52 protein-coding genes, 1 other RNA gene and 5 pseudogenes (2 of these 58 running past the window's edge) are annotated in these 55,336 nt (G+C 71.1%); 32 read left to right on the forward strand and 26 right to left on the reverse strand.

The features are described 5' to 3' along the window. Both traB and ABZ078_RS05470 read left to right on the forward strand, forming a co-directional pair. Positions 1 to 1,433 carry the 3' portion of a plasmid transfer protein TraB gene (gene traB / locus ABZ078_RS05465; RefSeq protein WP_356571887.1) on the forward strand. The gene continues 643 nt to the left of window position 1, outside the view, so 1,433 of the gene's 2,076 nt are visible here — the last part of the coding sequence; its start codon lies off the left edge, out of view; the stop codon is at positions 1,431 to 1,433. Between the two features lie 159 nt (positions 1,434 to 1,592). Beyond that, the gene (locus ABZ078_RS05470; protein ID WP_356571889.1) at positions 1,593 to 2,042 is read left to right on the forward strand and encodes a hypothetical protein; all 450 of its coding nucleotides are present in this window, start codon (positions 1,593 to 1,595) and stop codon (positions 2,040 to 2,042) included. Here the strand turns inward: ABZ078_RS05470 and ABZ078_RS05475 are convergent. Next, on the reverse strand, positions 2,017 to 2,952 hold the full coding sequence (locus ABZ078_RS05475) for an HNH endonuclease signature motif containing protein (RefSeq protein ID WP_356571891.1): 936 nt from the start codon (positions 2,950 to 2,952) through the stop codon (positions 2,017 to 2,019). The genes ABZ078_RS05470 and ABZ078_RS05475 overlap by 26 nt on opposite strands. Positions 2,953 to 3,055: 103 nt before the next feature. Here ABZ078_RS05475 and ABZ078_RS05480 point away from each other — a divergent pair, with 103 nt between their 5' ends. The 6 genes and pseudogenes from ABZ078_RS05480 (at position 3,056) to ABZ078_RS05505 (ending at position 8,697) form a co-directional block, all read left to right on the forward strand. Continuing rightward, positions 3,056 to 3,748, forward strand: coding sequence for an SAM-dependent methyltransferase (locus tag ABZ078_RS05480; RefSeq protein ID WP_356571893.1), 693 nt, complete (start codon positions 3,056 to 3,058; stop codon positions 3,746 to 3,748). Further along, the gene (locus ABZ078_RS05485; protein ID WP_356571895.1) at positions 3,745 to 4,395 is read left to right on the forward strand and encodes a DNA cytosine methyltransferase; all 651 of its coding nucleotides are present in this window, start codon (positions 3,745 to 3,747) and stop codon (positions 4,393 to 4,395) included. Before ABZ078_RS05480 ends, ABZ078_RS05485 begins: the two co-directional genes overlap by 4 nt. Next, entirely contained in the window at positions 4,392 to 5,234 is an 843-nt protein-coding gene (locus ABZ078_RS05490; RefSeq protein WP_356571897.1) for a bifunctional DNA primase/polymerase, read from the forward strand. Before ABZ078_RS05485 ends, ABZ078_RS05490 begins: the two co-directional genes overlap by 4 nt. A gap of 2 nt (positions 5,235 to 5,236) precedes the next feature. Continuing rightward, entirely contained in the window at positions 5,237 to 6,712 is a 1,476-nt protein-coding gene (locus tag ABZ078_RS05495; RefSeq protein WP_356571899.1) for an ATP-binding protein, read from the forward strand. A 450-nt stretch (positions 6,713 to 7,162) separates the two neighbouring features. Continuing rightward, entirely contained in the window at positions 7,163 to 7,402 is a 240-nt protein-coding gene (locus ABZ078_RS05500; RefSeq protein WP_161362637.1) for a helix-turn-helix domain-containing protein, read from the forward strand. A 75-nt stretch (positions 7,403 to 7,477) separates the two neighbouring features. Continuing rightward, positions 7,478 to 8,697: pseudogene (locus tag ABZ078_RS05505) on the forward strand (site-specific integrase). Between the two features lie 75 nt (positions 8,698 to 8,772). Here ABZ078_RS05505 and glnA read toward each other — a convergent pair. Beyond that, entirely contained in the window at positions 8,773 to 10,134 is a 1,362-nt protein-coding gene (gene glnA, locus ABZ078_RS05510) for a type I glutamate--ammonia ligase (RefSeq protein WP_165997807.1), read from the reverse strand. Positions 10,135 to 10,470: 336 nt separating this feature from the next. Between glnA and ABZ078_RS05515 the strand changes: the two genes are divergently transcribed. Both ABZ078_RS05515 and ABZ078_RS05520 read left to right on the forward strand, forming a co-directional pair. Further along, the gene (locus ABZ078_RS05515; RefSeq protein ID WP_356571901.1) at positions 10,471 to 11,154 is read left to right on the forward strand and encodes a DUF3105 domain-containing protein; all 684 of its coding nucleotides are present in this window, start codon (positions 10,471 to 10,473) and stop codon (positions 11,152 to 11,154) included. After that, positions 11,151 to 11,774, forward strand: a complete 624-nt coding sequence (locus ABZ078_RS05520; protein WP_356571903.1) for a DUF305 domain-containing protein — start codon at positions 11,151 to 11,153, stop codon at positions 11,772 to 11,774. Before ABZ078_RS05515 ends, ABZ078_RS05520 begins: the two co-directional genes overlap by 4 nt. 67 nt (positions 11,775 to 11,841) lie before the next feature. Here ABZ078_RS05520 and ABZ078_RS05525 read toward each other — a convergent pair whose 3' ends face one another. Beyond that, a complete protein-coding gene (locus ABZ078_RS05525) occupies positions 11,842 to 13,062 on the reverse strand; it encodes an MFS transporter (protein ID WP_356571905.1) in 1,221 nt (406 codons plus the stop codon). A 143-nt stretch (positions 13,063 to 13,205) separates the two neighbouring features. After that, on the reverse strand, positions 13,206 to 14,267 hold the full coding sequence (locus tag ABZ078_RS05530) for an endonuclease/exonuclease/phosphatase family protein (protein WP_356571907.1): 1,062 nt from the start codon (positions 14,265 to 14,267) through the stop codon (positions 13,206 to 13,208). A gap of 500 nt (positions 14,268 to 14,767) precedes the next feature. Between ABZ078_RS05530 and panB the strand changes: the two genes are divergently transcribed. The 3 genes from panB to ABZ078_RS05545 all read left to right on the forward strand — a co-directional run bounded on the left by panB (position 14,768) and on the right by ABZ078_RS05545 (position 17,677). Next, complete coding sequence (panB, locus tag ABZ078_RS05535) at positions 14,768 to 15,643, forward strand: 3-methyl-2-oxobutanoate hydroxymethyltransferase (RefSeq protein WP_356571909.1); 876 nt, start codon at positions 14,768 to 14,770, stop codon at positions 15,641 to 15,643. Positions 15,644 to 15,842: 199 nt separating this feature from the next. Then, entirely contained in the window at positions 15,843 to 16,868 is a 1,026-nt protein-coding gene (locus tag ABZ078_RS05540) for an ATP-binding cassette domain-containing protein (RefSeq protein WP_356571910.1), read from the forward strand. After that, on the forward strand, positions 16,865 to 17,677 hold the full coding sequence (locus tag ABZ078_RS05545) for an ABC transporter permease (protein WP_356571912.1): 813 nt from the start codon (positions 16,865 to 16,867) through the stop codon (positions 17,675 to 17,677). Before ABZ078_RS05540 ends, ABZ078_RS05545 begins: the two co-directional genes overlap by 4 nt. A 26-nt stretch (positions 17,678 to 17,703) precedes the next feature. On the opposite strand, the gene ABZ078_RS05550 is transcribed toward ABZ078_RS05545, so the two are convergent. Together ABZ078_RS05550 and ABZ078_RS05555 are read right to left on the reverse strand one after the other, a co-directional pair. After that, positions 17,704 to 21,138 (reverse strand): BTAD domain-containing putative transcriptional regulator, encoded by a 3,435-nt coding sequence (locus tag ABZ078_RS05550; RefSeq protein ID WP_356571914.1) that lies wholly within the window; start codon positions 21,136 to 21,138, stop codon positions 17,704 to 17,706. A 24-nt stretch (positions 21,139 to 21,162) separates the two neighbouring features. Further along, positions 21,163 to 21,747 carry a DUF6578 domain-containing protein gene (locus ABZ078_RS05555; RefSeq protein ID WP_356571916.1) on the reverse strand — a complete coding sequence of 195 codons (585 nt, stop codon included), beginning with the start codon at positions 21,745 to 21,747 and terminating at the stop codon, positions 21,163 to 21,165. A gap of 103 nt (positions 21,748 to 21,850) precedes the next feature. On the opposite strand from ABZ078_RS05555, the gene ABZ078_RS05560 reads away from it, so the two are divergent. Continuing rightward, entirely contained in the window at positions 21,851 to 22,651 is an 801-nt protein-coding gene (locus ABZ078_RS05560; protein ID WP_356571918.1) for a site-2 protease family protein, read from the forward strand. 6 nt (positions 22,652 to 22,657) lie between these two features. On the opposite strand, the gene ABZ078_RS05565 is transcribed toward ABZ078_RS05560, so the two are convergent. From ABZ078_RS05565 to ABZ078_RS05575, 3 genes are read right to left on the reverse strand one after another with little or no spacing between them, the layout of a single operon-like run. Continuing rightward, positions 22,658 to 22,843 carry a hypothetical protein gene (locus ABZ078_RS05565; protein WP_356571920.1) on the reverse strand — a complete coding sequence of 62 codons (186 nt, stop codon included), beginning with the start codon at positions 22,841 to 22,843 and terminating at the stop codon, positions 22,658 to 22,660. A gap of 54 nt (positions 22,844 to 22,897) precedes the next feature. Next, positions 22,898 to 23,623: an NADPH-dependent F420 reductase gene (npdG, locus tag ABZ078_RS05570; protein WP_356571922.1), complete on the reverse strand. Its 726-nt coding sequence runs from the start codon at positions 23,621 to 23,623 to the stop codon at positions 22,898 to 22,900. 37 nt (positions 23,624 to 23,660) lie between these two features. After that, the gene (locus ABZ078_RS05575; RefSeq protein WP_356571924.1) at positions 23,661 to 24,734 is read right to left on the reverse strand and encodes a sialidase family protein; all 1,074 of its coding nucleotides are present in this window, start codon (positions 24,732 to 24,734) and stop codon (positions 23,661 to 23,663) included. Between the two features lie 110 nt (positions 24,735 to 24,844). Here ABZ078_RS05575 and ABZ078_RS05580 point away from each other — a divergent pair, with 110 nt between their 5' ends. Together ABZ078_RS05580 and ABZ078_RS05585 are read left to right on the forward strand one after the other, a co-directional pair. Continuing rightward, positions 24,845 to 25,447, forward strand: a complete 603-nt coding sequence (locus tag ABZ078_RS05580) for a hypothetical protein (RefSeq protein ID WP_356571925.1) — start codon at positions 24,845 to 24,847, stop codon at positions 25,445 to 25,447. A gap of 141 nt (positions 25,448 to 25,588) precedes the next feature. Beyond that, positions 25,589 to 26,917, forward strand: coding sequence for an MFS transporter (locus ABZ078_RS05585; protein WP_356572094.1), 1,329 nt, complete (start codon positions 25,589 to 25,591; stop codon positions 26,915 to 26,917). Here the strand turns inward: ABZ078_RS05585 and ABZ078_RS05590 are convergent, their stop codons facing one another. Beyond that, a complete protein-coding gene (locus ABZ078_RS05590; protein WP_356571927.1) occupies positions 26,918 to 27,148 on the reverse strand; it encodes a hypothetical protein in 231 nt (76 codons plus the stop codon). A gap of 58 nt (positions 27,149 to 27,206) precedes the next feature. Here ABZ078_RS05590 and map point away from each other — a divergent pair, with 58 nt between their 5' ends. Both map and ABZ078_RS05600 read left to right on the forward strand, forming a co-directional pair. Beyond that, complete coding sequence (map, locus tag ABZ078_RS05595; RefSeq protein WP_356571929.1) at positions 27,207 to 28,064, forward strand: type I methionyl aminopeptidase; 858 nt, start codon at positions 27,207 to 27,209, stop codon at positions 28,062 to 28,064. Between the two features lie 122 nt (positions 28,065 to 28,186). Then, positions 28,187 to 28,834 (forward strand): biliverdin-producing heme oxygenase, encoded by a 648-nt coding sequence (locus tag ABZ078_RS05600; RefSeq protein ID WP_356571931.1) that lies wholly within the window; start codon positions 28,187 to 28,189, stop codon positions 28,832 to 28,834. Positions 28,835 to 28,884: 50 nt separating this feature from the next. Here ABZ078_RS05600 and ABZ078_RS05605 read toward each other — a convergent pair whose 3' ends face one another. After that, positions 28,885 to 29,529, reverse strand: a complete 645-nt coding sequence (locus ABZ078_RS05605) for a PhzF family phenazine biosynthesis protein (protein WP_356571933.1) — start codon at positions 29,527 to 29,529, stop codon at positions 28,885 to 28,887. Between the two features lie 179 nt (positions 29,530 to 29,708). On the opposite strand from ABZ078_RS05605, the gene ABZ078_RS05610 reads away from it, so the two are divergent. The 6 genes from ABZ078_RS05610 to ABZ078_RS05635 all read left to right on the forward strand — a co-directional run bounded on the left by ABZ078_RS05610 (position 29,709) and on the right by ABZ078_RS05635 (position 35,963). Then, positions 29,709 to 30,716, forward strand: a complete 1,008-nt coding sequence (locus ABZ078_RS05610; RefSeq protein ID WP_356572096.1) for an iron ABC transporter permease — start codon at positions 29,709 to 29,711, stop codon at positions 30,714 to 30,716. Between the two features lie 43 nt (positions 30,717 to 30,759). Next, on the forward strand, positions 30,760 to 31,578 hold the full coding sequence (locus ABZ078_RS05615) for a heme ABC transporter ATP-binding protein (RefSeq protein WP_356571935.1): 819 nt from the start codon (positions 30,760 to 30,762) through the stop codon (positions 31,576 to 31,578). 129 nt (positions 31,579 to 31,707) lie between these two features. Continuing rightward, on the forward strand, positions 31,708 to 32,865 hold the full coding sequence (efeO, locus tag ABZ078_RS05620; RefSeq protein WP_356571937.1) for an iron uptake system protein EfeO: 1,158 nt from the start codon (positions 31,708 to 31,710) through the stop codon (positions 32,863 to 32,865). A gap of 10 nt (positions 32,866 to 32,875) precedes the next feature. Next, positions 32,876 to 34,132 carry an iron uptake transporter deferrochelatase/peroxidase subunit gene (efeB, locus tag ABZ078_RS05625; RefSeq protein WP_356571939.1) on the forward strand — a complete coding sequence of 419 codons (1,257 nt, stop codon included), beginning with the start codon at positions 32,876 to 32,878 and terminating at the stop codon, positions 34,130 to 34,132. Positions 34,133 to 34,138: 6 nt separating this feature from the next. Then, positions 34,139 to 35,011, forward strand: a complete 873-nt coding sequence (gene efeU, locus ABZ078_RS05630) for an iron uptake transporter permease EfeU (protein ID WP_356571941.1) — start codon at positions 34,139 to 34,141, stop codon at positions 35,009 to 35,011. After that, positions 34,971 to 35,963: a hypothetical protein gene (locus ABZ078_RS05635; RefSeq protein ID WP_356571943.1), complete on the forward strand. Its 993-nt coding sequence runs from the start codon at positions 34,971 to 34,973 to the stop codon at positions 35,961 to 35,963. The genes efeU and ABZ078_RS05635 overlap by 41 nt, the downstream gene beginning before the upstream one ends. 19 nt (positions 35,964 to 35,982) lie before the next feature. Here ABZ078_RS05635 and ABZ078_RS05640 read toward each other — a convergent pair whose 3' ends face one another. Continuing rightward, the gene (locus ABZ078_RS05640) at positions 35,983 to 36,717 is read right to left on the reverse strand and encodes a bifunctional DNA primase/polymerase (RefSeq protein WP_356571945.1); all 735 of its coding nucleotides are present in this window, start codon (positions 36,715 to 36,717) and stop codon (positions 35,983 to 35,985) included. Positions 36,718 to 36,871: 154 nt separating this feature from the next. Beyond that, entirely contained in the window at positions 36,872 to 37,516 is a 645-nt protein-coding gene (locus tag ABZ078_RS05645; RefSeq protein ID WP_356571947.1) for a TetR/AcrR family transcriptional regulator, read from the reverse strand. Positions 37,517 to 37,630: 114 nt separating this feature from the next. On the opposite strand from ABZ078_RS05645, the gene ABZ078_RS05650 reads away from it, so the two are divergent. Beyond that, a complete protein-coding gene (locus ABZ078_RS05650) occupies positions 37,631 to 37,831 on the forward strand; it encodes a DUF6243 family protein (protein ID WP_356571949.1) in 201 nt (66 codons plus the stop codon). On the opposite strand, the gene ABZ078_RS05655 is transcribed toward ABZ078_RS05650, so the two are convergent. From ABZ078_RS05655 to ABZ078_RS05665, 3 genes are all read right to left on the reverse strand, one after another. Beyond that, on the reverse strand, positions 37,828 to 38,826 hold the full coding sequence (locus ABZ078_RS05655; protein ID WP_356571951.1) for a small ribosomal subunit Rsm22 family protein: 999 nt from the start codon (positions 38,824 to 38,826) through the stop codon (positions 37,828 to 37,830). The genes ABZ078_RS05650 and ABZ078_RS05655 overlap by 4 nt on opposite strands. A gap of 130 nt (positions 38,827 to 38,956) precedes the next feature. Next, positions 38,957 to 40,162, reverse strand: a complete 1,206-nt coding sequence (locus ABZ078_RS05660; RefSeq protein ID WP_356571953.1) for a serine hydrolase domain-containing protein — start codon at positions 40,160 to 40,162, stop codon at positions 38,957 to 38,959. Then, entirely contained in the window at positions 40,114 to 41,412 is a 1,299-nt protein-coding gene (locus ABZ078_RS05665) for a multidrug effflux MFS transporter (protein WP_356571955.1), read from the reverse strand. Before ABZ078_RS05665 ends, ABZ078_RS05660 begins: the two co-directional genes overlap by 49 nt. 87 nt (positions 41,413 to 41,499) lie before the next feature. On the opposite strand from ABZ078_RS05665, the gene ABZ078_RS05670 reads away from it, so the two are divergent. Beyond that, positions 41,500 to 42,543 carry a Gfo/Idh/MocA family oxidoreductase gene (locus ABZ078_RS05670; RefSeq protein WP_356572098.1) on the forward strand — a complete coding sequence of 348 codons (1,044 nt, stop codon included), beginning with the start codon at positions 41,500 to 41,502 and terminating at the stop codon, positions 42,541 to 42,543. Here the strand turns inward: ABZ078_RS05670 and ABZ078_RS05675 are convergent. Continuing rightward, on the reverse strand, positions 42,530 to 44,170 hold the full coding sequence (locus tag ABZ078_RS05675; RefSeq protein WP_356571957.1) for an alkaline phosphatase D family protein: 1,641 nt from the start codon (positions 44,168 to 44,170) through the stop codon (positions 42,530 to 42,532). The two genes, ABZ078_RS05670 and ABZ078_RS05675, sit on opposite strands and share 14 nt — an antisense overlap. Positions 44,171 to 44,304: 134 nt before the next feature. Here ABZ078_RS05675 and ABZ078_RS05680 point away from each other — a divergent pair, with 134 nt between their 5' ends. After that, positions 44,305 to 45,069 (forward strand): SDR family oxidoreductase, encoded by a 765-nt coding sequence (locus ABZ078_RS05680; RefSeq protein WP_356571959.1) that lies wholly within the window; start codon positions 44,305 to 44,307, stop codon positions 45,067 to 45,069. Positions 45,070 to 45,337: 268 nt separating this feature from the next. Here ABZ078_RS05680 and ABZ078_RS05685 read toward each other — a convergent pair whose 3' ends face one another. Together ABZ078_RS05685 and ABZ078_RS05690 are read right to left on the reverse strand one after the other, a co-directional pair. Continuing rightward, a complete protein-coding gene (locus ABZ078_RS05685) occupies positions 45,338 to 46,324 on the reverse strand; it encodes an aldo/keto reductase (RefSeq protein WP_356571960.1) in 987 nt (328 codons plus the stop codon). Between the two features lie 62 nt (positions 46,325 to 46,386). Continuing rightward, positions 46,387 to 46,713, reverse strand: a complete 327-nt coding sequence (locus ABZ078_RS05690; protein ID WP_356571962.1) for a nuclear transport factor 2 family protein — start codon at positions 46,711 to 46,713, stop codon at positions 46,387 to 46,389. A 158-nt stretch (positions 46,714 to 46,871) separates the two neighbouring features. Here ABZ078_RS05690 and ABZ078_RS05695 point away from each other — a divergent pair, with 158 nt between their 5' ends. After that, positions 46,872 to 47,438: a DoxX family protein gene (locus tag ABZ078_RS05695; RefSeq protein WP_356571964.1), complete on the forward strand. Its 567-nt coding sequence runs from the start codon at positions 46,872 to 46,874 to the stop codon at positions 47,436 to 47,438. Positions 47,439 to 47,471: 33 nt separating this feature from the next. On the opposite strand, the pseudogene ABZ078_RS05700 reads toward ABZ078_RS05695, so the two are convergent. From ABZ078_RS05700 to ABZ078_RS05710, 3 genes and pseudogenes are all read right to left on the reverse strand, one after another. Next, positions 47,472 to 47,864: pseudogene (locus ABZ078_RS05700) on the reverse strand (hypothetical protein); the annotation flags it as partial. Between the two features lie 22 nt (positions 47,865 to 47,886). Further along, the gene (locus tag ABZ078_RS05705; protein WP_356571966.1) at positions 47,887 to 49,386 is read right to left on the reverse strand and encodes an alpha/beta fold hydrolase; all 1,500 of its coding nucleotides are present in this window, start codon (positions 49,384 to 49,386) and stop codon (positions 47,887 to 47,889) included. Positions 49,387 to 49,573: 187 nt separating this feature from the next. Next, positions 49,574 to 49,798, reverse strand: coding sequence for a hypothetical protein (locus tag ABZ078_RS05710; RefSeq protein WP_356571968.1), 225 nt, complete (start codon positions 49,796 to 49,798; stop codon positions 49,574 to 49,576). 206 nt (positions 49,799 to 50,004) lie between these two features. Here ABZ078_RS05710 and ABZ078_RS05715 point away from each other — a divergent pair. Further along, positions 50,005 to 50,200, forward strand: a pseudogene (locus ABZ078_RS05715) (IS1380 family transposase); the annotation flags it as partial. A gap of 158 nt (positions 50,201 to 50,358) precedes the next feature. Further along, complete coding sequence (locus ABZ078_RS05720; RefSeq protein WP_356572106.1) at positions 50,359 to 50,814, forward strand: hypothetical protein; 456 nt, start codon at positions 50,359 to 50,361, stop codon at positions 50,812 to 50,814. Between the two features lie 125 nt (positions 50,815 to 50,939). On the opposite strand, the pseudogene ABZ078_RS05725 reads toward ABZ078_RS05720, so the two are convergent. After that, positions 50,940 to 51,053, reverse strand: a pseudogene (locus tag ABZ078_RS05725) (DDE endonuclease); the annotation flags it as partial. Between the two features lie 255 nt (positions 51,054 to 51,308). Here ABZ078_RS05725 and ABZ078_RS05730 point away from each other — a divergent pair. Both ABZ078_RS05730 and ABZ078_RS05735 read left to right on the forward strand, forming a co-directional pair. Beyond that, a complete protein-coding gene (locus ABZ078_RS05730; RefSeq protein WP_356571970.1) occupies positions 51,309 to 52,100 on the forward strand; it encodes an aminoglycoside adenylyltransferase family protein in 792 nt (263 codons plus the stop codon). 169 nt (positions 52,101 to 52,269) lie between these two features. Then, positions 52,270 to 52,500, forward strand: a pseudogene (locus ABZ078_RS05735) (transposase); the annotation flags it as partial. Between the two features lie 714 nt (positions 52,501 to 53,214). On the opposite strand, the gene ABZ078_RS05740 reads toward ABZ078_RS05735, so the two are convergent. The 3 genes from ABZ078_RS05740 to ABZ078_RS05750 form a co-directional block, all read right to left on the reverse strand. Next, on the reverse strand, positions 53,215 to 53,583 hold the full coding sequence (locus ABZ078_RS05740) for a hypothetical protein (RefSeq protein WP_356571972.1): 369 nt from the start codon (positions 53,581 to 53,583) through the stop codon (positions 53,215 to 53,217). 1,203 nt (positions 53,584 to 54,786) lie between these two features. Then, positions 54,787 to 55,198: RNase P RNA component class A (gene rnpB, locus ABZ078_RS05745), an RNA gene on the reverse strand. A gap of 28 nt (positions 55,199 to 55,226) precedes the next feature. Further along, positions 55,227 to 55,336, reverse strand: the 3' end of a protein-coding gene (locus ABZ078_RS05750) for a Uma2 family endonuclease (protein ID WP_356571974.1). 469 nt of this gene lie beyond the right edge of the window; the window shows 110 of its 579 coding nt (coding positions 470–579); its start codon lies off the right edge, out of view; its stop codon occupies positions 55,227 to 55,229.

Below are 55,336 nucleotides of genomic sequence, written 5' to 3' on the forward strand. Positions count from 1 at the left end.
TGCCCACCTCCGCCGTGCGCTACCAGCCCGACCCCGACTCCTCCCGGCGCGGCGAGCTGGTCATCGTGCCTGAGGACATGCTCGCTGAGGCCGCGTACTGGGAGGGTCCGTCGAACCTGGGCGGCTCGATCGCCGAGCCGCTGGTGATCGGCCGCTACGACGACGGCTCCCCGATGTTCCTGTGGCTGCCCGGCGACCCCGACGCCGGCCGCAACGGCACCCACGTGCTCATCGCGGGCGGCACCGGGTCGGGCAAGGGTGAGACCGCCCTGAACCTGCAGACGGAGATCCTGTCCCGGCGGGATGTGCTGCTGTGGCTGTCGGATCCGAAGATGTTCCAGGACTTCCGGCCGCTGCTGCCCGGCATCGACTGGGCCGCCGAGGGCGGCACTCCCACCGAGGTCATGGTGGAAGCGATCCAGGCCGTCATCCCCGCCCGCACCCGCTGGCTTGGACAGCACAACTACCGCCAGTGGGTCCCCGCTGCTGCCCAGGTGCAGCACGACCCCGCGCACACCTGCCGCACGGACGGCCGGGCCTGTGGCTGCCAGGGAATGCCGTACCTGGTGGCCTGGATGGAGGAGGCCGCCAGCACGCTGCGCAACCTCGGGGACGACGCGTTCACCGGCATCGCTCAGGAAGCCCGGTCCGCCGGCGTCTCGCTGATCGTGTCCCTCCAGCGGCCGTCCTACGACCAGATGTCCACCAGCACCCGCGCCTCCCTGCCGTCCGTGATCGCGCTCGGCTGTGACCCGCGTGACGAGTCGTTCTCGCTGCCGGACACGGTGCTGGACGCAGGCGCCCACCCCGGCGCCTGGGGCAACCGCCGCCCCGGCTACTGCTACCTCGTCACCCCCGGCATCGACGAGACCCGCTATGCCTCACCCGGCCGCACTTGGGGCTTCGGCCCCAACGCCGTCTCCCTCATGGAAGTCCTCGCCAACTGGGCCCAGCGCAACGGCGCCACCGCCGACCCCATCACCGCCGGCGCCGCCTCCAGCGTCGCCGGAAACGCGTACACCGGCCGTCCCACCCCCGGCGGCACCCTCGCCGGGCACGCCGCCACCGACGAGGACGACATGGACGACACCAGCTACGGGCCGCGGGTCGACCCCGAGGACGCCGACATCGACCCCGAAGCCGAACTCCCCGACGACGAACCGGGCGACGACGCCCCGATCTTCGGACAGGAGACCGGCCGCAAGCCGTCCCCGGAAGAGGCCCGGCGCCTGTTCGCTCAGGCGCTGGAGGAGTTCGAGCGGGCCGGGCACATGGTCGTCGGCCCCAAGGACTTCATGGACTGGTGCGACCGGAACAACCTCTCCCGCCCGTGGGTCTCCGCACGGCTCAAGGAGGCCGCTCTGGAGGGCCGCCTGGAGCCGACGAACACCACCGGTCGGTGGCGCATCGTCCCCGCCCTGACGGCCGCGTGACGCCTGACAGCGTCACGGCTGCCTGACACCCAAACCCCTAGGCAAACGAGGGTGTCACGCACTCCTGACACCGTCGTCTGACATCCCCCTGACATTCACCCGCACGGGCCCGCGCCGCCACCCTGGCGCGGGCCCGCCGCCATTCCGGAGGGATCCCCCGTGGCCCACCCCGAACCGCGCGCGGCCGTCGAAGTCCACCAGCCGCATCCCATCACCGTGCACCCGCCGGCCGCGTCGGTCGTCTCCGTCCAGCCGCACGCCGTTCCGGCCGTCGCGAGCGTCGTCCTCCCGGACGGGCGGGTAGTCACCGGCTACGCCATCGAACCCACCAAGCCCGAACCAGTCGCGGCCAAGCCGCCGGTCTCCCGCGCGGCGGTGAACGTCGCCCTCGGAGGCATCGGGTTCCTCGCCACGTGCGGCGGCCTACTGCTGCTCACCACGTTCATCACCGCCCTGACCGCGCTCATCACCCAGCTCATCACCCTCGCCGCCGTCATTTTCGGCGGCTGGATCGCTCTGCAAGCATTCGGCGGGAGCAGCCACCGGGACGGCGGGACCACGGTCCACATCCGAAAGGCTGTCTTCAAGCGGAACCACTTCCACGGCTGAGCCAGTGCGCTTCGAGCCAGACGCGGTGTTCGGGACGCAGTTGCACTGCCAGTGGCTGACCGTGCAGCTGCGCATAGAGCGGATAGGTGCGAAGGCTTGGAGCTACGTCAACCAGGCCGGAGCCGGGGTCCACGGCAATCTGTCCGAGGTCGAAGAGCCTGTGGATGTCCCGCCGCAGCAGCAGGCCGCCGTAGTCGTGGTGCTCGCCGGATTCGGCGTAGCTGTAAAGATGAGCAGCCTCCAGCGTGGCTGCAGGAGCTGGTCCGGTCACGGCGCATTGCTCACCCTGCTCGCGCAGGAGACGGCTGCGGAAAGCGCTCTGTCCCACCCGCACCCGGACCTTGGAGACCTTGTGCCCTCCCGGGATCGGGGTGTGTTCGTCGTCCTCCAGCTCCAGCGGCAGCTCCTCGCCGGCCAGTTCGAGAAGAGCATCGCGCAGCTTCTCCCACCGCATGGGACGCATGCTCAGCTGCGAGTTGGGTGAGTCACACAGGGCCCGCAGTTCGGCACCGGTCAGCAAGCCACGGCCGTTGATCCAGCTAATGCCGTGGCGTGACCGGTAGGTCGTTACGGTCTTGGTCTTCTGCCCCGGCGTGTCGAACAGGGCTCCGCACTGGTTGCAGCGGCATGCCGGTGTCAGACGGCTGCGGCGCTTGAAGTCGGCCCGCTTGCACTCGGGGCAGAAGTAGACCGTCTTGTCTTCCGTTCCGGTGTCGATCCCGTGGATGACCGAGACACCGATCAGTTCTCTCTTGTCCCAGAGCGCAATGACATTGCCGACGGCCACATTCGCGTGGTTGGGAACGGTGCTGTCCCAGCTGTAGTGGTAGCGCGGATTGTCGTCATAGCCGTCGTTTCCTCCGTGCTGCCGGTTGTCGCCCACAGCCAGCATCAACCACGCAGTCGTCACAGCGTCCCTCCCCAAGCACACATGCCGGGGCAGCCGCCCCTCTCGCCAAAGACCGCGGCTGCCCCATGTCCAGCTCCCTCACACAGAACTGGAGACCCCCAGAATGACCCATCCCACTGACATCCGGCGAGTGAGCGGCCATCGGCCGCGCTTACTGGATCTGTTCTGCTGCCAGGGCGGCGGCGCGAAGGGCTACGCGGATGCAGGGTTCGACGTCACCGGCGTGGACAAGAACTCGCAGCCCCGCTACCCCTTCCAGTTCGTGCAGGCGGACGCCATCGCCTACGTGCTGGCGCACGGAGCCGCGTTCGACTTCATCCACGCCTCGCCACCGTGCCAGCACGACAGCGAATGCCAGCGCATCCGCGGCAACGCCCACCCAGACCTGATCGCCCACACTCGCGCGGCGTTGGAGGCCACGGGGCGGCCGTGGGTGATGGAGAACGTGCGCGGGGCGGTGCCCAAGCTGCGCGGACCGGTGATGCTGTGCGGTCCCATGTTCGGCGTGGAGACCTACCGGCACCGGTACTTCGAGACCGGCGGCGGTTTCACCCTCGACCAGCCGCACCACCCCGCGCACCTGGTGCCGCAGGCCAAGATGGGCCGTCCGGTCCCGTCCGGGCACTACGGCCAGTTCGTCGGCAACTTCTCCGGCGTCGACCTCGCCCGCCGCGTCATGGGCGTGCCGTGGATGAACCGCGACGGCATCCGCGAGTGCATCCCGCCCGCCTACACCCACCACATCGGCCGCCACGCACTCACCCAGCTCGCCCCGGCGATGGAGGTGGCTGCGTGAACGCGCGCGTGCTTCCCCTGCGGCGCCCGAACGGCATGCGGGTGCTGGACCTGTGCTGCGGCGCGGGCGGCCTGTCGATGGGCTACTACCTGGCCGGGTTCGACGTCGTCGGCGTCGACATCCGCCCTCAGCCCAACTACCCCTTCCCCTTCCACCAGGCCGACGGCCTCCAGTTCTGCGCCGACCACGGCCACACCTTCGACCTGGTCCACGGCTCCTGGCCGTGCGAGCGCTACGCCACCGTCACGCGCTGGCGCGGCAACCCCGACGACCACCCGGACCTGATCGGCCCCGGACGGGGGGTCATGCAGGCCACCGGACGGCCGTGGGTCATGGAGAACGTCCCCGAGACCGCCACCGCGGGCCTGCTGCGCCCGGACTACCTGCTGTGCGGTACCCAGTTCGGCCTAAACGTGCGCCGACACCGCGTGTTCGAGACGTCGTGGGGCGGGGGCGGGGACCTGGTTCCGCCGTGCTGGCACCGCAAGGGCCTGCTGGCGTTCGAGCACAAGGGCGAGCGCGCGTACGCCGACGCCATGGGCTGCACCTGGATGACCAACCTCGAAGCCCTCAAAGCCGTACCCCCCGCCTATACCCAGTGGATCGCCGCACAGTTCCTCGCACTGGAAGGGAGGACCGCCGCATGACCACACTCCTCAGCCCTCTGCACACCGCACTGGGCCTCGCCGCGTCCGGTGTGCCGGTACTGCCCCTGCGCCGCGGCAAGGTCCCGTTCGGGAACTGCCCCACCTGCGCGGACAACGCGTGCGGAGGCCGGCCGAGCATGAAGGCCCCGGGCCCGTGCCAGTGCCCGGTCCCGTGCCACGCATGGGCCGACACCACCGACCCGGCCGTCCTCACCTCCCCACCGTGGGCGTCCGCTTGGCGCCGGGCTGTCTCCGTCGCTTACCACCCCGGAGGCGCCGGGCTGACTGTCGTCGACCTGGACGACGCGGACGCCATCACCTGGGCCCGTGCCGCGTTGCCCGCGACGCAGACCGTGAAGACAACGCGTGGTGAGCACTGGATCTACCGGGGCACGATGACGTCGCACAACGCGGTCCGTCCCGGCGTCGACATCAAGTCGACCATGTCCTACGCCCGCTACCTCGGCCCCGGCACCGGCACCCTGACCGCCCTGCCGGACACCGTCCGCGCGCTGGCCGTGAAGGAGCCCTCCCAGGCCCGGCCGGCGCCGCACGGCCTCACCGTCGCGCCCACCGGGGAGGCGGAGTGCCCTCACCGCACGCCCGCCTACCTGGAGCGTGGCGTCGCCATGGCGGAGCAGCGCATCACCGAGGCCCGCAGCGCGGTCCACGCCACCGTGTACCGCACGTTCCTGGCGGTGCTCTCGACGCATGGCCGGTGCGGCTGCCTCACCGACCTCCAAGTGGCGCGGCTGTTCGCCGCCGCTCAGGGCAAGGGCGAGACGCTGCGGCACTGCACGGACGCGTGGACTAACGCCCGCACCAGGTTGGGACTGTGAGCATGTCCGACGACGACAAGACCCCGGCCCGTGAGGTCATCACCGACTACGCACAGGCCCACTTCCGGTACTTCCGCACCGCAGACGGGACCGTGTACGCGCAGAAGAACGGCCACCCCGTGGCCCGCCCGATCCGCTCGCAGGGCACGACGGGCAGCCACCGCCAGGAACTCATGGTCGGCCTGTACCGCGACGGCCTGGGGGTGTTCAACGGAACCGCGCTCAAGGAGGCGTTGGACTTGATCGAGGCCCTGGCTCTGACCGAGGACGTGCAGCAGGTTCACATCCGCGTGGCGCCCGGGTTCGACGGGGCGACGTGGCTGGACCTGGGCCGCACCGATGGGCAGTCGGTCCGTATCCACCCCACCGGGTGGGACATCGCCATCCCCGACCCGCGCGAAGTGTGCTGGCGGCGCACCCAACTCACGGGCGAACTGCCCCTACCGGTCAAGGACACCGACGGCAAAGGCATCGACGCCCTGCTCCGGCTGTGCAACTTCGCCGGCACCGAGACCGAGTGCCTGGCCATCGCCTGGTTGATCGGCTGTCTCGGGCCGTCCGTGCCCGTCCCCGCACCGTTCCTGACCGGTCCGCAAGGCGCCGGCAAGTCCACGGGCGGGCGGATGCTCGTACGGATCATCGAGGGCATGAGCGGCGACCTCCGCCGCGCCCCGAAGGACGAGGAGAACCTGATCGCGGCCGTGGCCGCCGGATGGGTCACCGCCCTGGACAACCTCTCTCACATGACCCCGGACCTGTCGGACGCGATGTGCTGCATCGTCACCGGCGCCGAGAACGTCAAACGCGCCCTCTACACCGACGGGGACGTGGTCCACGCCCGCTACCGCCGCCCCATGCTTCTGACCGGCATCGACGTGGGCGTCATCCGGCCCGACCTCGCCGAACGACTCCTCCCCCTGCGCCTGGAACGCCCGCGCGTCCGGCGCACCGAGGCGGAGCTGTGGACGGAGTACGCCGAGGCTCTACCGGTCATTCTCGGGTCCCTGCTCGACCTCACGGTCAAGGTCCGTGCGGCTGAGGCGGAGACCCCTACCGACCTGCGGATGGCGGACTTCGCGCACCTGTGCGCGCAGCTCGACGCCGCGACCGGCCTGGGCGCCCTCGCCGCCTACCGGCGCAGCCTCGACGACCTCAACGACGACGTCATTGAGGGCGACTTGCTCGCGCAGACCGTCCTCAAGCACGCCGAGACGATCGAGCCGGGAGGCGAGCAGCGGATGACCTCCACGGAGTGGCTGCACTGCCTCAGCCGCCTCTACTGCGGCGACGACATGCGGCCCCTGCCTAAGGGCTGGCCGACCACGGGCAAGGTCCTCTCCGACCGGCTCAAGCGCCTCCAGCCCACCCTCGCCGCTCGCGGGGTCCTGATCGAATCGGGCCGCACCAGCGAGGGCCGCTACCTCGAAATGACCCACCTGCAGGCGCCGCCGCCCCACGAGGAGAAGCGGATGTTCTGACCCCGCGCCCGCGTACGGTCCCCAGACAAGCAAGAAGAACACCACGGGCCACCGCCGTGCGTGCTCTTCTTGCTGTTCGGCGGCGACCGCCGCCCTGCGAGGGACGCGCCGCGCAGCGGCTCGCTCTTCACGCTTGAAGCGGCACCGCACCACAACAGACACCACCCCTCTCTCTTGTCCCAAGGGGAGGAACCTGCGTCATCTGCGTCACGCAGACCGAGATGCCACCCCTGACCTGCGCATAGGGGCATGACGCAGACGGCCGTGTCTGCGTCATCCTGCGTCATCTGCGTCACCCGATGACGCAGCCCATGACGCCCCGGTGACGGACCCCCACACCACTGCGTCACACAAAGCCGCAGGTCAGCAGCCCCGATGACGCTGATGACGCAATGACGCAGAAATCCGCACTTCGGACAGACACGGCCACGCCCCCGCCCTGGAGCTCCTATGGCAAAGCCGAGAGACCTCGACCCCCGCGCCACTCTCCGCGGTGGCCTCCCTGACCGGTACCTCACCCCCGACGACATCGCCGAGATGTTCGAGGTGCCCCTGGAGACCGTCTACCAGTGGCGCAAGAAGCGCACCGGCCCGCCGGGCTTCCGCATCGGCAAACACCTCCGCTACGACCCCGCCGACGTACGGGCCTACGTCGACCAGCGCAAGCACGCCGACGCCACCGCCGCCTAACCGAACACCCACCACACAGCAGGGAGAGCCGCCCGTGCGGCTCTCCCTGCAACATGTCGAGAGGACCACTGCCTGATGGCAGGCCACATCCAAGACCGGTGGTACAAGACCGAACCCGACGCGGCCGGCAAGCCCCGCCGCGTACGCACGGACCGCTACGGCACTGGGATGCGCTACCGCGCCCGCTACATCGGCCCGGACGGCACCGAGAAGAGCAAGTCGTTCCCGGACGGGCAGAAGCGACTGGCCGATCAGTGGCTCGCCCACATCGAGGCGGATATGTCCCGGGGGCAGTATGTGGACCCGGCCGCGAGCCGCGTAACGTTCCGGCAGTACGCCGAGAAGTGGCGATTCGCGGTCACGCTATGCCCTACCTGGGGCCGCGGCCTCTCGGCTCGTTCAAGCCGGAGCACATCCGGGATTGGCTCAGCGAGCTGGAACGGGCCGTCCCTGCGTCGTCATACCGGCGCGTGATCTACAACAACGTGTCGACGGTCCTCAACGCGGCCGTGGACGACGGTCACCTGTCGAAGAACCCGTGCCACGCTCAATCGGTACGTCCGCCGGCCGCGGGAAGTGGCCGTGTCGTGCCGTGGAGTGCAGAGCGCGTCTTCGCTGTGCGTGCGGCACTGCCGGAGCAGTACCGCGCGATGGTCGACCTCGGAGGCGGCTGCGGACTCCGGCAAGGCGAGATCTTCGGGTTGCCGGTCGACGCCATCGGCTTCGACTTCGGATGGCTGCACATCGCGAACCAGGTGAAGGTGACGAAAGACGGTCTCGTGTTCGCCCCGCCGAAGCGGGCCAAGATCCGCGACGTCCCCTTGCCGGACCGTGTGGCGCACGTCCTCAAGCAGCACATGGAGGCGTTCCCCCCGGTGGAGATCACCCTTCCCTGGCTCCGGGTGGACGGTCCGCCTGTGACGAAGCGGTTGCTGTTCACCCGCCTCGACGGCGCGGGCGCGGTTCGGCGTACCGACTTCAACGACCGCGCGTGGAAGCCTGCTCTCGTGGCTGCTCGGGTCATCCCCGCGCCGAGGGCCGGAGAGCGTCACCAGGCCGCCCGCGAACACGGCATGCACGCCCTCAGGCACTTCTACGCGTCCGTCCTGCTGGACGCCGGCGAGAACGTCAAGGCGTTGAGCGCCTACCTCGGCCACAACGACCCCGGATTCACACTCCGGGTCTACACACACCTCATGCCGAGCAGCGACGCGCGGGCCCGGAAGGCCGTCGATGGCCTGTACGCGGGCACCGATCCGGCGCCCGACGGCCCACAGACGGCCCAGGACCAGTGAGACGCCACGGGGCCGACGGTCCACGACCGTCGGCCCCGTCCGCTGAACCAGCGGGGAACCTGCTCTGACCTGCCCCTACAGCACCGGCAGGTTCTTCCGCAGCTCGAACGCGGTGACCTCGGAGCGGTACTCCTCCCACTCCTGGCGCTTGTTGCGCAGGAAGAAGTCGAACACGTGCTCGCCCAGTGTCTCGGCGACCAGGTCGCTGCTCTCCATGAGGGTCAGCGCCTCGCCGAGGTTCTGGGGCAGCGGCTCGATGCCCATCGCGCGGCGCTCGGCGTTGGACAGCGCCCAGACGTCGTCCTCGGCCCCCGGCGGCAGCTCGTAGCCCTCCTCGATGCCCTTGAGGCCGGCGGCCAGCAGGACCGCGTAGGCCAGGTAGGGGTTCGCACCCGAGTCCAGCGACCGGACCTCGACCCGCGCCGAGCCCGTCTTGCCGGGCTTGTACATCGGGACGCGGACCAGGGCCGAGCGGTTGTTGTGGCCCCAGCAGATGTACGACGGGGCCTCGCCGCCGGCGCCCGCGGTGCGCTCGGAGCCGCCCCAGATGCGCTTGTAGGAGTTCACCCACTGGTTGGTGACCGCGGAGATCTCCGCGGCGTGGCGCAGGAGGCCCGCGATGAAGGAGCGGCCGACCTTGGAGAGCTGGTACTCGGCGCCCGACTCGTAGAAGGCGTTGCGGTCGCCCTCGAACAGGGACAGGTGCGTGTGCATGCCACTGCCCGGGTGCTCGGAGAACGGCTTCGGCATGAACGTCGCCTGCACGCCCTGCTCCAGCGCCACCTGCTTCATGACCAGGCGGAACGTCATGATGTTGTCCGCCGTGGACAGCGCGTCGGCGTAGCGCAGGTCGATCTCCTGCTGGCCGGGCGCGCCCTCGTGGTGGGAGAACTCGACCGAGATGCCCATCGACTCCAGCATGGTGATGGCCTGGCGGCGGAAGTCCATGCCGATGTTCTGGGGGGTGTGGTCGAAGTAGCCGGAGTTGTCGGCCGGGGTCGGGCGCGAGCCGTCCAGCGGGCGGTCCTTCAGGAGGAAGAACTCGATCTCGGGGTGGGTGTAGAAGGTGAAGCCCAGGTCGGAGGTGCGGGCCAGGGCGCGCTTGAGGACGTAGCGCGGGTCCGCGAAGGACGGGGAGCCGTCCGGCATGAGGATGTCGCAGAACATGCGGGCGGTGCCGGGGGCCTCCGCGCGCCAGGGCAGGACCTGGAAGGTCGACGGGTCCGGCTTGGCGATCATGTCGGATTCGTAGACGCGGGCGAAGCCCTCGATCGCCGAGCCGTCGAAGCCGATGCCCTCGTCGAAGGCCTGCTCCAGCTCGGCCGGGGCCACGGCCACGGACTTGAGGAAGCCGAGCACGTCCGTGAACCACAGACGTACGAACCGGATGTCACGCTCCTCCAACGTCCGGAGCACGAACTCCTGCTGCTTGTCCATCTTCCGCTTCCCCATCCTTGCTGGTCAGGCCGCCTGTCTCCGGTGCAGCGGGAGGCGGTCGGGCACCTGAGCATCCCACCACAACTCCATTTCAGGCGCGTTGCGCACCTTGATCACCGAAGCGACCTCGGACTGAACGCCCGGCCTACGGCGGGTGTCCCGCCATGGTGCCCGGTGAACTGCTCTGCCGCCCATCTTGCCTGCTCGGACCGACATCCGTAATGCCCGGCCCCACGGGACCCGCCTCACTTTCCCGTCACCTCGCTACGGGAGGCCCCCACCTTTCCCATACGATCAGCGCACCCGACCGTCCCTTTCTCCAGAAGGACCACACTCATGGGCTCGGCCAAGAACAAGAACAGCGCGGCCCGCCAGGCGCGAATAGAGGAGATGCGGCGTGCCGAGCGGGCCCGTGAGCGCCGCAACCGCATCCTGACGGTCGTGGCCGGCGTGGTGGTCGTGACCGGCCTGGTCGTCGGCGGTGTCGTCCTCGTCCGGTCGCAGTCCGACGACAGCGACAAGGCGCAGTCGCAGTCCGACAAGGACCCGCGGAAGAAGACGTCCGGGAAGTTCGTCACCGGCGAGGACGGCGTGAAGACCTGGAAGGGCACGCTCACCAGCACCCACGTCGAGACCGACGTGAAGTACCTGATGGAGCCCCCGGTCGGCGGCGACCACCACCGGGCCTGGATGAACTGCGACGGCGACGTCTACACCAAGGAGCTCAAGAACGAGAACGCCGTGCACTCGCTGGAGCACGGCGCGGTGTGGGTGACGTACACCAGCAAGGCGTCCAAGGCCGACGTCGAGGCGCTGGCGGCGAAGGTCGAGCAGACGCCGTACACGCTGATGAGCCCGGACGAGAAGCAGAAGGACCCGATCATGCTCAGCGCCTGGGGGCACCAGCGCACGGTGACGAGCGCGAGCGACCCGAACGTGGGCAAGTTCTTCGAGACGTACGTCCAGGGCGAGCAGACGCCCGAGAAGGGCGCACCGTGCACGGGCGGTCTGTCGGAGTGAAGCAGCACGTCGGCTGGATCGCCGGGACCACGGCGGCAGTGCTCGTCGCGGCCGGCGCGATCACCTACGCGGTCGCCGAGGACGGTGGCTCGGGCGGGACCCCGGACGCCGGCTCGGCGGACGCCGGGTTCGCGCGCGACATGGCGGTGCACCATCAGCAGGCCGTGGAGATGTCGTACCTCGTGCGCGACCGCACCGACGACGAGGAGGTGCGGCGCCTGGCGTACGACATCGCGCAGACGCAGGCCAACCAGCGCGGCATGCTGCTGGGCTGGCTGGATCTGTGGGAGCTGCCGAAGGTGTCGTCCGACGCGCCGATGACCTGGATGGGCATGGGCGACATGCCCTCCGCCGGGGACGGCTCGCTGATGCCGGGCATGGCGACCGACGCGGAGATGAAGAAGCTGGAGGGCCTGAGCGGCAAGCAGGCGGAGATCTTCTTCCTCCAGTTGATGACGGACCATCACAAGGGCGGCGTCCACATGGCCGAGGGCTGTGTCGACAAGTGCGCGGTCGGCGTGGAGAAGAGGCTCGCGCAGGACATGGTGAACGGTCAGCGCTCGGAGATCGGGCTGATGAGGGACATGCTGGACGAGCGGGGCGCGAAGCCGCGTTCCTGACCGCGCGGGCGTGGCGAGCACCCGCGCCCGCGCGGTCGGACTTCGCTCCGGCCGCCGAGCCCGGAGGTCAGCGCGGCAGACGCTCCGGGGTCGGCAGGTGCGTGGCGACGACCCGCTCGCGCCCGGCCCGCGGAGCGACCCGGCGCCGGTCCACGGCGTACGCGGCCCCGGCGACTCCCAGTCCGAGCACGGCCAGTGCCGCCCCGGCCGACGCGGGGGAGGTCACGCCGAAGCCCGCCGCGAGGGCCAGGCCGCCGATCCAGGCGCCGCCGGCGTTCGCGAGGTTGAAGGCCGCCTGGTTGGCGGAGGAGGCGAGGGACGGGGCTTTGGACGCCTTCTCCATGACCATCAACTGGAGCGGGGAACCGGTGGCGAACGCCGCCATGCCCAGCAGGGTCACCGCCACGGCCGCGCTCCACGCCGTGGACATCAGCAGCGGGAAGAGGGCCAGCACCACGGCCAGCGCGATCAGGCCGCCGAACAGCGTCCCGCGCATCGCGTGGTCGGCCAGGCGCCCGCCGAGCAGGTTGCCCACCGTCGCGCCGACCCCGAACAGCGCCAGCAGCAGGGTCACGCTGGCGTCGGCGTACCCGGCGGAGTCGGTCAGCATCGGGGTGATGTAGCTGTACGCGGCGAACAGCGCGCCGAAGCCCGCGACCGTCGTGCCGAGCGCCAGCCAGACCGGGAGAGAGCGCAGGGCGGCCAGTTCGCCGCGCAGGCCGGCGGCCAAAGCGGCGTGCGCCTCGGCACGCGGGATCAGCAGCGCCAGCGCGGCCATCGCCGCCAGGCCGATCCCGCTCACGCCGAGGAAGGTCGCCCGCCAGCCGAGGTGCTGCCCCATCAGGGTCGCCACCGGCACGCCGGCGACGTTGGCCACCGTCAGGCCCAGGAACATCAGCGACACGGAGCGGGCCTTGCGCTCCGGCGCGACCATGTTCGTCGCCACGACCGCGCCGACGCCGAAGAAGGCGCCGTGCGGCAGGCCGCTCAGGAAGCGGGCGGCCACCAGCCAGTGGTAGTCGGGGGCGAAGGCGGACAGCGCGTTGCCGGCGACGAACAGGGCCATGAGGCCGATCAGGACGGTGCGGCGCGGCAGGCGCGCGGTGGCCGCGGCCAGCAGCGGGGCGCCGATGACGACGCCGAGCGCGTACGCCGAGACCAGGTGCCCGGCGGTGGGGATCGAGATGTCCAGGTCGTTCGCGACTTCGGGCAGCAGGCCCATCATCACGAACTCGGTCGTACCTATGCCGAAGGCGCCGACGGCCAGGGCGAGCAGGGCCAGGGGCATGGGAAAGCCTGTGCCTTTCAAAGGGAGAGCGGAGTTCCGTGGTTCGTATGTTCAAGTACGGAACAAAGTCTCTCAGGCGCAGTATTCCGCCAGTCGGCCAGAAGGTTGCCAACAGGTGCCCAGACGCCCTTGACCAGGGATTTTCAGGAGGCCGATGTGTCGACCTTCACACGCGCGGCCACCGGCAGATGGTCGCTCCCGGTCTCCGGCAGCGTCCACGAGCTCACCGGCTCGATCCCCTTCACCATGATCTGGTCGATCCGCGCCATCGGGAACGACGCCGGCCAGCTGAAGCCCATCCCGCTGCCCGACGCGCCCTGTGTGGAACGCATCTGGGCGGTGACGGCGACCAGCGCCCGGTCGTTCATCGTGCCGTTCAGGTCACCGAGCAGGACGACCTTCTGGAGCGGCTCATGGGCGATGGCCTCGCCCAGCGCGTTGGCGCTCTTGTCGCGCTGCCGGGCGGTGAATCCGGCCTCCAGCTTCACCCGGACCGACGGCAGGTGCGCCACGTACACCGCGACCTGCCCGGCCGGTGTGGTGACCGTGGCCCGCATGGCGCGGATCCAGCCCAGCTCGATGCCGACGGGCCGGACACCGCTCAGCGGGTACTTGCTCCACAGTCCGACGGTGCCCTGCACCGAGTGGTACTTGTAGGTCGACGCCAGCGCCTTCTCGTACGTCGGGACCGCACCGGCCGTCAGCTCCTCCAGGGCCACGACGTCCGCGCCGGACGCGGCGACGTCCCGAGCCGTGCCGGCCGGGTCGGCGTTGTCGGCGTTGACGTTGTGGGTGGCCACCGTGAGGTCGCCGCCGGTGCCGGTCTTGTCGGTGAGCTGGCCGCCGAAGAGGTTCAGCCACACGATCGCCGGGAGCAGCACGGCGATGAGCGCGGTAGCGGACCTGCGGACGAGGGCCAGCAGGAGCAGCACCGGGACGAACAGGCCCAGCCAGGGCAGGAACGTCTCGGTCAGGCTGCCGAGGTTGCCGACCGCGTTCGGGATCCGCGCGTGCAGCAGCATCACCAGGGCGAGGACCACCGCGAGGGCGGCCACCACGACACCGCGCCGCCAGATGCGCGGGTCGCCGCGCCAGCCCGCGACCAGGCGGTTCAGGAGGTCCGTCAGGCGCCGGGGGCCCGGTTCCCGGCGCTCGGGCCCCGAGCCGCCGTTGTCCGTCCCCGTCACGTACGCCTGCTGCGCCATACCGTCGCCTCACTACCTGCCGTGCACACCGTCGTCCCCCCGCGCCCAGAGAAAACCCTAGGGGATGATCGGCCTCGTTCCTGCCGTACCCATGACGGCCGTACGGGGGCGAGGACGTACAAGTCGCCTTCGGGAGTTCCGGTCGCGGTGAGGGAAAGCGCGCTCTGTGACGAAACGCGCACATCTGATCTACGGGGTGCGGGAACTGACGGGTCGTAGACCTTCGGGCACGGCGTCGACCAGCTGCTCCGCCACAGGCGATCAGCGTCGGCTCGAAGCCACCGCGGTGGTCGAACCGGCCATCCCGCGGCCGATCCCACGACCTGCGGATCGCAAAGGATCAGTCAGCTGATCGGTCAGCTGATCAGCTGACCGATCAGAGACGCGGAGCATCGGAACTCACACGGGGTGGCCTAGCCACCCCTGGCACGAAGTGCCACCATGGAGGGGATCCGGGGACGCCGTCAGGGCGCCTCGAGATGACAGAAGGAGCCGTTGCAATGACGCAGCTTTCGGCTGCCCAGACGCCTCAGGCGAAGCCCTCCGACGGCAGCAAGGCGCTGTACGGGGGGAAGGGCACCCGCCGCATCACCGTTCGCGACATCGCCCTCGCCAAGGAGCGGGGCGAGAAGTGGCCCATGCTCACCGCGTACGACGCGATGACCGCGTCCGTGTTCGACGAGGCCGGCATCCCGGTCATGCTCGTCGGCGACTCCGCGGGCAACTGCCACCTCGGCTACGACACGACCGTACCCGTCACGCTCGACGAGATGACCATGCTCTCGGCGGCCGTCGTACGCGGCACGTCCCGCGCCCTGATCGTCGGCGACCTGCCGTTCGGCTCGTACCAGGAGGGCCCGGTGCAGGCGCTGCGCTCGGCGACCCGGCTGGTGAAGGAGGCCGGGGTCGGCGCGGTGAAGCTGGAGGGCGGCGAGCGCTCGCACCGCCAGATCGAGCTCCTGGTCGAGTCCGGCATCCCGGTCATGGCCCACATCGGCCTGACCCCGCAGTCCGTCAACGCCATGGGCTACCGCGTCCAGGGCCGCGGCGAGGAGGCCGCCGCACAGCTCCTGCGGGACGCGAAGGCGGTCCAGGACGCGGGCGCCTTCGCGGTCGTCCTGGAGCTGGTGCCGGCCGAGCTGGCGGCCGAGGTGACCCGCGTGCTGCACATCCCGACCGTCGGGATCGGCGCCGGACCGGAGACGGACGCGCAGGTCCTGGTCTGGACGGACATGCTGGGTCTGACCGGCGGCCGGGTCCCCAAGTTCGTGAAGCGGTACGCCGACCTGCGCGAGGTCATGGGCAGCGCGGCCAGGGCATTCGCGGAGGACGTGGTCGGCGGAACGTTCCCGCAGGAGGAGCACTCCGTCCACTAGGGCCTGCGACAGGCCCTGGCCGCTGCCGCCGAGCCATCGCCGCACCACGGACGGCCCGCCGATCTTCCCCCGTCGGCGGGCCGTCCCCTTGGCGGCTCGCCCCTGCCCCGGGGCCGGCCGGTGCCGCCGCGGGCGACCTGTCGGCGGGTGTCGGTGATCTGTCGGTGGTTTGTCGGTGCCCTCTGACACTGTCGTCCGTATGACGCGAATCGACATGAACCCCGACGGCGTGAGCACCGCCGTCTCAGTGCGGGGGTTGGTCAAGCACTACGGCGAGACCAAGGCTCTGGACGGTGTGGATCTGGACGTGCGCGAGGGCACCGTCATGGGAGTGCTCGGGCCGAACGGGGCCGGGAAGACCACCCTCGTGCGGATCCTGTCCACCCTGCTGGCGCCGGACGCCGGGCAGGCCACGGTCGCCGGGTACGACGTGGTGCGCCAGCCTCGGCAGTTGCGCCGGGTGATCGGCCTCACCGGGCAGTACGCCTCCGTGGACGAGAAGCTCCCCGGCTGGGAGAACCTGTACCTCATCGGGCGGCTGCTCGACCTGCCCCGGAAGGAGGCACGCGCGCGTGCCGACGAGCTGCTGGAGCGGTTCACGCTGACCGAGGCCGCCAAGCGGCCGGCCGCGACCTACTCCGGTGGCATGCGGCGACGCCTCGACCTGGCCGCCTCCATGATCGGACGGCCCACCGTCCTCTTTCTCGACGAACCGACCACCGGGCTCGACCCCCGCACCCGCAACGAGGTGTGGGACGAGGTCAAGTCCATGGTCGGGGACGGGGTGACGGTGCTGCTGACCACCCAGTACATGGAGGAGGCCGAGCAGCTCGCCTCCGAGCTGACCGTCGTCGACCGCGGCAAGGTCATCGCGGGCGGCGGCATCGAGGAGCTGAAGGCCAAGGTCGGCGGGCGCACCCTGCGGGTCCGGCCGGCCGACGCCCTGCAGCTGCGGCCCCTCGCCGGGCACCTGGACGAGCTCGGCATCACCGGGCTCGCCACCACCACCGTGGACGACGAGACCGGCACCCTGCTCGTCCCGGTCCTCAGCGACGAGCAGCTCACCGCCATCGTCGGCGCCATCACCGCGCGCGGTGTCACGCTCGCCTCCATCACCACCGAACTGCCCAGCCTGGACGAGGTGTTCCTGTCCCTCACCGGCCACCGCGCCAGTGCCCCGCAGGACGCCGTGCCCGCCGATGCCCGCGAGGAGGTCGCCGTATGAGCGCCGCGACAACCGTCGACACCCATGACGTCCGGATTCCGCTGCGCGCGCACGTGCGGCACACCGGCGCGCTCGTCCGCCGCAACCTGCTGTGGATCCGGCAGGACCCGGAGTCGATGTTCGACGCCATCCTGATGCCGATCGTCTTCACGCTGCTGTTCGTGTACGTCTTCGGTGGCTCGATCGGGCAGGCGCTCGGCGGCGGCCAGGAGGACTACGTGCAGTACGTCGTGCCCGGCATGATGGCCATGATGGGCATGAGCATGGCCATGTCGGTGGGGACCGGCTTCAACCAGGACTTCAACAGCGGTGTCATGGACCGCTTCCGGTCCCTGCCGATCGGGCGTGGCTCGGTCCTCTTCGCCAAGATCGCGGTGGAGCTCCTCCGGATGCTGCTCGCGACGACGATCATGCTGGTCGTCGGTGTGCTGGTCGGCTTCGACATCACCCACTGGGGCGGGCTGCTCGCGGCCGTGGCACTGGCCGCGCTGTTCGGCTCGGCGCTGATGTGGGTGTTCCTCACCCTCGGTGTGGTGCTCAAGAGCGCGCAGTCCGTGCAGGGACTGGGCTTCCTGGTGCTGATGCCGCTCCAGTTCGGCTCGTCGATCTTCGCTCCGACCGAGTCGATGCCGGGCTGGCTGCAGTCCTTCACCGACGTCAACCCGCTGTCCTCGCTCGCGGACGCCGCGCGCGGGCTGATGGTGGGCGGCCCGGTCGCGCACGACCTGTGGGTGACCGTGGCCTGGTCGGTCGGGCTCACGGCGGTCATGGCGCCGATCGCGATCCACAAGTTCCGTACGAAGAACTGACGCGGCCGGGCCTCGGTCGGTGCGCGTCAGAGCAGGGCGGCGGCCTCCTCGGGGGAGAGAGCGCCGCCCTGCTCGTACGCCGACGCGTAGACCTCGTCCCCGAGGGCCGCGCGCAGCGCCCGGGCGGCCTTCTCGCGCGTCTCGCGCTCCAGGCGCGTCGCGGCATGGCCGGGCGGCAGCAGCGCGTCCCCGGCGCCGAGGCAGCGGGCACCGTCGCGGGCGCGGCGGCCCTGCTCGACATGGGCCAGGGCGAGCGCCGCGAGTTGCAGGTACATGCTGCGCATACGGGGGGCGATGACCTGGAACAGCGGCTCCTCGGCCATCTCCAACGCCCTGCGGACCATGGCGAGGCACTCCTCGTAACAGCCGTCGACCGACTCCAGCCACGCCTCGGAGCCGAGGATGAAGGCGTCGAAGACGACGAAGTGGGCGATGGTGAACTCCTCCCGCAGCAACCGGAGTTGCTCGCGCGCCTCGGGAACACGGCCGGTCATGCCGAGCCGGCCGGCGAGGAACAGCCGGGCGGCGGGCCGTGCCTCGTTGCGCGCGCTGTCCCGCTGGTCGAGCACCTCGCGCAGCACGCGTTCGCCGCGCTCGGCCTCCCCGCTCTCCACCAGCGCGCTGCCCAGGCGGGCGCGGAGCACCGCCACCTGGGCGTGGGCGCCGAGCCGGCCGGCGTACTCGATCGCCGACTCGTAGGCGACCGTGGCCTGTTCCCATTCGCCCCGCTGTTCATGGGACTCGGCGCGGGCGGCGAGCGCCTCGGCGGTGCCCCACAGGTCACCGAGGCGCTGGAAGATCTCCAGCGCCTCGTCGGCGTCGCGGGTGGCGTCGCCGGGCCACTCGGGGCGATGGGCCGTCAGGTTCGCCCGCATCTGAAGGGCCATCGCGAGCTCCCAGTCGAATCCGGGCGTGGTCCGGCAGGTCTCCACAGTGGCGTCGGTGACCTGGCGCATCCGGTCCATGTCGGCGGTGAGCATGACGGCGAAGAACCAGAGGTAGCCGGGCGGGCGGCAGGTCTGCGGGACACCCGGCTCGTACGCCTCGGCGATGGACCGCAGCTTCGCCTGCGCCTGCGGGGTCTGCCAGGCGTCCAGCTCGGTGTCCATGCAGGCGAGATGGACGAGATGGACACCCCGTCGCGCCTCCGCGAGGAGTTCACCCGCCCACGGGGGCGGGGTGTCGATGCAGCGCTGCCACACCGGTCGCGCGCGGCGGACGGGCTCGGCGAAGGGGTCGGGGCCGAGGGTCTGGACCTCGCGGGACCAGTTGCGGGCCTCGGGGCGCAGGTCACGCATCTGCCAGTACCAGGCCAGCGACAGGATCAGGCACAGCCCTTCCTGTTCGTCACCGGCGGCGACGGCGCGGCGCAGGGCGGTGCGCAGGTTCTCGTATTCGCGCTCCAGGAGCTCGATGGTCGCGAACTGTCCGGGGCCGCGCAGCAACGGTTCGTGAGTGCGGGCCAGTTCACGGAAATACGTCAGGTGCGCGCGCTCGGCGGCCGCGCGCTCCCCCGTCTCGTCGAGGCGTTCGCCGGCGTATTCGGCGACGGTCTCCAGGAGGCGATAGCGCATCTCGCCGTCGTTCGAGGGCACCGCCACCACGAGGGACTTGTCGACGAGCGAGCCGAGTGCCTCCAGTGCGGCGGGCCCGCACACGGCCTCGGCGGCGGCGAGGTCGCATCCCCCCGCGAAGACGGAGAGCCGCCGCAGCACGTCCCGCTCGTCCTCGTCCAGCAGCTCCCAGGACCAGTCGACGACCGCCCGCAGGGTCTGCTGGCGCGGCAGGACGGTACGGCTGCCGGAGGTGAGCAGGCGGAAGCGGTCGTCGAGCCGGTCGGCGATCTGGCGCGGCGTGAGCATGCGCAGGCGGGCGGCGGCGAGTTCGATGGCGAGGGGCAGGCCGTCGAGCCGCCGGCAGATCTCGGCGCAGGTGTCCGGGTCGTCCTCGATCCGGAATCCCGGCCTGGCGGCCGCCCCCCGGTCGGCGAGCAGCCGCAGCGCGACCGGCTCCGGCAGCGGTTCGACGGGCCGCAGTAACTCCCCCGGAACGCCGAGGGGTTCACGGCTGGTGGCGAGCACCGTCAGTCCCGGGCAGCGTTCCAGCAGCTCCTCCGCCAGGTGGGCGGCGGCCTCCACGACGTGCTCGCAGTTGTCGAGGACCAGCAGCATGCGGCGCCGGCCGCAGTGCTCGGCGAGCCGCTCGACGGGGTCGTCGTGCCGGTCGGATCCGGCCCGCATGGCCTCGGCCCCGGCGCCGTACAGCACGGTCTCGCGGGCGCCGACGGCGGTCAGCACGGCCTCCGGTACGGCCTGGGGGTCGTCCACGGGTGCGAGCTCGGCCAGCCACACCCCGTCCGGGACGGCGTCCCGGACACCCTCGGCGGCCTCCTGCGACAGCCGCGTCTTCCCGGCCCCGCCGGGGCCGAGCAGGGTGACGAGCCGGGCGGCCGTGAGGTCACCGCGGATGGCTTCGATGTCCGTTTCCCGGCCGACGAAGGAGGTGAGACGGGCCCGGAGGTTGCCGGGGGGCTTGGGGGGTACGGGCTCGGCGGTGGGGGCCGGGCGGCGCGACTGAGTGCCGGCGGTGTCGGCGGCCTCAGCGGCAACGGCGGCGTCGGCTTCGCCCGATCGCCCGCCGCCGTGACCGTCCTGGGCGGCGTGCCGCTCTCCGTGGGCGGCTCCATGCCCGGAGCGCGGACGCGGACCCGTTCCCCGGCCGTGCGCCTGCCCCGTCGGCCGCAGCAACTCGCCGTGCAGCGCCCGCAGTTCCGGCCCCGGGTCGGAGCCGAGTCGGTCCGCCAGCAGTCGTCGTACGTCCTCGTAGGCGGCCAGGGCCTGCGCCGTGCGGCCCGCGTCGCGCAGGGCGCGCAGGCGCAGGGCCTGGAGGGGTTCGTCCAGGGGGTGGGCGTCGCACAGGGCGGTCAGCTCGGGAAGCGACTGCTCGCCGTGGCCGAGGGCGAGGGCGGCGGTGTGGCGGGCGCGCAGCGCGTCCAGGCGCCGGGCCTCGTGACGGGCCGCCTCGGCGGTGCGGTCGGGCAGGTCGGCGAGGGCGGGGCCGCGCCACAGGGCGAGGGCGTCGTCGAGGAAGACGGCCGCCTTGGCGGGGTCGCCGTCGGCCAACGCGCGCGTGCCCTCGCCGACGAGGCGCTCGAAGCGGTACAGGTCGATGTCGTCGGGCGCGGCGGCGAGCCGGTACCCGCCCTCCGCCGAGACCACCGCGTCCGCGCCGAGCGCCCGCCGCAACCTCCCGACCAGCGCCTGCAGCGCACCCGTGGCGTCAGTGGGCGGCTCCTCCTCCCACACCTCGGCGACCAGCGTGCCCGTCGGCACGGTCCGGCCACCCCCCAGCGCCAGCACGGTCAGGAGGGCACGCAGTCGAGCCCCGCCGACCGGAAGGGGGCTGCCGTCGGGGCGGAGGGCCTGGGTGGTGCCGAGGATGCGATAGCGCACGGGGTCCATTGTCTCTGGTGGGTCAGGGCGTGGTCACGGCATTGCGGCGGTGCTGAGTGTCTCCGGCAGGGCGGCCAGGGCCGCGGGCGGCAGCCCGGTCGTCTCGACGCCCGCCGTGGTGCGCTCCCGCGGGATGCCCCGGGGCTCGCGTACCGCGTACGACAGCCGGGAGTCCGTGTCCGGCACCTCCGGGGCGACGATCACGCCGGCCGCGGCGTCCGGGAACCACGTGGGGCAGGTACTCGACGACCGTAGCGACCGTTCCCGGGGGACCGGCTCCGGGGTGCCCGAGCCCGGCGGTGTCTCGGCGAAGCCCTGGGGCAGGATCTGGATCGCCCGGACCCGGCCCCGGGGCTCGGGCAGGTCGGGGTGGCCGTGGGTCTCGGCCGTGAGCCCCGTCTCGTCCCGTACGACCCGTACGACCCGTACCGCGCCGGCGTCGCCCCGCACGTCCTCGACCGGTCCGGCGATCTCGGTGAGCTGGGCGTGCCGGCCGCCGCCCAGCATGTCGTCGGCGGCACCGAGGAGCAGGGGCCGGCTCACCTCGTCCCCGAGGGAGAACGGCGTACCGCAGCACTCCATCTGCCAGTCGGCGTAGAACACGTGCCAAAGCCCCATCCCCCCACCTTCTCCGGAACCACCGCCCCACCGCGAGACGTTTTCCCCCTGCGCCCGGTACGGTCGGGCAGGCCGACGCCCCGTCCCACAGGAGCCCTTCCTCATGACCACCGCCCTCACCCGCCGCAGCGACCGGCGGATCAGCCCCGTCTTCGTGGGGATCCTGGCCGTCACGGCGGTGACGGGCTGGGCCACCTGGTCCGGGTTCGCCGAGCAGCCCGGGCTCGCCGTGTTCCTGTTCGTGACGGCCGCCTGGATCGTGTCCCTGTGCCTGCACGAGTACGCACACGCGCGTACCGCCCTGCACAGCGGTGACATCTCGGTCGGGGCGAAGGGCTATCTCACGCTCAACCCGCTGAAGTACACGCACGCGCTGCTCAGCATCGTGCTCCCCGTCATCTTCGTGATCATGGGCGGCATCGGACTCCCCGGCGGTGCCGTCTTCATCGAGCGCGACCGGATCCGGGGGCGCTGGCGGCACAGTCTGATCTCGGCGGCCGGACCGCTGACGAACGTGCTCTTCGCCGTCGTGTGCACGGCCCCGTTCTGGCTGGACGCGCTGGAGGGCGTTCCGGCGGACTTCCGGTTCGCGCTCGCCTTCCTCGCGCTGCTCCAGGTCACGGCGGCGATCCTGAACTTCCTGCCGGTCCCGGGTCTGGACGGCTACGGCGTGATCGAGCCCTGGCTGTCGCGGAACATCAAGCGCCAGGTGGAACCGTTCGCCCCGTTCGGCCTGCTGCTCGTGTTCGCGCTGCTCATGCTCCCCGCGGTGAACCGCGAGTTCTTCCAGGTGGTCAACACGGTGCTGGACAACCTGGGCGTCCACGTCCTGGAGCGCTACTGCGGCGAGGACCTCTACCGCTTCTGGCAGGACACGAACGACTACTGCTCGGCCGGCGCGTGACGGAGATCAGCTCGCGGCGGATCCCCGCCGGGCGTCCTTGGCGCGCTTGACGTAGAACCACGCCATGTTCGACGACAGCCCGGCCAGCAGCACCCACACGATCCCGAGCCAGCTGCCCTGCGTGAAGGAGATCACGGCCGCGGCCACGGCCAACACACAGACGATCAGGGCATAGACACCAAGGCGGGGCATTTCAGTCGGCTCCTTCGGGGGACACTGCTACGGCGACCAGTGTCCCCCATCTCCTCATACGTCCGTGACGCGGAGCCCGGCGTGCGCCTTGTAGCGGCGGTTCACCGAGATCAGGTTCGCGACCAGCGACTCCACCTGGTGGGCGTTGCGCAGCCGCCCCGCGAAGATGCCGCGCATCCCGGGGATGCGGCCGGCCAGCGCCTGGACGATCTCGACGTCCGCCCGCACCTCGCCGAGGACCATCACATCGGTGTCGATCTCGTCGATCTCCGGGTCCTGGAGCAGGACGGCCGACAGGTGGTGGAAGGCCGCCGTCACCCGCGAGTCCGGCAGCAGGGCCGCGGCCTGCTCGGCGGCGCTGCCCTCCTGCGGCTTCAGCGCGTAGGCGCCCTTCTTGTCGAAGCCGAGCGGGTTGACGCAGTCGACGACCAGCTTGCCGGCCAGCTCCTCGCGCAGGGACTCGAGCGTCTTGCCGTGGCCCTCCCACGGCACGGCGACGATCACGATGTCGCCGCGCCGCGCGCACTCGGCGTTGTCGGCGCCCTCGACGCCGTACCCGATCTCCTCGGCGGCGGTCTTGGCGCGGTCGACGGCTCGCGAGCCGATGATCACCTTCTGCCCGGCCTTGGCGAGCCGGTAGGCGAGGCCCTTGCCCTGCGGCCCGGTCCCGCCCAGCACGCCGACGACGAGCCCGGAGACGTCGGGGAGGTCCCAGGGGTCCTTCGCGGGCGCCTTCGCGGGGGCCCCGGCGGGCTGCTGTGCACTGTCGGTAGAGGTCATGGGCCGACTTTACGTCCGCCCCGTCCACCCCGACGACTCAGGTGAGCCGCGTCATGGGCACCCGCCGGAAGGTGAGGGTCTCGTACGCGCCGAAGTCGCCGGTCTCGTACAGGAGTCCGACGGTCTCGGCGTCGATCCGCACGAGGTCGGAGTACGCGGCGGGCAGCCCGTCCACCGTGTGCACGGACCGCCAGGTGGTGCCGCCGTCGGTGGAGGCGCGGATGGTCATCAGGGCGCGGACGGCGGGGTCGGCGGGACCGGAGAAGAGCAGGACGTCGGGGTCGCCGAGGTGCAGGACGCTGCCCTCGCAGACCGGGGCGGACAGGCCGGCCTGCGGGCGGAAGGGTTTGACGAGGGTCCGGCCGCCGTCGCGCGAGTGGGCGTCGGCGCGGTTGCCGGGCGAGGGGGAGTCGTTGCGGGTGTTGAAGTAGACGCGCCCGTCGGGGAGTTCGGCGGCGGTGGTCTCGTTGACGTTGATGTAGCCGTCGGTGTTGTCGTCGACGTAGCCGATGCGCCAGGTGGTGCCGCGGTCGTCGCTGAGCAGGCAGTGGCCGCCGTTGTACCGGGGCTCGGTGCCGTTGTCGGTGCCGGTGGGCGGGATCGTGTGGTTGGCGGGGACGACGACCCGGCCGGTGCTGAGCTGGATCGCGTGGCCGGGCGTGGTGGCGTACCACCGCCATCCCGGCTTCTTCACCTGCGCGGTGATCTCCTTCGGACTCGACCAGGTGCGGCCGTCGTCGTCGCTGTGGCGCACCCAGATCCGGCGGCCGTCGGCGTCGCTCACCCGGCCGCGGCGGATGGCGTCCTCGGTGGCGGTGGCGTGGTTGCGGACGTGGACGAGCAGGATGCGGCCGGTGTCGAGGACGACGGGGGCGGGATTGCCGGCGAGGTTCCCGTTGTTGTCGGCGGCCACCTGGAGAGGACCCCAGGTGCGGCCGCCGTCCGTCGACCGCTTCAGCACGATGTCGATGTGCCCGTGGTCGCGGGCGGATTCCACCCGGCCCTCGCAGAAGGCGAGCACGGTGCCCTCGCGGCTGACGACGACGGCGGGGATACGGAAGGAGGCATACCCCTCCTCGCCCGCGCGGAAGGGAACGCTGGTCTCGGGCATGGTCGCCACTCCTCGACTTCGCCACCGGCCTCCCTCCCTCTTCCCCAAGCCGGGCGAATTCGGGGTGAACTCCGGGTCACGAGTGGTCGGTTGCGGCAGTATGCGGCCCTATGGACGCCGTACGTGTCGCGTTGCTGCGCGAAGTGCTCGCCGGGACCGAGTGGCTGGGGGCCACACGGCGGTTCGCGGCGGCGTTGCGGGCGTCGGCGGTGTCGCACGGGGGTGGGCTGCTGCTGGTCGGCACACCGCGGTACGAGCCGTGGCATCTGGCGGCCCATCTGGTGGACGAGGCCGCGTGGTCGGGGACACCGGAGCTGGCGCCGACACTCGTACGGCATGACGCGCGCGCCTCGGATCCGGCCCATCTGGCGGTCGGCCTCGGGCGGTTGGCGGCGGCGCGGCGCGGGGAGACGCTGCTGGTGGTGTCGCCGGGCGCGGCGGGCGCACCGCTCCTGGAACGGGTGCACGACGTCCGGCGGGCCGGGGCGACGGTGCTGGCGCTCGGGGCCGGCGAGGGCGAGTTGACGACCCTGGCGCACGAGACGCTGGTCGTGCCGGAGGGTTCGGAGCTGGACCTGGACACCGTGCAGCACCTGGTGAGCGCGGCGGCCGGCGAGAACGCGCTGCCCTCCGCGAGGGGGCGCCGCCGGTTCCGGGACCGCATGGCGAGGCTGGCCGAGTTGCTGACCGCACCGCCACCCGCCCGCTGGTGAACCTGCCCGCCCCGGCCCGCAAAACCGTTTGCTCCCCGGCACCGCCCCACCTGAGCATGTCCCCTCGTGACCGACGACTCCCCCGCCTCCGCCGCACCCGCCGGCGGCCCCTGCGCGCCGCCTGCCTCCCGGCCCTCCCGCCTGCGTGCCGTGCTCCCCGACCTCGCGCCCTGGCGGGCCTCCGCCGACTTCCGGAAGTTGTGGCTGGCGGGGCTGATCTCGTCCTTCGGCAGCTTCCTGACCTTCGTCGCGCTGCCCGTGCAGATCAAGGAGCTCACCGGGTCCGCGGCGGCGGTCGGGGCGATCGGGGCCGTGGAGCTGGTGCCGTTGGTCGTGTTCGGGCTGTACGGGGGCGCGCTCGCCGACGCGCTCGACAAGCGGAAGCTGATCCTGTGGACGGAGGCCGGGCAGGCCCTGCTCAGCGCGGCGCTGCTGGTCAACGCCCTGCTGCCGAGCCCCGCCGTGTGGCCGCTGTACGTCGTCGCCGCGCTGTCCTCCGCGCTCATCTCGGTGCAGCGGCCCGCACTCGACTCCCTGTGGCCCCGGATCGTGGCGCACGAGCACCTGCCCGCCGCCGGTTCACTGAACGCGCTGCGCTGGCAGGTCGGCGGCGTCGCGGGCCCGGCCCTGGCCGGCGTGGTCGTCGCGTACGCGGGGCTCGGCTGGGCGTACGGCGCGGATCTGCTGACGTTCGTCGTCTCCGTCGCGCTCACGCTCGGCATCGCCGCCTCCCCCGCCTCCCACGAGGCCGCGAAGCCGTCCCTGAAGGCCATCGCCGAGGGCGCCCGCTACGCCTGGAGCCGCAAGGAACTCCTCGGCACGTACGTCATCGACATCGCGGCCATGCTGTTCGCGATGCCGCTGGCCGTACTGCCGTTCCTCGCGGACGAGTTGAACGCCCCCTGGTCGCTCGGCCTGATGTACGCCGCCGTCCCGGCCGGCGCGATGCTGGTGAGCCTGACCAGCGGCTGGACCTCGCGGGTGCACCGGCACGGGCGGGTGGTCGTGCTGTCGGCCGTGCTGTGGGGCGCGGCGATCACGGCCGCCGGGTTCGCCGGCGACGTATGGCTGGTGCTGCTGTTCCTGACCGCCGGCGGGGCCGCCGACATGGTCAGCGGCATCTTCCGCGGGGTGATGTGGAACCAGACGATCCCGGACGAACTGCGCGGCCGGCTCGCCGGGATCGAGGTGCTGTCGTACTCGGTGGGCCCGCAGCTCGGCCAGACCTATGTGGGCGGCGTCGCCGCCTGGCAGGGTGTGCGGACGGCCGTCTGGTCGGGCGGGCTGCTGTGCGTGGGCGCGGTGGGGCTGCTGGCGCTGTGCCTGCCGAAGCTCATGACGTACGACGCGCGCACGAACGAGCACGCCGTACGGCTGCGGGAGCAGCGGGCGACGGCGGCGGCGGCCACCGCACCGGCGCCGACACCCGCGTCCGCATCGGCGTCCGCGTCCGCGGGTGCGGAGGCGTGATCAGTCGTCGTCCGCCCGGCCCGTCGGGGCGTCGTGCCACTTGGGGTCGTTCTCCCACTCGAGGTTGCGTTCCCGGGCGAGGTCCATCGCGTGCTGGGCCTCCTCGCGGGCGGCGTACGGCCCGAAGCGGTCCTTGGCCGGGCACTCCGGCCCCTCCTCGACCTTCTTGTGCACCAGGCAGTAGTACCACTCGCCCGGCTTGCCGACCGTGCGCTTCTTGAACAAGGCCATGAGCGGCTCCTCTCGCCACCGACATGTTCCCCCATGCCCGCTGGTTAGACTCGCTGGCATGTCTGGCCAGTCACTGCTCGTCCCAGGGGAACTGTCCCCCACCCGTTCCGTACCCGGAAACATCCGCCGCCCCGAGTACGTCGGCAGGCCCGCGCCGACGCCGTACACGGGCCCGGAGGTGCAGACCCCTCAGACCATCGAGGCGATGCGCGTCGCCGGTCGTATCGCCGCGCGGGCGATGGCCGAGGCGGCGAAGCTCATCGCCCCCGGCGTGACGACGGACGAGCTGGACAGGGTGGCGCACGAGTACATGTGCGACCACGGCGCCTACCCCTCGACGCTCGGCTACCGCGGCTTCCCCAAGTCCCTGTGCACGAGCGTCAACGAGGTGATCTGCCACGGCATCCCGGACTCGACGGTGCTGCGCGACGGCGACATCATCAACCTCGACGTGACGGCGTACATCGGCGGGGTGCACGGCGACAACAACGCGACCTACCTGGTGGGTGACGTCGACGAGGAGAGCCGCCTGCTGGTGGAGCGCACCCGCGAGTCGCTCAACCGCGCGATCAAGGCGGTCAAGCCGGGCCGCCAGATCAACATCATCGGCCGGGTCATCGAGTCGTACGCCAAGCGCTTCGGCTACGGAGTGGTCCGCGACTTCACCGGCCACGGCATCAACTCGTCCTTCCACTCCGGCCTGATCATCCCGCACTACGACAGCCCGCACGCGACGACGGTCATCCAGCCCGGCATGACCTTCACGATCGAGCCGATGCTGACGCTCGGGACGCACGAGTACGACATGTGGGACGACGGCTGGACGGTCGTCACGAAGGACCGCAAGCGCACGGCGCAGTTCGAGCACACGCTGGTGGTGACGGAGACGGGCGCGGAGATCCTGACGCTGCCCTGACCCGACAGGTCGCCGGAGACACCCGTCCTCTGCGGAGGGCGGGTTTTCTCTGTACGCTTTTACCGACACGACGTCGGCAACCCCATTGACTTAGGTAAGCCTAACCTCAGAAAATAGGCCCCATGGACTCCTTCTCGACAGTCATCCGCACCGCTTCCCACGAGCAGCACATGGAGGCGGAGACCTCGACTTTCATGAGCGACCTGCTCGGCGGCAGGCTGGGCGTGGACGCCTACGCGCGCTACACCGAGCAGCTGTGGTTCGTGTACGAGGCGCTGGAGACCGGCGCCGAGCGGCTGGCGTCGGACCCGGTGGCCGGCCCCTTCATCCAGCCGGAGCTGTTCCGGCTGGCGTCGCTGGAGCGGGACCTGGCGCATCTGCGGGGCCCGCGGTGGCGGGCGGGCCTGTCGGCGCTGCCGGCGACGCGGGCGTACGCGGACCGCGTCGCGGAGTGCGCCCGCGCATGGCCGGCCGGCTACATCGCCCACCACTACACGCGCTACCTGGGCGATCTCTCCGGCGGCCAGATCATCCGCGACAAGGCGGAGCGGACGTGGGGCTTCGCCAAGAAGGGCGACGGGGTCCGGTTCTACGTCTTCGAGGGCATCTCCAACCCGGCCGCGTTCAAGCGGGGTTACCGCGAGCTGCTGGACGCGGTGCGCGCGGACGACCTGGAGAAGCAGCGGATCGTGGCGGAGTGCAAGAAGGCGTTCGCCCTGAACACCGCCGTCTTCCGGGCCCTGGGCGAGGAGTTCCCGCTGAGCGCGTAGGGTCGGCGCCCGGCTCGGGCGCTCGACGCTCGGCGCTCAGCGCTCAGCGCTCAGCGCTCCAGGAGGACCCGCCCGCCGACCTCCACCCAGCCGCCGGGCTGCGGTGCCGTCAGGATCTGCGATCCCGCGCCCTGGGTGATGTTGAGGGCGCGTCCCAGGCGGTCGGTGAGCAGCAGCGCCGCCGCGCCGGTCGCCTCGTCCTCGTCGATGCCGTCGTCACGGCCGGGGAAGGCGCGCGCCCGGACCCGTCCGGCCGCCTCGTCCTCCCAGGCCCAGGCGTAGATCCACTCCCCGGGGGGCGGGACGTCCAGCCCCTCCACCTCGGCGGCCGTGGCGTACTGCCGCAGGGTCCGCGGCGGGACCCACTCCGCCCGCGCCTCGATCCAACTGAACTCCCCGTCCAGTCGCGCGCCCACCACACCGGCCGGAGTGACCAGCTCCGGCACATCGAGCAGCCATGCCGCACCCACACAGGGGTGACCGGCGAAGGGCAGGCGCAGGGTCGGCGTGTAGATGTCGATGACCCCGCGCTCGGGGTCGTCGACGAACACGGTCTCACTGAACCCGAGCTTCCCGGCCAGCGCCTGCCTCTCACTCCGCTCGGGGATGACCGAGCCGTCGCGGACGACGCCGAGTTCATTGCCGTATCCGCCCTTGGGGCCGCAGAAGACGCGGAGGACGTCGTAGTCAGTCACGGGGGAATTGAAGCACCGCGCCCCCGCCCGCTAGCGAACTAAGGTAACCCTAACTTAGGCTCCCGCTCAGCTGACACGGGAGTGACCGAGAGGAACGCGTGACCGTACTGGAGAAGTCCGCCCCCGGGACCGCGCCGGACGCCGCCCCGCCGCCGAGACGCCGCACCACCGCCTGGCTCCTGACCGCCGCTCTGGTCGTCGCCCTCATCGTCCTGGTCCCGGTCGCGGCGAGCATCGGCGCCTACCCGGTCCCGGTCGGCGACGTCCTCGCCTCCGTACAGCACCGCGTCGGGCTCGGCGGCTCGCAGCTCGACCGGGTCGCCGAGTCGGTGCTGTGGAACGTCCGCTTCCCCCGCATCGTCCTGGCGCTGCTCGTCGGGGCCTCGCTCGGCTGCGCGGGCGCGCTGATGCAGGGCGTGTTCGGCAATCCGCTCGCCGAGCCCGGCGTCATCGGCGTCTCGTCGGGCGCGGCGGTCGGCGCGGTCGGTGCGATCGCGCTCGGCGTCGACTTCCTAGGCACCTGGACGGTCTCCGTCTTCGCCTTCGTCGCCGGGCTCGCCACCGTGCTGCTCGTGTACGCGATGTCGCGCTCCGGCGGCCGTACGGAAGTGGTGACGCTGATCCTCACCGGTATCGCGGTGAACGCCTTCGGCGGGGCGGTGATCGGGCTGTTCCTGTTCTTCGCGGACACGGCGGCCATCCAGCAGATCACCTTCTGGCAGCTCGGCTCGCTCGCCCAGGCGACCTGGCCGAAGGTGCTGGCGGTGCTGCCGTGCGCGGCGCTCGGGCTGGCGGTCGCGCCGCTGTACGCCCGCCGGCTGGACCTGCTGGCGCTGGGCGAGGGGCCCGCGCGCCATCTGGGCGTGGACGTGGAGCGGCTGCGGATCGTCCTCGTCCTGGTCATCGCGCTGCTGACGGCGGCCGCGGTGAGCGTCTCCGGGATCATCGGCTTCGTCGGCCTGGTCGTCCCGCATCTGCTGCGGATGGCGGCGGGGCCGGGGCACCGCTTCCTGGTCCCGGCCGCTGCCCTGCTCGGCGCGCTGACCCTCCTCGCGGCCGACCTGACGTCCCGCACGATCGCCGCCCCCGCCGAGTTGCCGCTGGGCGTCCTCACCGCCCTCCTGGGCAGCCCGTTCTTCTTCTGGCTGCTGCGCAGGACGCGGCGCCGGCAAGGAGGTTGGGCCTGATCCGCACAACCCCGAGCAACGGCCCACCAACTGGAGACCGCACATGAGACTCCTCCGCCCCCACCCCGCACCCCCACCCCCCGCCACCCCCGGGGACACCCTCGCCGAGGCCGACAACCTCCACGTCCGCCTCGGCCCCCGCACGGTCCTGCACGGCGTGTCCGTCACCGTCCGCGCCGGCGAGGTCCTCGCCCTCGTCGGGCCCAACGGCGCCGGAAAGTCCACCCTGTTGAGCGCGCTGGCCGCCGACCTGCCTGCCGCCGAGGGCGTCGTACGGATCCACGGGCGCCCGGCGACCGACTGGACCGCCCCCGAACTCGCCCTGCGCCGCGCGGTCCTGCCGCAGTCGGCGACGCTCTCCTTCCCCTTCGCGGTGGAGGACGTCGTCCGGATGGGCCGCGCACCCCACGCCTCCTCGCCCGCGGAGGACGACCTCGCCGTGGCCGAGGCGATGGCCGCCACCGAGGTGACCGCCTTCGCCGTACGCCCGTTCTCGGCTCTCAGCGGCGGCGAGCGGGCCCGCGTCGCGCTCGCCCGGGTGCTCGCCCAACGCGCCCCGCTGCTGCTGCTCGACGAACCCACCGCCGCCCTCGACCTCCGGCACCAGGAGCTGGTGCTGCGGCTGTGCCGGGAGCGGGCGCGGGCCGGGGACGCGGTGGTCGTCGTACTCCACGACCTGGGGCTCGCGGCGGCGTACGCGCACCGGGTCGCGGTGCTGCGCGCCGGGCGGGTCGCGGCGGACGGGCCGCCCGCCGAGGTGTTCTGCGAGGGGCTGCTGTCGGAGGTGTACGACCAGCCCGTCGAAGTGCTCCCGCATCCTCGGACGGGAGCGCTCCTGGTGACCCCGCTGCGCAACCTTTGACTCGGCTTTGACTCGGCCATGGGGGCGTTTTTGGCCACTTAGGCGATCCTTAGTGGCGTTAGGTGAGCCTCACCTTCCTGGACTGTGAGGCCCGTCACGCATCCTTTTCGGCCATCTCCTGGAGTCCCCATGCGCGCCGCCAGACGCTCCGTCACCACCGCCATCGCCGCCGTGGCGGCCCTGACCGCCGTCATGGGGTGCACCGAGAAAGGCAGTTCGGCGGGTGGGGACCGGGTCGTCGACGTGACCGCGACGGACGACAAGTGCGAGGTGTCGAAGAAGGAGTTCCCGGCCGGGCACGTCGAACTCGCCATCGAGAACAAGGGCTCCAAGGTCACCGAGGTCTACATCCTCTTCCCGGACGACCGCATCGTCACCGAGCGCGAGAACATAGGCCCCGGCACCAAGCAGACGGTCACCGCCGAGGTGAAGGCGGGCGACTACACCATCGCCTGCAAGCCCGGCATGAAGGGCGACGGTATCCGGCAGAGCGTCAAGGCCACCGGCAAGGGCGCGGCCGCCAAGCGCGACCCGGGCCTGGACAGGGCCGTCGCCGCCTACCGCGAGTACGCGCAGGAGCAGGCCGACGAGACGCTGCCGAAGGCGGAGGCGTTTGCCAAGGCGGTCAAGGACGGCGACATCGAGGCCGCGAAGAAGACCTACGCCCCCTCCCGCATCGGCTGGGAGCGCACCGAGCCGGTCGCGGAGTCCTTCGGCGACATCGACCCGAAGGTCGACGTCCGCGAGGACGGCCTGGAGGCCGGCCAGAACCCGGCCACGGACTGGACCGGCTGGCACCGCCTGGAGAAGGCCCTGTGGCAGGACAAGAAGATCGGCGATCGCGAGAAGGAGCTCGCCGACCTGCTCATCAAGGACCTGAAGGACTGGCGGAAGCGGGTCGGCAAGGCCGAGATCACCCCGACCTCCATGGCCAACGGCGCCAAGGAACTCCTCGACGAGGTCGCCACCGGCAAGGTCACCGGCGAGGAGGAGCGCTACTCGCACACCGACCTGGTCGACTTCAAGGCCAACGTCGAGGGCGCGCAGAAGGCGTACGAGCTGCTGAAGCCGGTCGCCAAGGAGAACGACCCGGCGCTGGTCACCGAACTCGACAAGCAGTTCGGCGCGCTGAACGGGCTGCTGGACAAGTACCGGGCGGACAAGGCGTCGTACGACTTCACCTCGTACGACAAGGTCGGCGACGCCGACCGCAAGGAGCTGTCGGACGGTGTCAACGCCCTCGCGGAGCCGCTGTCCAAGCTCGCCGCCGCCGTCGTCGCGAAGTAGGGGCAGCCCCATGACCGAGACCTCGCGGTCCCCGTCGCGGCGCGCGCTGATCGGCTGGGGCGGTGCCGGGCTCGCGCTCGGCGCCGCCGCGGCCGGCGGTGCGGTGGCGGTGACCCGTACGGGCGACGACGTCGACCCGGCCGGCGCCGACACAGGCGCGGCCGTCGCCTTCCACGGCGACCACCAGGCCGGCATCGCCACCCCGGTGCAGGACCGGCTGCACTTCGCCGCGTTCGACGTGAAGACCGACGACCGTGCCGAGTTCGTGCAGCTGCTGAAGGACTGGACGGCGGCCGCGCGCCGGATGACCGCCGGGCAGGCGGTCGGCGCGGGCGCGTACGGCGGTCTGGCCGAGGCGCCGCCGGACGACACCGGTGAGGCGCTGGGCCTGAAGCCGTCGCGACTGACGCTGACCATCGGTTTTGGACCCTCGCTGTTCGAGAGGTACGGCGAGGCGTTCGGCATCGCGGACGCTCGCCCCGAAGCCCTCGTCGAGCTGCCGAAGTTCGCCGGCGACAACCTCGACCGCGACCGCAGCGGCGGCGACCTGTGCGTCCAGGCGTGCGCGGACGATCCGCAGGTCGCCGTGCACGCGATCCGCAACCTGGCCCGCATCGGCATGGGCAAGGTCGTCATCCGCTGGTCCCAGCTCGGCTTCGGGAAGACCTCGTCCACGACCCCCGAGGAGCAGACCCCGCGCAACCTCATGGGTTTCAAGGACGGCACCCGCAACATCGCGGGAACGGAGACGGACCGGCTGAAGAAGTTCGTGTGGGTCGGCGAGAAGGACGGTCCCGACTGGATGACCGGCGGCTCCTACCTCGTCGCCCGCCGCATCCGGATGCACATCGAGACCTGGGACCGCACCTCGCTCCAGGAGCAGGAGGACATCTTCGGCCGCGACAAGGGCGAGGGCGCCCCGGTCGGCAAGGCCAAGGAGCGCGACGAGCCGTTCCTGAAGGCGATGAAGCCCGACGCGCACGTCCGGCTCGCGCACCCCGACTCCAACGACGGCGCGACGATCCTGCGCCGCGGCTACTCGTTCACCGACGGCACGGACGGCCTGGGCCGCCTGGACGCGGGGCTGTTCTTCCTCGCCTACCAGCGCGACCCGCGCACCGGGTTCATCAGGATCCAGCGCAACCTGGCCCTGGACTCGCTCAACGAGTACATCCAGCACGTGGGTTCGGCACTCTTCGCCATCCCGCCCGGCGTCCGCGACAAGGACGACTGGTGGGGCAGCACGCTGTTCGCCAAGGAGGCGTGAGGACCGATGTTCTCCAACTACCTGATCGGCCTGCGCGAGGGGCTGGAGGCGAGCCTCGTCGTCTGCATCCTCATCGCCTACCTGGTCAAGACGGGCCGCCGGGACGCGCTCCAGCCCATCTGGATCGGCATCGGCGTCGCCGTCGCCCTCGCGCTCGGCTTCGGCTGCGCACTCGAATTCGGTTCGCAGGAGCTGACGTTCGAGGCGCAGGAGGCGCTCGGCGGCTCCCTGTCGGTCCTCGCGGTGGGCCTGGTGACCCTGATGGTGTTCTGGATGCGGCGCACCGCCCGGCACCTGAAGGCGGAGCTGCACGGCAAGCTGGACGCGGCCCTCCAGATGGGCACGGGCGCGCTGGTCGCGACCGCGTTCCTGGCGGTGGGCCGGGAGGGCCTGGAGACAGCCCTGTTCGTGTGGGCGTCGGTGCGCGCGGCCGGTGACGGCAGCCCGCGCCCGCTGATCGGCGTCGCCCTCGGCATCGCCACGGCGATCGTCCTGGGCTGGCTGTTCTACCGCGGCGCCCTGCGCATCAACCTGGCCAGGTTCTTCACCTGGACCGGCGGCATGCTGGTCGTCGTGGCGGCGGGCGTGCTGGCGTACGGCTTCCACGACCTGCAGGAGGCGCGCTGGCTGCCGGGCCTGAGCGACCGTGCCTTCGACATCAGCGACACCGTCGATCCGTCGAGTTGGTACGGCACTTTGCTGAAGGGCGTCTTCAACTTCCAGCCCGACCCGACCGTCCTCCAGGTCACGGTGTGGCTGCTGTACCTGATCCCGACGCTCGCGCTGTTCCTCGCCCCGGTAGGGTTCGCCTCCGGGAAGGGGAAGGTGAAGGTACCTGATGAGCAGGGATCGCGGCCCTCGAAGGCTCCGCAGGCTTGACCGGAGCGCACTGATAGCGGCCTCCGTGACCGCTTTGTCGTTGACGGCGAGCGGATGCGTGGTGGTCCACGGGGAGAGGGAGATCCTCCCCTCGGCCACCAGGGCGGAGGCCGCCAAGGCGCTCGAACAGTTCACTACCGCGTACAACGAGGCGGACAAGGCATACGACAGCTCCCTGGACGCCGACCACGTCACCGGCGCCCTGGGCGACATCGACGCGGCGCGGCTGAAGGCCGGCAAGGCGATCAGCCCGGCGGGCAACGCGGCGCACTCCCCGCTGAAGCTGTCGGACGCCAAGTTCACGATCCCGAAGAAGGCGGGCTGGCCGCGCTGGTTCGTGGCCGACGCGGCCGGCAACAAGTTCGGCAGCGCGCGCTGGATCTTCGTGTTCACCCGCAACGGCCTGGACGAGCCGTGGCAGGCGGCGTATCTGACGCTGGTGGCCCCCGGCGACGTACCGAAGTTCAAGACGGACAAGGACGGCTGGGCCGAGGCCGTTCCCGCGAACTCGACCGAACTGGCCCTGCCGCCCGGGGACCTGAGCAAGGCCTACGCGACCTACCTCAAGGACGGCGGGGACGTCTTCGCGCCCGGTCGCCACACCAGCAAGTGGCGTGCCGACCGGGAGAAGGACGCCAAACGGCCGGGTCTGGTCAGCCAGTTCATCGACGAGCCGCTGACGGACGGCGACTACGCGCCGCTGGCCCTGCGCACCACGGACGGCGGCGCGCTGGTGTTCTTCACCACGCGCTACTACGAAAAGCGGACGGCGTATGCGGGCACGTCCGTCCCCTCGCCGGGCAAGGCCGTGGAGGCCCTGACGGAGGGCGAGATCAAGCAGTCGCTGACGCTGGAGTTCGTCTCCAGCGAGGTGGCCCTGGACCCGAAGGGCTCCGGAAAGGTGGAGGTCATCGGCCGGACCCAGGGGCTCACATCGGCGAAGGGCGAGTAGCGCCGCCCGGTGCGGCGGCTCAGTGGCGGCGCAGGGGCCAGGCCGTGGAGACGTGGTCGGGCTCCTCGCCGACATGGCGTGAGCAGGCGTCGGTGAGGACCTCCAGCAAGCTCAGCGGGTCGGGCAGCGGGTGCTCCGGTCCGCGCACCCAGTGCACGGTCTGGTCCTCACCGGGCAGGTGCGCGGGCGGTACGAGGACGTAGGACCCGCGGCAGTGCCAGCGCAGTCCCGGGTGCTCGTCCATGGTCTCGGGGTGGCAGTCCAGCTCGCAGGGCCACCACTCGTCCTCGTCCTCGGGGGTGCCGCGGGTGAGGGTGAAGAAGAGCAGGCGGCCGTCGTCGCTCTCGGCGACCGGTCCCACGTCGATGCCGGCGCCGAGCAGCCGCTCCAGCGCCTCGCGGCCGGCCTCGATCGGCACGTCGAGGACGTCGTGGACCATGCCGGTGGCGGTGATGAAGTTGGCCTGCGGCTGATGGCGGGCCCAGCGCTCGATCTGGGCGCGGTCGGTGGTGGACTGCGTCTGCCAGGCGAAGGACACCGGGTGCCGGGCGGGCGTGGGGCAGCCCACGCGATCGCAGGAACACCGGTAGCCGGCCGGGTGCGCGGCGGGCGCGAGGGGCAGTCCCGCCTCGGCGGCCGCCAGCAGCAGGGCTTCGCGGCCACCGTCGCCGGCGGCCTCCTTGGGGCGGCGTCCGCGCAGCCACTGGGAGAGTTTGCCCTGCAGTCCGGTCCGGCCGCCCAACTCCGCGCTCATCTATCCCCTCGCCTCGCTGTCGTGCGGAACAGCATGCCCTATGGTCCCATCATCGTGCGCTCCGGGGGGTCGTAGTGGACAACCCGGCCAGGTGGGGCGAGGCGTACACAGCACCTGAATCAGGGGTGATCGGCCGCTTTGGCGATTTACGCCCCTACCGTGTGCGGGGTGCGAGGCCGTGCAGGGCGTAGTCGACGAGGGTGTCGGTGTACTCGTACGAGATCGGGCCCGTGTACTGGAGCCAGCGCTGGGCGAGGGGCGAGACGAAGAGTTCGAGCGCGATGCGCGGGTCGATGTCGGGGCGCACCTGTCCGGCCTCCTGCGCGGCGCGCAGCCGGTCGACGTAGAGCTGGAGCGAGGGTTCGAGGAGCTTGGCCACGTACTCCCGGCCGAGTTGCTCGTTGACCAGGCCCTCGGCGGCGAGGGCGCGGGACGGGGCGGCGAAGCGGGGGTCCTTCAGCTGGTCGACGGTGACACGCAGGACGGCCTTCAGATCGGCCGCGAGGTCTCCGGTGTCCGGGATGACGTACGGCTCCTGCCCGGCTTCCTGCGCGGCCTGCTCCCCGAGGTCGAGGAACGCCTCCATCAGCACCTCACCCTTCGAGGGCCACCACCGGTAGATCGTCTGCTTGCCGACGCCGGCGCGGGCGGCGATGCCCTCGATCGTGGTCCTGGGGTAGCCGACCTCGGCGACGAGGTCGAGGGCGGCGTCGTAGATGGCGCGGCGGGACCTCTCGCTGCGGCGGGTGGCGTTCGGTTCGGGCTGGGCGGATGTCCGCACGGATTTCTGGGCTGCCATGCGTCGAATTTATCAGGTTGACAAGACGCAGCGTCTCGCCGGATCCTGAGAGGGTGATTCGGCGAGACGATACGTCTCGTTACTTCGATCCTCGTCTCGTGAAAGGAGCCCACCATGGCCCGCAGCGGAGCCGGAAACATGCTCGGAGTCGGCGGCACCCGCCGGCACCTCGGCCGCAAGGAGCTGCGCGGCGGTGGCCGCAACGGCCGGATCGGCGGCGGCACCGACCCGCAGGCGCAGAAGAAGGAGCTGCTGCGCAAGCTCCAGGAGAAACGGCAGGGCGACGGCCCCGAAGGCCGGCCGCCCCGCCCCTAGGGTTCCTGGTCCTCGGCCGGGGGCCAGGCGTCGCCCCAGTCCGCGTCTCGGGCCGTTCTGTAGAGGGCGCCGTGGCGTTTGGTGACCGTCGTGCGGCGCAGGGAAGGTTCTGTCTCGCACAGGTCGAGCAGTACCTGGCCCTTGCGGATCTGGGGCTTGCGGACGACGCGGGCGGGGGCCGGGCTGACCGGGAGGCGGGTGGCGGCGACGTAGCTGAACTTCTCGTCCTCGTAGGCGAGGGAGCCGCCCTTGATCTGGCGGTGCAGGGAGGAACGGCTGACCCGGGCCGCGAAGTGGCACCAGTCCGTGCCGGGGGCGATGGGGCAGGCGGCGCTGTGCGGGCAGGGGGCGGCGACCTGGAAACCGGCGGCGACGAGGTGGTCCCGGGCCTCGATGACGCGGGTGTAGCCGTCGGGGGTGCCGGGTTCGACGATCACGACGGCCCGGGCGGCGTCCGTGACGGTGTCGAGGAGGGCGGCGCGGTCCGGGGCGGTGAGCTCGTTGAGGACGTAGGAGACGGTGACGAGGTCGGCGGGGTCCAGGGTGAGCGCCGAGCCGATCCGGGCTCGCCGCCAACGGGCGTTGCGCAGGGCCGGGTTGGCGGCGGCGATGTCGCGGCCGATCGCCAGGGCGGGCTCGGCCCAGTCCAGCACGGTGACGCCGCGCTCGCCGGGCCATGTCGCGGTGACGGCCCAGGTCGCGGCGCCGGTCCCGCCGCCGACGTCGATGTGGCTGGCGGGCGACCACCGCGGTACGGCCGCCGCGAATGCCTTCAGCGCCGCCCGTACCGCCTCGAAGGTCGCGGGCATCCGGTACGCGGCGTAGGCGGCGACGTCGGCGCGGTCGCGGAGGATCGGGGTGTCGGTGGGGGTGGCCCCGCGGTAGGTGGCGATCAGCCGGTCGACGGCCTGCGCGGCCTGGCGGGGCGGGAGGCCGTCGAGGAGGGTGGCGAGGCTGCCGCGGAGGGCGTCCGCCGGGGATGCGGGGGCGTTCACCCGGCGATTCTATTTCGCCCCCGCCGCCCCTACCCGTCCCGTCCCCCAGGGGCGCTGCCCCTTCGACCCCGCCCCCTGAGGGCCTGCGGCCCCCAGACCCCCGACTCTCGGCCGTGAACGGGCCTCGTCCTCAAACGCCCCCAGAGGGGGCACCCCCGGACGGGCTGAGATACACCGCCCTCGCCAGACGAGTCGCCGCCCTCGCCCTCGGCCTGCTGTCCGGTGGCCGGCGTCGTGGGTGCACCGTGTTCGCCAGCAGCACCAGAAAGGTGTCCGTCACCGGGTCCACCACCAGCGACGTCCCCGTGAACCCGGTGTGCCCGACCGCTCCCCGCCCCGCCAGCTCGCCCATGAACCACGGCTGGTCGACCGCGAAGCCCAGCCCCGGCGGGGTCAGCAGCAGCTCCACGAAGTCCGGGCCGAGGATGCGGGCGGGGCCGTACGCGCCGCCGGAGAGGAGGGCGCGGCAGAAGACCGCGAGGTCGCGGGCCGTGGAGAACAGGCCCGCGTGGCCCGCCACCCCGCCCAGCGCCCACGCGTTCTCGTCGTGGACGACGCCCCGCAGCATCCCCCGGTCCGCCTTGGCCCACGGGCGGCGCTGGTCCTCCGTCGCCGCCGCGCCGGGGCAGGGGCCGAAGCGGGTCGCCGTCATGCCCAGGGGGCGGGTGATGCCGTCGTGGATCAGTACGTCGAGGGTGCCGCCCGTGAGGCGTTCCAGCACGTGTTGCAGGAGCAGGAGGTTCAGGTCGGAGTAGCAGTACGTGCCGGGCACCCCGACCGGTGCTTGCGCGCGCAGCATCTCCAGGCGCTCGGCGTCGTCGGCGCAGTCGTACAGCGGGAGTTCGGGGCGCAGCCCGGAGGTGTGGGTGAGCAGCTGCCGTACGGTGATGTCGTGCCGTGCGGCGGCGCGGAAGTCCGGCAGGTACGCCCCGACCCGCGCGTCGATGCCGAGGGTGCCGCGCTCGATCTGCTGCACCGCGGCGACCGCTGTGAACAGCTTGGTGAGGGAGGCCAGGTCGACGGGGGTGTCCGTGGTCATCGGGACCTGCGCCTCGGGCGGCAGTTCCACCCCGGCGTCCTTCTGCTCGTCGTAGGCGGCGTACCGCACCGCCCAGCCCGCCGCCTCCTCCGCGGCGATGTACGGGCCCCGCCCGACGACCAGCGCCACGCCGGCCGCCCAGGGGGCGGGGCCGGTGGTGAGGTCGTGCACCTCGCGGACGAGGTGACGGATCTCCTCGGGGTCGAGTCCCGCCCGTTCCGGCGTGTCCTCGCGCAGTCTCGGCGCGCTCAGCTCTCTGCTCCCTCCGCACTCGCACGTCCGTTCCAGGGACGGCACATTCCCATGAAGCAGGCCAGCGCCACCAGTGCCGCGGCCAGTTGGACGACGGCCATCGGGACAGCGGTGTCCTCGCCCGCGACGCCCACGAGGGGCGAGGCGATGGCGCCGATGAGGAAGGAGGACGTACCGAGGAGCGCGGACGCGGAGCCGGCGGCGTGCTTGGTGCGCAGCAGCGCCAGAGCCTGGGTGTTGGGGAGGGTGACGCCCATCGCGGACATCAGGACGAACAGCGCGGCGGCCACCGGTGCCAGTCCCACCTCGCCGAAGACGCCCAGGGACATCAGCAGCAGCGCCGTCGCCGCCAGGATCACCGTCGCCAGGCCGACGCCCAGCACCCGGTCCAGGCTGACCCGGCCCACCAGCACCTTGCCGTTGATCTGGCCGACGACCACCAGCCCGATGGAGTTGAGCCCGAACAGCAGGCTGAAGGTCTGCGGCGAGGCCCCGTAGATCTCCTGGATCACGAAGGGCGAGGCCGCTATGTACGCGAACAGCGCCGCGAAGGCGAACCCGCCGGCCAGCGTGTACCCGGTGAAGGCGCGGTCGGCGAGCAGAGCGCGCATGGCGCGCAGGGCCTCGCCGACCCCGCCCCGGTGCCGGTCGGCCGCGGGCAGTGTCTCGGGCAGCTTCCCCCACACGAGCCCGGCGAGCAGCACGCCGACGACCGTGAGCACGACGAACACGCCCCGCCAGTCCGTCACCCGCAGGATCTGGCCGCCGATGAGCGGGGCCACGATCGGGGCGGCCCCCGAGATCAGCATGAGGGTCGAGAAGAAGCGGGCCATGGCCACGCCGTCGTACAGATCGCGGACGACCGCCCGCGCGATCACGATCGCGGACGCGCCCGCGAGGCCCTGCGCCAGCCGGAAGGCGACCAGGGACTCGACGGTGGGCGCCAGCGCGCAGAGCACGGTGGCGAGGACGTAGACCACGAGGCCCGCGAGCAGCGGGCGCCGTCGGCCCCACCGGTCGCTCATCGGGCCGACCACCAGCTGTCCGAGCGCCATGCCGGCCAGGCAGGCGGTGAGGGTGAGCTGGACGGTCGCGGCGGGGGCGTGCAGGGACCCGGTGACCTCCGGGAGGGCGGGGAGGTACATGTCCATCGCCAGCGGGGGCGTGGCGGTCAGGCCGCCGAGGACGAGGGTGACCAGCAGGCCGGTGGCGCGCGGTGAGCGGGTGGGCGGGTGCGATGTGGTCGGTACGGCTGTCTGCGGCACGTGCGGTGCCGGCCCCCCACGGTGGGCCATGCGCCCCTCCCTCTCCGAGTGATCCGCCCTCTATGCTCTCAGCTCGTACTGGGTGCCGAAGGTCACATGAGCGAGGGGCGGGCCGCGATGGCGGAGCAGAGTGTGCGGTGGGGGATCCTGGCGACCGGAGGGATCGCCGCGGCGTTCACGGCCGACCTGGTGGATCTACCGGACGCCGAGGTGGTGGCGGTGGCCTCGCGGACCCAGGCTGCGGCGGACGCGTTCGCGGACCGGTTCGGGATACCGCGGGCGTACGGCGACTGGCGGGCGCTCGCCGAGGACGGCGACATCGATGTCGTCTACGTCGCCACCCCGCACTCGGCGCACCGCGCGGCCGCCGGGCTCTGTCTGGAGGCGGGGCGCAACGTGCTGTGCGAGAAGGCGTTCACGCTGAACGCGCGCGAGGCCGGGGAACTGGTCGCGCTGGCCAGGGCGCGCGGCAGCTTCCTGATGGAAGCGATGTGGATGTACTGCAACCCGCTGGTCCGGCGCCTGAAGGCCCTGGTGGACGACGGGGCGATCGGTGAGGTGCGCCATGTGCAGGCCGACTTCGGGCTGGCCGGTCCCTTCCCGCCCGCGCACCGCCTGCGCGACCCGGCACAGGGTGGGGGCGCGCTGCTGGACCTCGGCGTGTACCCGGTCTCCTTCGCCCAGTTGCTGCTCGGGGAGCCGTCGGACGTGGCGGCGCGCGCGACGCTGTCCGCGGAGGGCGTCGACCTGCAGACGGGCGCCCTGCTCTCCTGGGACGGCGGCGCCCTCGCCTCGGTGCACTGCTCCATCGTCGGCGGTACGGCGACCTCGGCGTCCGTCACCGGCTCCCAGGGCCGTATCGACGTGCCGCACGGCTTCTTCTTCCCGGACCGCTTCGTCCTGCACCGCGACGGCCGTGACCCCGAGGAGTTCACGGCCGACCCGGCCGACGGGCCCCGCAACAGCCTGCGGCACGAGGCCACCGAGGTGATGCGAGCCCTGCGCGCCGGCGAGACGGAGTCTCCGCTGGTCCCGCTGGACGGCACGCTCGCCGTGATGCGGACGCTCGACGCGATCCGGGACCGCGTCGGCGTCCGCTACCCGGGCGAGGCCCCCGACGGCGATGTCACCGACGAGGCGCCCGAGCTCACACCTGCTTGAGTCCCGGCTCCCCCGCCTCCGTCACGAAGGACGCGGCCGTCGTGACCGGTGCCCCGGGCCTGGTCACGTACGGCACCGTCTTGAAGTCGGCCCGTGCCTGCTCCTCCCCCAGCGCGACGGTCACGTAGCCGCGCCGTCCGTTGTAGAACTTCAGGTGCGGGTTGGCCTTCATGTACGTGTCCCAGTTGGCGGGCTTGTCGACACCGTCCCGGCCGCTCGCGATCGACGGGGCCACGATCTCCGTGCCGAGCGTGTCGGATTCCGGGTCGTCGAAGTCGTCCTTGATGTCGAAGCCGTAGCCGACGTGGACGTCACCGGTGAGCACCACCAGGTTCGCGATCCCGGCGTTCTTGGCCCCGTCGAGGACCCGGCGGCGGGAGGCGCGGTAGCCGTCCCAGGCGTCCATCGACACCCGGGAGGGCGCGGTGAGGTCGAACTTCCGCTGGGAGAAGGTGACCTGCTGCGGTACGACGTTCCACAGCGCCGCCGAGTCGCGCCATCCGTCGAGCAGCCACCGCTCCTGTGTCGCACCGGTCATCGTGCGCGCCGGGTCGTCGATGTCCGGACCGGGGATCTGGGCGCCGTCGCCGTACGCCTGGTTGGAGCGGTACTGCCGGGTGTCGAGCACGTCGAACTGGGCGAGCCGGCCCCAGTGCAGGCGCCGGTAGAGCCGCATGTCGGGGCCGGTGGGCCGCTGGGGGCCGCGCAGCGGCTGGTTCTCCCAGTAGGCGCGGTAGGCGGAGGCGCGGCGCAGCAGGAACTCCTGAGGCGGGACGCTGTTCTCGGGGGTGTCGTCGGCGTAGTTGTTCTCGGTCTCGTGGTCGTCCCAGGTGACGACGAAGGGGTGGGCGGCGTGGGCGGCCCGGAGGTCGGGGTCGCTCTTGTAGAGGGCGTAGCGCAGGCGGTAGTCCTCCAGGGTGGTCGTCTCGCGGTTGAAGTGCGCGGGCAGCGTGCGGTCGGTGTAGTTGCGGTAGCCGCCGACGGAGTTGACCGCGTACTCGTACAGGTAGTCGCCGAGGTGGAAGACGACGTCGACGTCGTCGGCGGCGAGATGCCGGTACGGCGTGTAGTAGCCGTCGGTGTACGCCTGGCAGGAGACGGCGGCGAGGGTGAGGGAGCCGATCTCGCTCGTGGTGAGCGGCGCGGTGCGGGTGCGGCCCGTCTCGCTGATCCAGGTGCCGGTGCGGAAGCGGTAGTAGTAGACGCGGTCCGCGTCGAGCTGGTCGACCTCGACGTGGACGGTGTGGTGGAACTCGGGGTGCGCGGTGGCGGTGCCGCGTCTGGCGATCCGGGTGAACCGCTCGTCGTGTGCCAGCTCCCAGTGGACGGTGACGCGTTCGGCGGGCAGTCCGCCGTCCGGCTGGTACGGGGCGGGGGCGAGGCGGGTCCACAGGACCACGGAGCCGGGCAGCGGGTCGCCGGAGGCGACGCCGAGGGTGAAGGGGTTGTCGTCGATCCGGCGGGCGTCGAGTTCGGCGGCGCTCGCCGTGCCCGCGGCCGGCAGGTGCACGGCGAAGGCGAGCGCGGCGGCGGCGCCGGTGAGGGTCAGGAAGTGGCGGCGGGCGATGTGCCGTGCGGCGGCACGCAGTTCGGGGGCGTGCTGGGGCAGCTGTGGTGTGATGGTCATCCGGTCCTCCCCTGCCTGATGGATGCATGAGGCATTGGAGGGGCCGGGGACGACACTCGCTTGGCGCGTACACAACACCCGGATGGCGGACGGATGAGTTTCGAATGGCGGACCCTCACGTACGCTGCGGGACCATGAACGACAGGCGAACGGACACGAGGATCGCCGTGGTGACCGGCGCGGGCTCCGGCATCGGCCGCGCGGTCGCCGTGGAGCTGCTGCGCGCGGGCTGGTCGGTGGCGCTGGCGGGGCGGCGGGTCGGGACACTGGAGGAGACGGCGGGGCTGGTGCCCGGCGGCGCCGCGCTCGCCGTACGGACGGACGTGTCACGGCAGGAGGACGTGGCCGCGCTGTTCGCGGCCACCGTGGAGCGGTTCGGGCGGGTGGACCTGCTGTTCAACAACGCGGGGACGTTCGGGCCGGGCGGGGTGCCGGTCGAGGAGCTGTCGTACGACGCCTGGCGGCATGTGGTGGACACCAACCTCAACGGGGCGTTCCTGTGCGCGCAGGCGGCGTACCGGCAGATGAAGGAGCAGGACCCGCAGGGCGGCCGGATCATCAACAACGGCTCGATCTCGGCGCACACGCCCCGCCCGCACTCGGTGGCCTACACGGCGACCAAGCACGCGCTGACCGGCCTGACCAAGTCGCTGTCGCTGGACGGGCGGCGCTACGACATCGCCGTCGGGCAGATCGACATCGGCAACGCGGCGACCGACATGACCGCCCGGATGCAGACGGGCGCCCTCCAGGCCGACGGCTCGGTGGTGCCCGAGCCCGTGATGGACGTGGCCGACGTGGCGCGGACCGTGCGGCACATGGCGGAGCTCCCGCTGGAGGCGAACGTGCAGTTCGCGACCGTGCTGGCGACGGCGATGCCGTACGTGGGACGCGGCTGAGGTCTCCGCGCCCTCTCACCGCACGCCGGCGCCCTCCACAACCTCCACAAGCGGAGTTTGATATTCCGGTCCATCGACGCCGGTGAGCGACTTATGCTCAAGTACTCGCACACCAGAGCTTCACAAGTGGGGCACAAAGCTTCCGCAAGCCACTCCGAGGGGGGAGGCGGCAGCCGTTCCATGGACCGGGTGGGGGTGGACCTCGTGTGGGACCGCGAGGTACGCACCGGCGCGTGGAACGGCTGCCGCACAGCCCGTACGGCGCTGCTCAGCGGCCGAGGATCCGCTCCACCTCGGACATCTGCCCGGCGGTGAGCGGCCCCTTCGCCGACGCGCCCGCGTTCTCCTCCGCCTGGGCGACGGAACGGAACCCCGGGATCGGCACGGCGTGCGGGCTGCGCGCCCACAGCCAGGCGAGGGAGCCCTGGGCGAGCGTCCGGCCGTCGCTGGTGAGGACGTCCTTCAACGCCTCGACGCGCGCGACCCACTCCGGATCCGCGCCGGATCCGCCCTCGAAGCCCTCCAGCCACCGCGGCGGCCTGCTGCGGATGTCCCCCGCCTCCAGGGCCTGTCCGGTCTCGCGCTTCCCACTCAGCAGGCCCATCGCGAGCGGGCTGCGGTTGATGCCGGCCAGCCCCAGTTCCTCGCACAGCGCGAACATCTCCGGCGCGTCCTGGAGCACATTGGCCCGGTGCTGTACGGCCGCACAGTGCTCCCCTCGCGCGAACACGGCGGCGCGGGACGGGTCGTCGGTGCTCCACGCGTAGGCGCGGATCAGCCCCTCGCTCACGAACTTTTCGCAGACATCGCGCAGTTCGGCGGCGCGCTCGGGGTCGGCGTCGGACAGGTGCAGCTGGTAGAGGTCGACGTAATCGGTGTCCAGGCGCCTGAGCGAGGCGGTCAGCGCGCGCCGGGCGTACCGCGGGGAGTCGTCGGCGCCGGTGAGGGTGCGGGTCTCCTCGTCGAAGACGTTGCCCCACTTGGTGGCGACGACGACATCGGCGCGGCGCTTGCCGAGGGCGCGGCCGAGGACGCGTTCGCTGTGGCCGGCGCCGTAGGTGTCGGCGGTGTCGAAGAAGGTGACGCCCAGGTCGAGAGCGCGCCGGATCGCCCGTACGGACTCCTCGTCGTCGACCTTGCCCCAGCCGAGCGGCTGCCCGTCGGCGGACTGCCACTCGCCTCCGATCGCCCAGCAGCCGAAGCCCAGCGCGCTGACCTCGATGCCGGTCCGTCCCAAAGTCCTCTTCGTATCCATGGCCAGGACACTAGGAGTTGGAGCGCACGCGAAGGCAAGCCCCTGCGGTTGTCCCCGACCGGCTACGCCTGACCGGTCTCGAAGCGGGAGATCCTGCCGTCGTCCTCGACCTCGAAGTGCCACCGGGTGCGCATCTCGCCCCAGGTGTCGTTGCGGTAGGAGGCGATGAGGTCGCGGCCGTGGTTCGACTCGTTGTCGACCTCCAGGTGACCGTTGGAGGTGAAGATCTCCCGGTCGATCCAGTCGGTGAGGTCGCGGTCGGTGCCGTCGTCCGCCATGGTCGCGCCGGGCGCGAGGACCTTCATGAAGCCCTCGCGGTCGTGGGCGTTGACCGCGGCGACGAAGGCGCGGACGGCCGGGTCGCTGAGTCGGGACGTCTGAATCGTCATACCGGTCAGCCTCACACCGGCCCCCGCACCCCGCCACCCGAACGGCGGCGAGGGCAGGCCGACCGGGTGTCGTCGGTGGGACGGTGGATACGCGGGAGGAGTGCTGTGCCTGCCGCCCGTTCCTGCCGACTGCTCAACCGCTGTTCATTGGAGTCACCATGAGCGCATTCGACCGACGTGATCTGGGCCTGCTGCTGCTCCGGCTGGGAGCCGGCGGGGTGCTGGCCGCGCACGGCACGCAGAAGCTGTTCGGCTGGTTCGGCGGGCACGGCATCGAGGGGACCGGCCAGTTCATGGAGTCGGTCGGCTACAAGCCGGGCAAGGCGAGCGCGACGGCGTCGGGCCTCGCGGAGACCGGTGGCGGCACGCTGCTGGCGCTGGGCCTCGGGACGCCCGCCGCGGGTGCGGCGGCGGCCGGCGCGATGGCGGGGGCGTCCGCGGTGCACGCCCCCAACGGCTTCTTCAACCAGGAGGGCGGCTACGAGTACGCGGCCACCCTCGGCCTCGCCGCGACGGGCCTCGCGATCGCGGGGCCGGGCCGGCTCTCCCTGGACCACGCGCTCGGCCATGTCCTGGACCGCGGCTGGATGGTGCCCACGGCACTCGCGGCGGCGGCCGCGGTGACGGCGCTGGTGGTGGGGGCGCGCAACAAGCGGCTGGACCGGGCGGAGAAGGAGGAGCAGGCGGGACTGTTCGACGAGCAGGAAGCGCTGTTCGGGGAGTGACCCTGGCCAAGGCGCACGCGTCGGGCCCGGCGCCCTGGCCGGCGTCGGCAGCGTCAGCACCGTGCCCTCTCCGCTCGCCGACAGCAGCGGCGAACCGTCCGGAGAGCGGGTTCGGTGCGCGGTACGACCCCCGGGGGGCCCGACCGGCAGGTCCTCGGCGTCGACGCGACTCTCCCGTCGTCAGGGACACCGCGCGCAGCCGGCGCGGCCCGCTCTCCACCGTGAACAGCTCGTCGCCCAAGACCGCGAGACCCTGCGGCGCGTCGAGCCCGTCCACGACGACCGCGGGCGGCCCGTCCGCCCGGTCCGCAGCACCGCGCCGAGCCGCTCGTCGCTGACGTGACAGCGCCCCTCGGCGAGCACGGTGAGGGCGTCGTTCTCGTCGACGGCCACGACCCGGCCCGCGTCGGACTCGGCGACGACGATGCCCTCCGGGCCCTCTCCGGGGTCAGGTCCAGGGCGTGGCCACGAGCCGGATCCTCGCGGCGCGGCCGACGAGCGGTGCGGCGGTGGTGGGCAGGTGCAGGTGGGCGACCCAGCGGTTGGGGGTGGGGTCCTCGTCGACGCGGGGTTCTCCGGCGACGTGGTGGTCACGGATGGCGCCTTCGATGTCCGAGTTCCAGGCGGCCCAGATGCCGGGGCCGGCCTCCGGTGTGCCCACGTCGATGACGAGGGTGTCGGAGAAGTCGGCGGACTGCTCCAGGTGGTCGCCGAGGCTGAGGATGCCGCGCCGCTCGCGCAGGGAGATGAGCCGCAGTTCGAGGATGAACCGCATGGGCTCGTCCGTGGCGGCCCGCAGACCGCTGTTGAGGAACGTGGTCGCCAGCGACACCGACGCCTCACCCCCGTCCACGGGCGGGTCGAGCTGGATCGGGCACCAGTGGGCCGCGAGCCGTTCGTGCATCACCACGGGCAGCCCGCGCACCGACAGCCGGACCTCGGCCTGCCAGACGAGGCCGTCGCCGCCGGGCAGCCGGTAGTCCACCAGCGACGCCTCGATCCGGGTGTCCCCGAACAGGAACCGCCGCAGGTTCTGGTAGCCCTCCTCGGAGTTGACCATTCCGTAACGCCCGCTGTGGCTGCGGTGCACGAAGGCCCGGTGGGCGCCCGGCACATACGCCCGCTCGATCTGCACGAGCCCGTCGCTGCGCGGCCCGACGGCGGCCGCGGACAGCCCGAAGGCGACGTCGTAGTCCGTCGGATCGGTGCCGACGAGGCAGAAGACCCGTTCGAGGGGCAGCCTCCCGGGGCCCTGCGGCATCACGCGGGCGTCCCAGCCGCCGGGCGGGCCCCCGGGGTCCAGATCGGCCTGCGGGGTGAGGTACTCGTACATCCGCCGGGGCCCGAAGATGTCGGCGCCCTGCAAGCCGAAGGTGTCCCGGACCCGTTCCAGCAGCCCGCCCCCCAGTTCGAAGGCGATGCCGCCGTGCGGGGTGCCGTAGGTGAACAGCTTCGCGACGCAGTCGGCGTCCCGCCCCCGGTCGGGCAGGACCTTCTGCAGCAGGCAACGGCAGATGAGCCCGCCCATCGAGTGGGCGACCAGGATCACGGCGGGCGCGCCGGTCTTCTCCCGCAGCCGGTCGATGAGGTCGAGCAGGTCGGCCGCGGCATGCTCCAGCCGGTACTCCTGGGGGCTGGCGCCCCAGGTGGTGGCCGAGCGGTCGTAGAAACGGTGGATCCAGACGGTGTGGGCGGGAATCTCCGCGTGCGCCGCGAGAGAGGCCTCCTGGTTCCCCTTCACGAGGAGTTCATAGCCCTCCTCCCGCAGCAGGCGCAGCAGCGGGCTCTCGAACTGGTGAAAGAGCGGCTGGTTGTGCGCGCCGACGCGGACGTGGGTGGAGCCCTCGTTGAAGCCGTAGAAGGGGTCGTCCACGGCCTTGTCGATCCCCCGGGTACCACCGGCGAAGCCGCGGACGTAGACGAGCGGGAGTCTGCGGTCGTCGTCCACGTCTTGCCCTCCACACGGCACCGGGGTCGGGGAGCACCTGGGTCCGGGCGCACCGGGGTCCGGGTCCACTCCTCTTGACTCCTGAGTAGAGGAAGCCCGGGGTTTCGGCATGCGGGGAGGGCCCGTGAGGGTGATGGGCGGGGCAGACGAGTCGGGCTGTACGCCGGGGAAGATCACCGCAGCGCTATCACCTGCGCAAACGTGCACGGTGACCCTCTGCTCGTCGAATGCCCGTGGGGATCGGGTAGGAGCCGGTGACAGTGATGATCTCCGCCGCCGTGGCCCCCTCAGCCTCGCCGTACAGGTGCTCCACGTTCAGCACCGCGGCGCCGTTCGAACCGCTGGTGACCCGGATGCGGTCGAGCTGCGTACCGTCCGACCCGGCGTAGATCTGCGCGTCGCCGGTCCACACGCCGTTGTCAGCGTCGCGGCCGTCGAGGCTGGCCTGGAAGACGTACCGGAGGTCTCCTTCTCAGCACCGCCAGACAGACCTAACGGAGCCCTACTACTGCGGTCACAGAAATACCGACGCACCCGAAGTGGGACCGTGACCCGCCGTGATCCCCAACAGGCTTTCATCCGGGCTGCGTTGGTACGGCTGTGCACGCGTCTCGCCCGCTGGAACTGCGGCACCGCCAGCGGGCCCGCGCCGAGAATCCGCATACGCACGACCCGCGCCGCCGGCCTGCGCAACCTTCCCCTGCACGGCGCGGCGCAGAACCAGGCTTGGCTGGAGATCGTCCAGTTCGCCCTCGGCCAACTCGCCAGGATGCCCCTGCTCACGCTTACCGGCATCGCCCGGCTCTGGGGCCCCGCCGCCCCATACAAGAGAGGCCACGCCGGCAAGCTGACGAACCTCACGAAAAATCGAGGCTGGGAAGTACGAATGTTGCATCAGTGCTGTCTCTTCCTTGTGCGTCTGCTGTACGGGCGCTCACCGGCTCCGGGCCACAGTGAGTTCGCTCCCCTCCAGTGGAGGAGAGCGACTGGCACATCGACCGACCCGAGCAACCCGGTTCCGGCCCGGAGACTCTTCTCAAGGGAGTATCGATGAAGGCGAAAATCAGAATCCCTCTTGGCATCGGCGCGACGATGCTCGCCCTCGCGGGAACGACAGTGGCCATGGCGCCCTCTGCCTCAGCTGCGGGCATCGAGGCCCAAATGCGGATCTGCACCCATGCCGGCGAGCGAGGCGTCTTCAAGATCCGTGGACTGAATCAGCACTGGCAGTTTGTCTCCACTGGTGAAATCTTCGTCAACACGAACAGCTGCGTCACTGTGCACGGCTGGTGGTGGAAGACCGGAAGCGAATACGTCACCTACGTCGACCGCATCATGAACGGCTGCTCGGCCACCGACACGTTCAGCATCCCCAGGAGCTTCGCCGGGGGCACCTACGGCAGGAGTTACACCTGTCTGAACTTCTGACCGGTCGCTTCGTTCCGCACGAGAGCCGGTCGACCGACCGGCTCTCGCCGCCTCATCGCCAGAGCGGACCGTATCGGGTTCCGGCCCGCTGATCCGACAACACCTCAGCTGAATGCGTGATGTCGTCATGGTGGCTGGCGTCGGAGGCCGGTGCCAGTGAGGCAGCCGTCCAGGACGTCGTGGCGGTACTGGAGCCGGCGTAGGCCGCGTCGGACGGCAGTGATCAGGTCATCCGGGTCTGGACCTACTCCTTCGTATAAGCACCGGGCACCCCGCTACGACGTCGGGAAAACCGTCAAACGCCCCGAGACCCTCAAGGCCATCGGCAAGCCCGCAAGATCTTGGTAGATAAAGAACAAGCCTAGGGCCTCTTGCGAAAGTGCCGGTCACAGTAACTCGTTGGCGGTTGCAACCAACACACTCGCGTGATGGCGGACCGTGAGCCGCCCCATAATGCCGTGCAGTCGGACCGGACGACGGGAGACACTGGCGCGGTGAATCAGCTTCAGGAGATCGCGGGATTGGCCGGTGGTGTGCTGAGCGGGGATCTCATCGGCGCCTACCTTCACGGATCTTCCGTGCTCGGAGGCCTCAGACCAGCCAGCGACCTGGACGTACTGCTCATCTCCCGGAGGTCGATGGACGAGCGGGAACGACGGGCGCTTCTCGGTGGCCTGCTCGGGATCTCCGGCTCCCGGAACAAGGCCCGCCCGGTCGAGCTCACCGTGGTCGTCCAGTCCGAGGTCCAGCCATGGCGATACCCTCCGACCTGCGACTTCCTGTACGGCGAGTGGCTGCGCGCCGAGTACGAGGCAGGGAAGGTCCCCCGGCCGGAGCCGATGCCCGATCTGGCCCTGCTGATCACGATGGCGCGGGCCGGCGACTACCCCCTCGCCGGCCCGCGGCCGACACAGATCCTCGGCCCCGTCCCGCACTCCGACCTGGTCCGGGCAAGCGTCGCGGGCATCCCCGACCTGCTCGACAACCTGGACGGCGACACCCGCAACGTCCTGCTGACTTTCGCACGCATCTGGACCACGCTCACCACCGGCCAGATCAGGCCGAAGGACGCTGCCGCCGACTGGGCCCTCGCCCAGCTCCCTCCCGAACACCGCCCCGCTCTCGAGCACGCCAGGCAGCTCTATCTCAACTGCCATTACTCCGAAGAAAGCTGGAGCGAGACGTTGCAGGCACAGGTCCGTCCGCATGTGGACCACGTGCTCGCCGAGATCGACCGGTTGAGCACCCAGAGCCTGCGGACACAAGAACCGCTCCCGAGGTCCTGATCACCGAGAGTGTTCCGACTGCGCGGTCAAGCCACTCGTTGATGGCCGCGACCAGCACAGTCGCCCCAGTGGACGTCAAGTCCGATCTTCCCTGGTTCGTGATCGCTCGATCGTGGTGCTGATCGCCGTACGGGGCGACCGTTCGCCATGTGCATGCCGGGATGCGGCCATGGGTCGAGGACCGTATCCGAGTGACTTGTCGGATGAGCATTGGGTGTTGATTGAGCCGATGATCACGGCCTGGAAGCAGGCGAGGGTGGCGCGGTCGGCGACCGGTGTTCCCGGGGCCTGCGATCTGCGGGAGGTCGTGAACGCGATCTTCTACCAGAACCGGACGGGCTGTCAGTGGCGCTACCTGCCCCATGACCTGCCGGCCTGGTCGGCGGTGTTCCACTACTTCACCGAGTCCAGCCTGGCGCGACACCCTCGGACTGGCCGCGTGAACGTCATCGAGCTCCTGGCCGACCTTCAGGCCCAGCACGACAAGGCCGCAGCCCGTGCCGACGAACCGCGTGACCAGATCCAGCACTTGACCGCCGCCCTGACCGAGACCGAAGCGCGACTCGCGAACCTGGTCACCACCCGGAAGGTCATCGCCGAACTCGCACCGGCTTCAGGCCAACCCGCACCGCCCGAGACGAACACCGCCTACCAGGCCATCGTGAACACCTTCAACCAGCGTCCCGATCAAGAGTTCCGAGCCCGTGAGCTGCACGAACTCCTCGGCATGCCCACCGACGAGGCATCCGTCGACATCACCCGAAGCCGCCTCGGACGCCTCACCCGCCAAGGCTTCCTCACTCAACCCGGACGAGGCCGCTACCAGAAGCGGACTTGACGTCCACTCAGATCCTGAATGAGTCCTTCTGCCAGGGTGCGGGTGCCGGGTCGTGGTCGGAAGCGGAAACCACCGCTGCTGGCCCGATGACCAGCGTGCTGTGCTGGAACGCTGGACCCGGCGGGCGAACGCCCATGCTCTGGCGTTACGGGCGCGAACGGTCGTACATCCCAGTGCGCCAAGAGTTCGGCTCGCAGTCCGCGCGTCGCCTGCCGCTGCTCGAACGGCAGGCGACGCGCACAGATCGGATCCGCGAGCTACTGGTGCACTGTCGGGTTACGGAACATCAACCCACCAGTTGGAGTAGTTGCCGGTCATCGTCCGGTTCGCCCAGGCCCGCACGCTCGTGTCGCAGCTCGAGTCTCCGAACGATCGAACCAGCACTCTCTGGTCCCTGAGCAGGTAATACCCGGTGGAGGTGTCCCGTCCGGACTGCACCGCCCAGCAGCTGATGTAGTGCGGGTATCCGGAGCTGTCGTACCAGAACAGCTCCACACTGCCGGTCCCGGCAGGCACACTGGTCAGCATCACGTTCTTCCAGTCAGCCGCTTGCGCCGGGGCGGCGGAGACGACGGTACCCGCGACGCAGACGGCCGCCGTGGTCGCGGCGAGACCGACTCGCCTGAGAACTTTAGAGACGCTCAATTTGCCCTACCTTCGATCATGTGACAAGGCGTGCCGACTTGAAGTCCGGCTTGGACGCAACACTCTGAGATGGGCGGCATCACTCCCGCCGACGGACTTTCAAAGTGTTGGCAGTAGCAACGCCCGTGCACTTCCGGGGCTGTTGCTTGGAAGCGAAGCTTGCCGGAGGGGGAGAGCGACGACCATAGACGCTCTGTCAAATTCCGGGCTGTCGCTCTGACACTTCGCCAGCCACGACATCCTCGCCTCGCCCGACCCGGCCAGCGGAAACACCGCCACGCAGAGCCACGCCTACGACGGCCGGACGACGGCCCGAGACGCTCTGTCGGCGACGGCTGAAGGTCGTTCCGGATCACTTTCAGTGCTGGAGGCACGGAGGGTCACCACAACCGCGATCAGGAACGGCCGTGGGTGATGTGCTCCTCCATGACTGTGGTTCCGCCAGGTCGAAGGCGTAGTGATCGAAAACGCGGTGGTCGACGGCAAGTTGGTTGTCGTGCGTGCCCGCGCATCGGCAGAGCGGGCCGGGTGTTCGGCCTGCGGGACGACGTCAGGCCGGGAGCAGGGTAGGTACGTACACGCGCCTCGCCGACACTGCAGTCGACGGGCATCCGTGGTGATCGAGTTACAGGTCCGGCGGTTCCGCTGCCGCGACCGCGCGTGCGGCGGGCCACGTTCGCCGAACAGGTCGACGGGCTGACCGTCGACCTCGGCTGTTGCAACGTCAGGACCGTCCGGCGGCCGGCCGCGACGCTCCGGCCGGAGGGCTGATGGCGACGCAACCGCCGGATGTGTGGGCGCGTACCCTCGTCTGCCGGAACCACTTCAACGACGACGCGTGGAAGCCCACGCTGCTGAAGCTGGGCGTCAAGGACGAGGAGTGGTGCGGCCCGGCTTGCTGGCAGTCGGCGGGAAGCGCCCCCGTGAGCAGGGTTGTCAAAGAGGTACTGGCTGAGCGGGACTCCATACCCTGCTCAAGCATCGCGGCGGGACCGCCGGATAGCCCAGGACAAACACTGTCTGCCGCAGGTCAGGCCCTGCCGTCGCCGTTCTGGGGTCCCGTGCCCCGTGGCTACGTTCATGGCTGCGTACGTAGCCGCGCAACCCCGTTTGCACCGGTACGGAACGGGGTTTGATCAAGCCCCCTGATTCGACAAAAAGGTCCCCTGACCTGCAAGTTAGCCGGTCAGAGGCGCCTAGCGGCAGACGAGTCGGGCTGTACGCCGGGTTCTGTTCCCAGGGCTCCTCGCGGAGCCCCAGGCGACGGCCATCCATCTAGGACCGGCGTTGCCGCCGGCCTCCTGCGGTCTACCCGCGGACTCGGGCGGGCAGCCCTCGAACGTCCGCGCAGAGCGCTTTTCACGGCGCTCCTCTTGACCTTGCTCCGGGTGGGGTTTACCTAGCTGCCCAGGTCACCCTGGGCACTGGTGGTCTCTTACACCACCGTTTCACCCTTACCGAGGCCCGTACGGATACGGTCCCCGGCGGTCTGCTTTCTGTGGCACTGTCCCGCGGGTCACCCCGGGTGGCCGTTAGCCACCACCCTGCCCTGTGGAGCCCGGACGTTCCTCGGGAAGCCCCCTGAGGGGCTCCACGCGGCCGTCCGCCCGGCTCGTCTGCCGTGTCGACCATGGTACCGGAGGTCAGAGGAAGTCCGACGTGTCCAGGTCGAAGGCGAAGGGCTCCGGGAGGGCGAGGCGTTTGCCGAAGGGGAGGGTGAGGTGCTGACGGTAGTCGTCGCTCTCAGGGTCGC

The organism is Streptomyces sp. NPDC006385 (assembly GCF_040612485.1).
In the GTDB taxonomy this organism is placed as follows: domain Bacteria; phylum Actinomycetota; class Actinomycetes; order Streptomycetales; family Streptomycetaceae; genus Streptomyces.

Coding starts and splice junctions, on each gene's coding strand:
- ABZ078_RS05480 (WP_356571893.1), top strand. CDS start 3,056: ATGACCCATCCCACTGACATCCGGCGAGTGAGCGGCCATCGGCCGCGC.
- ABZ078_RS05490 (WP_356571897.1), top strand. CDS start 4,392: ATGACCACACTCCTCAGCCCTCTGCACACCGCACTGGGCCTCGCCGCG.
- ABZ078_RS05495 (WP_356571899.1), top strand. CDS start 5,237: ATGTCCGACGACGACAAGACCCCGGCCCGTGAGGTCATCACCGACTAC.
- ABZ078_RS05500 (WP_161362637.1), top strand. CDS start 7,163: ATGGCAAAGCCGAGAGACCTCGACCCCCGCGCCACTCTCCGCGGTGGC.
- glnA (WP_165997807.1), bottom strand. CDS start 10,134: ATGGACAAGCAGCAGGAGTTCGTGCTCCGGACGTTGGAGGAGCGTGAC.
- ABZ078_RS05515 (WP_356571901.1), top strand. CDS start 10,471: ATGGGCTCGGCCAAGAACAAGAACAGCGCGGCCCGCCAGGCGCGAATA.
- ABZ078_RS05525 (WP_356571905.1), bottom strand. CDS start 13,062: ATGCCCCTGGCCCTGCTCGCCCTGGCCGTCGGCGCCTTCGGCATAGGT.
- ABZ078_RS05530 (WP_356571907.1), bottom strand. CDS start 14,267: ATGGCGCAGCAGGCGTACGTGACGGGGACGGACAACGGCGGCTCGGGG.
- panB (WP_356571909.1), top strand. CDS start 14,768: ATGACGCAGCTTTCGGCTGCCCAGACGCCTCAGGCGAAGCCCTCCGAC.
- ABZ078_RS05540 (WP_356571910.1), top strand. CDS start 15,843: ATGACGCGAATCGACATGAACCCCGACGGCGTGAGCACCGCCGTCTCA.
- ABZ078_RS05545 (WP_356571912.1), top strand. CDS start 16,865: ATGAGCGCCGCGACAACCGTCGACACCCATGACGTCCGGATTCCGCTG.
- ABZ078_RS05550 (WP_356571914.1), bottom strand. CDS start 21,138: ATGGACCCCGTGCGCTATCGCATCCTCGGCACCACCCAGGCCCTCCGC.
- ABZ078_RS05555 (WP_356571916.1), bottom strand. CDS start 21,747: ATGGGGCTTTGGCACGTGTTCTACGCCGACTGGCAGATGGAGTGCTGC.
- ABZ078_RS05560 (WP_356571918.1), top strand. CDS start 21,851: ATGACCACCGCCCTCACCCGCCGCAGCGACCGGCGGATCAGCCCCGTC.
- ABZ078_RS05565 (WP_356571920.1), bottom strand. CDS start 22,843: ATGCCCCGCCTTGGTGTCTATGCCCTGATCGTCTGTGTGTTGGCCGTG.
- npdG (WP_356571922.1), bottom strand. CDS start 23,623: ATGACCTCTACCGACAGTGCACAGCAGCCCGCCGGGGCCCCCGCGAAG.
- ABZ078_RS05575 (WP_356571924.1), bottom strand. CDS start 24,734: ATGCCCGAGACCAGCGTTCCCTTCCGCGCGGGCGAGGAGGGGTATGCC.
- ABZ078_RS05580 (WP_356571925.1), top strand. CDS start 24,845: ATGGACGCCGTACGTGTCGCGTTGCTGCGCGAAGTGCTCGCCGGGACC.
- ABZ078_RS05590 (WP_356571927.1), bottom strand. CDS start 27,148: ATGGCCTTGTTCAAGAAGCGCACGGTCGGCAAGCCGGGCGAGTGGTAC.
- map (WP_356571929.1), top strand. CDS start 27,207: ATGTCTGGCCAGTCACTGCTCGTCCCAGGGGAACTGTCCCCCACCCGT.
- ABZ078_RS05600 (WP_356571931.1), top strand. CDS start 28,187: ATGGACTCCTTCTCGACAGTCATCCGCACCGCTTCCCACGAGCAGCAC.
- ABZ078_RS05615 (WP_356571935.1), top strand. CDS start 30,760: ATGAGACTCCTCCGCCCCCACCCCGCACCCCCACCCCCCGCCACCCCC.
- efeO (WP_356571937.1), top strand. CDS start 31,708: ATGCGCGCCGCCAGACGCTCCGTCACCACCGCCATCGCCGCCGTGGCG.
- efeB (WP_356571939.1), top strand. CDS start 32,876: ATGACCGAGACCTCGCGGTCCCCGTCGCGGCGCGCGCTGATCGGCTGG.
- efeU (WP_356571941.1), top strand. CDS start 34,139: ATGTTCTCCAACTACCTGATCGGCCTGCGCGAGGGGCTGGAGGCGAGC.
- ABZ078_RS05635 (WP_356571943.1), top strand. CDS start 34,971: ATGAGCAGGGATCGCGGCCCTCGAAGGCTCCGCAGGCTTGACCGGAGC.
- ABZ078_RS05640 (WP_356571945.1), bottom strand. CDS start 36,717: ATGAGCGCGGAGTTGGGCGGCCGGACCGGACTGCAGGGCAAACTCTCC.
- ABZ078_RS05645 (WP_356571947.1), bottom strand. CDS start 37,516: ATGGCAGCCCAGAAATCCGTGCGGACATCCGCCCAGCCCGAACCGAAC.
- ABZ078_RS05650 (WP_356571949.1), top strand. CDS start 37,631: ATGGCCCGCAGCGGAGCCGGAAACATGCTCGGAGTCGGCGGCACCCGC.
- ABZ078_RS05665 (WP_356571955.1), bottom strand. CDS start 41,412: ATGGCCCACCGTGGGGGGCCGGCACCGCACGTGCCGCAGACAGCCGTA.
- ABZ078_RS05670 (WP_356572098.1), top strand. CDS start 41,500: ATGGCGGAGCAGAGTGTGCGGTGGGGGATCCTGGCGACCGGAGGGATC.
- ABZ078_RS05675 (WP_356571957.1), bottom strand. CDS start 44,170: ATGACCATCACACCACAGCTGCCCCAGCACGCCCCCGAACTGCGTGCC.
- ABZ078_RS05680 (WP_356571959.1), top strand. CDS start 44,305: ATGAACGACAGGCGAACGGACACGAGGATCGCCGTGGTGACCGGCGCG.
- ABZ078_RS05685 (WP_356571960.1), bottom strand. CDS start 46,324: ATGGATACGAAGAGGACTTTGGGACGGACCGGCATCGAGGTCAGCGCG.
- ABZ078_RS05690 (WP_356571962.1), bottom strand. CDS start 46,713: ATGACGATTCAGACGTCCCGACTCAGCGACCCGGCCGTCCGCGCCTTC.
- ABZ078_RS05695 (WP_356571964.1), top strand. CDS start 46,872: ATGAGCGCATTCGACCGACGTGATCTGGGCCTGCTGCTGCTCCGGCTG.